The 57,671-nt window shown below is 29.2% G+C and carries 59 protein-coding genes and 1 tRNA gene (2 of these 60 only partly in view); 28 read left to right on the plus strand and 32 right to left on the minus strand.

Annotated features, from left to right (window positions below):
- On the plus strand, positions 1-230 hold the 3' portion of the coding sequence (locus tag CPIN18021_RS04655) for a cryptochrome/photolyase family protein (RefSeq protein ID WP_078423364.1). 1,108 nt of this gene lie to the left of the window's left edge; 230 of the gene's 1,338 nt are visible here — the last part of the coding sequence; its start codon lies beyond the left edge, outside the window; it ends in the stop codon at positions 228-230.
- Positions 231-840: 610 nt separating this feature from the next.
- On the opposite strand, the gene lpxD is transcribed toward CPIN18021_RS04655, so the two are convergent.
- Genes lpxD through CPIN18021_RS04670 form a run of 3 tightly spaced genes read right to left on the minus strand, consistent with a single transcriptional unit; the run spans position 841 to position 3,942 of the window.
- Complete coding sequence (lpxD, locus tag CPIN18021_RS04660) at positions 841-1,791, minus strand: UDP-3-O-(3-hydroxymyristoyl)glucosamine N-acyltransferase (RefSeq protein WP_078423365.1); 951 nt, start codon at positions 1,789-1,791, stop codon at positions 841-843.
- Position 1,792: 1 nt separating this feature from the next.
- On the minus strand, positions 1,793-2,254 hold the full coding sequence (gene ilvN, locus CPIN18021_RS04665; RefSeq protein WP_078423366.1) for an acetolactate synthase small subunit: 462 nt from the start codon (positions 2,252-2,254) through the stop codon (positions 1,793-1,795).
- 8 nt (positions 2,255-2,262) lie between these two features.
- On the minus strand, positions 2,263-3,942 hold the full coding sequence (locus CPIN18021_RS04670; protein WP_078424528.1) for an acetolactate synthase large subunit: 1,680 nt from the start codon (positions 3,940-3,942) through the stop codon (positions 2,263-2,265).
- A gap of 195 nt (positions 3,943-4,137) precedes the next feature.
- On the opposite strand from CPIN18021_RS04670, the gene CPIN18021_RS04675 reads away from it, so the two are divergent.
- Positions 4,138-5,976, plus strand: coding sequence for an autotransporter domain-containing protein (locus tag CPIN18021_RS04675; protein WP_078424529.1), 1,839 nt, complete (start codon positions 4,138-4,140; stop codon positions 5,974-5,976).
- A 124-nt stretch (positions 5,977-6,100) separates the two neighbouring features.
- Entirely contained in the window at positions 6,101-8,251 is a 2,151-nt protein-coding gene (locus CPIN18021_RS04680) for an FtsK/SpoIIIE family DNA translocase (RefSeq protein WP_089503410.1), read from the plus strand.
- Between the two features lie 38 nt (positions 8,252-8,289).
- Here CPIN18021_RS04680 and CPIN18021_RS04685 read toward each other — a convergent pair whose 3' ends face one another.
- Positions 8,290-8,790: a hypothetical protein gene (locus CPIN18021_RS04685; protein WP_078423370.1), complete on the minus strand. Its 501-nt coding sequence runs from the start codon at positions 8,788-8,790 to the stop codon at positions 8,290-8,292.
- A gap of 81 nt (positions 8,791-8,871) precedes the next feature.
- Between CPIN18021_RS04685 and CPIN18021_RS04690 the strand changes: the two genes are divergently transcribed.
- A complete protein-coding gene (locus tag CPIN18021_RS04690; protein WP_078424531.1) occupies positions 8,872-9,738 on the plus strand; it encodes a D-amino-acid transaminase in 867 nt (288 codons plus the stop codon).
- Positions 9,739-9,774: 36 nt separating this feature from the next.
- Here the strand turns inward: CPIN18021_RS04690 and CPIN18021_RS04695 are convergent, their stop codons facing one another.
- Positions 9,775-12,327 (minus strand): AsmA family protein, encoded by a 2,553-nt coding sequence (locus tag CPIN18021_RS04695; protein WP_078424532.1) that lies wholly within the window; start codon positions 12,325-12,327, stop codon positions 9,775-9,777.
- A 170-nt stretch (positions 12,328-12,497) separates the two neighbouring features.
- Between CPIN18021_RS04695 and groES the strand changes: the two genes are divergently transcribed.
- The 3 genes from groES (at position 12,498) to CPIN18021_RS04710 (ending at position 15,993) form a co-directional block, all read left to right on the plus strand.
- A complete protein-coding gene (gene groES, locus CPIN18021_RS04700) occupies positions 12,498-12,758 on the plus strand; it encodes a co-chaperone GroES (protein ID WP_069637417.1) in 261 nt (86 codons plus the stop codon).
- Positions 12,759-12,773: 15 nt separating this feature from the next.
- Positions 12,774-14,417: a chaperonin GroEL gene (gene groL / locus CPIN18021_RS04705; RefSeq protein ID WP_078424533.1), complete on the plus strand. Its 1,644-nt coding sequence runs from the start codon at positions 12,774-12,776 to the stop codon at positions 14,415-14,417.
- Between the two features lie 190 nt (positions 14,418-14,607).
- On the plus strand, positions 14,608-15,993 hold the full coding sequence (locus CPIN18021_RS04710; RefSeq protein WP_078424534.1) for a phosphomannomutase/phosphoglucomutase: 1,386 nt from the start codon (positions 14,608-14,610) through the stop codon (positions 15,991-15,993).
- Between the two features lie 19 nt (positions 15,994-16,012).
- Here CPIN18021_RS04710 and CPIN18021_RS04715 read toward each other — a convergent pair whose 3' ends face one another.
- Genes CPIN18021_RS04715 through mqnP form a run of 3 tightly spaced genes read right to left on the minus strand, consistent with a single transcriptional unit; the run spans position 16,013 to position 17,917 of the window.
- Entirely contained in the window at positions 16,013-16,522 is a 510-nt protein-coding gene (locus tag CPIN18021_RS04715) for a DUF6115 domain-containing protein (protein ID WP_078423375.1), read from the minus strand.
- 13 nt (positions 16,523-16,535) lie between these two features.
- Entirely contained in the window at positions 16,536-17,051 is a 516-nt protein-coding gene (locus CPIN18021_RS04720) for a hypothetical protein (RefSeq protein ID WP_078423376.1), read from the minus strand.
- Positions 17,048-17,917, minus strand: a complete 870-nt coding sequence (gene mqnP, locus CPIN18021_RS04725) for a menaquinone biosynthesis prenyltransferase MqnP (RefSeq protein WP_078424535.1) — start codon at positions 17,915-17,917, stop codon at positions 17,048-17,050. Before mqnP ends, CPIN18021_RS04720 begins: the two co-directional genes overlap by 4 nt.
- Before the next feature lie 102 nt (positions 17,918-18,019).
- Between mqnP and miaA the strand changes: the two genes are divergently transcribed.
- The 10 genes from miaA (at position 18,020) to CPIN18021_RS04775 (ending at position 24,761) form a co-directional block, all read left to right on the plus strand.
- Positions 18,020-18,898 (plus strand): tRNA (adenosine(37)-N6)-dimethylallyltransferase MiaA, encoded by an 879-nt coding sequence (gene miaA / locus CPIN18021_RS04730; RefSeq protein WP_078424536.1) that lies wholly within the window; start codon positions 18,020-18,022, stop codon positions 18,896-18,898.
- A 16-nt stretch (positions 18,899-18,914) separates the two neighbouring features.
- Positions 18,915-19,922, plus strand: coding sequence for an AI-2E family transporter (locus CPIN18021_RS04735; protein ID WP_078424537.1), 1,008 nt, complete (start codon positions 18,915-18,917; stop codon positions 19,920-19,922).
- 88 nt (positions 19,923-20,010) lie between these two features.
- Complete coding sequence (locus CPIN18021_RS04740; RefSeq protein ID WP_078424877.1) at positions 20,011-20,814, plus strand: M48 family metallopeptidase; 804 nt, start codon at positions 20,011-20,013, stop codon at positions 20,812-20,814.
- Between the two features lie 17 nt (positions 20,815-20,831).
- Positions 20,832-21,101, plus strand: coding sequence for a NifU family protein (locus tag CPIN18021_RS04745; RefSeq protein ID WP_078423380.1), 270 nt, complete (start codon positions 20,832-20,834; stop codon positions 21,099-21,101).
- The gene (locus CPIN18021_RS04750; protein WP_078424538.1) at positions 21,094-21,639 is read left to right on the plus strand and encodes a histidine kinase; all 546 of its coding nucleotides are present in this window, start codon (positions 21,094-21,096) and stop codon (positions 21,637-21,639) included. The genes CPIN18021_RS04745 and CPIN18021_RS04750 overlap by 8 nt, the downstream gene beginning before the upstream one ends.
- Positions 21,623-22,906 carry a UDP-N-acetylmuramoyl-L-alanyl-D-glutamate--2,6-diaminopimelate ligase gene (locus CPIN18021_RS04755; RefSeq protein WP_078424539.1) on the plus strand — a complete coding sequence of 428 codons (1,284 nt, stop codon included), beginning with the start codon at positions 21,623-21,625 and terminating at the stop codon, positions 22,904-22,906. Before CPIN18021_RS04750 ends, CPIN18021_RS04755 begins: the two co-directional genes overlap by 17 nt.
- 1 nt (position 22,907) lies before the next feature.
- The gene (gene panD, locus CPIN18021_RS04760; RefSeq protein ID WP_069632060.1) at positions 22,908-23,258 is read left to right on the plus strand and encodes an aspartate 1-decarboxylase; all 351 of its coding nucleotides are present in this window, start codon (positions 22,908-22,910) and stop codon (positions 23,256-23,258) included.
- Positions 23,258-23,866 (plus strand): riboflavin synthase, encoded by a 609-nt coding sequence (gene ribE, locus CPIN18021_RS04765; RefSeq protein WP_078423383.1) that lies wholly within the window; start codon positions 23,258-23,260, stop codon positions 23,864-23,866. The genes panD and ribE overlap by 1 nt, the downstream gene beginning before the upstream one ends.
- The gene (gene pgeF / locus CPIN18021_RS04770; RefSeq protein ID WP_078424540.1) at positions 23,830-24,540 is read left to right on the plus strand and encodes a peptidoglycan editing factor PgeF; all 711 of its coding nucleotides are present in this window, start codon (positions 23,830-23,832) and stop codon (positions 24,538-24,540) included. The genes ribE and pgeF overlap by 37 nt, the downstream gene beginning before the upstream one ends.
- Positions 24,541-24,545: 5 nt before the next feature.
- Positions 24,546-24,761, plus strand: coding sequence for a hypothetical protein (locus tag CPIN18021_RS04775; RefSeq protein WP_078423385.1), 216 nt, complete (start codon positions 24,546-24,548; stop codon positions 24,759-24,761).
- 1,046 nt (positions 24,762-25,807) lie between these two features.
- Here CPIN18021_RS04775 and prfA read toward each other — a convergent pair.
- Both prfA and rpsT read right to left on the minus strand, forming a co-directional pair.
- Positions 25,808-26,875 (minus strand): peptide chain release factor 1, encoded by a 1,068-nt coding sequence (gene prfA / locus CPIN18021_RS04780; protein WP_078423386.1) that lies wholly within the window; start codon positions 26,873-26,875, stop codon positions 25,808-25,810.
- 7 nt (positions 26,876-26,882) lie between these two features.
- Positions 26,883-27,152: a 30S ribosomal protein S20 gene (rpsT, locus tag CPIN18021_RS04785; RefSeq protein WP_069632054.1), complete on the minus strand. Its 270-nt coding sequence runs from the start codon at positions 27,150-27,152 to the stop codon at positions 26,883-26,885.
- A gap of 192 nt (positions 27,153-27,344) precedes the next feature.
- On the opposite strand from rpsT, the gene CPIN18021_RS04790 reads away from it, so the two are divergent.
- Together CPIN18021_RS04790 and CPIN18021_RS04795 are read left to right on the plus strand one after the other, a co-directional pair.
- A tRNA-Met gene (locus CPIN18021_RS04790) sits at positions 27,345-27,421 on the plus strand.
- A gap of 318 nt (positions 27,422-27,739) precedes the next feature.
- On the plus strand, positions 27,740-29,377 hold the full coding sequence (locus CPIN18021_RS04795) for an L-lactate permease (protein WP_078424541.1): 1,638 nt from the start codon (positions 27,740-27,742) through the stop codon (positions 29,375-29,377).
- 144 nt (positions 29,378-29,521) lie between these two features.
- Here CPIN18021_RS04795 and CPIN18021_RS04800 read toward each other — a convergent pair whose 3' ends face one another.
- The 5 genes from CPIN18021_RS04800 to CPIN18021_RS04820 all read right to left on the minus strand — a co-directional run bounded on the left by CPIN18021_RS04800 (position 29,522) and on the right by CPIN18021_RS04820 (position 33,540).
- Complete coding sequence (locus CPIN18021_RS04800) at positions 29,522-30,460, minus strand: TAXI family TRAP transporter solute-binding subunit (protein ID WP_078424542.1); 939 nt, start codon at positions 30,458-30,460, stop codon at positions 29,522-29,524.
- A gap of 104 nt (positions 30,461-30,564) precedes the next feature.
- A complete protein-coding gene (locus CPIN18021_RS04805; protein WP_078424543.1) occupies positions 30,565-31,437 on the minus strand; it encodes a carbon-nitrogen hydrolase in 873 nt (290 codons plus the stop codon).
- Positions 31,438-31,454: 17 nt separating this feature from the next.
- The gene (locus tag CPIN18021_RS04810) at positions 31,455-32,321 is read right to left on the minus strand and encodes a cation diffusion facilitator family transporter (protein ID WP_078424544.1); all 867 of its coding nucleotides are present in this window, start codon (positions 32,319-32,321) and stop codon (positions 31,455-31,457) included.
- Positions 32,321-33,289 carry an agmatine deiminase family protein gene (locus CPIN18021_RS04815; RefSeq protein WP_180375112.1) on the minus strand — a complete coding sequence of 323 codons (969 nt, stop codon included), beginning with the start codon at positions 33,287-33,289 and terminating at the stop codon, positions 32,321-32,323. Before CPIN18021_RS04815 ends, CPIN18021_RS04810 begins: the two co-directional genes overlap by 1 nt.
- Before the next feature lie 2 nt (positions 33,290-33,291).
- Positions 33,292-33,540, minus strand: a complete 249-nt coding sequence (locus tag CPIN18021_RS04820; protein ID WP_069636748.1) for a CBU_0592 family membrane protein — start codon at positions 33,538-33,540, stop codon at positions 33,292-33,294.
- Positions 33,541-33,649: 109 nt separating this feature from the next.
- Here CPIN18021_RS04820 and CPIN18021_RS04825 point away from each other — a divergent pair, with 109 nt between their 5' ends.
- The 4 genes from CPIN18021_RS04825 to CPIN18021_RS04840 all read left to right on the plus strand — a co-directional run bounded on the left by CPIN18021_RS04825 (position 33,650) and on the right by CPIN18021_RS04840 (position 36,593).
- Positions 33,650-34,297, plus strand: a complete 648-nt coding sequence (locus tag CPIN18021_RS04825; protein WP_078424545.1) for an amino acid ABC transporter permease — start codon at positions 33,650-33,652, stop codon at positions 34,295-34,297.
- Positions 34,287-34,952, plus strand: coding sequence for an ABC transporter permease subunit (locus CPIN18021_RS04830; protein ID WP_069637432.1), 666 nt, complete (start codon positions 34,287-34,289; stop codon positions 34,950-34,952). The genes CPIN18021_RS04825 and CPIN18021_RS04830 overlap by 11 nt, the downstream gene beginning before the upstream one ends.
- An 8-nt stretch (positions 34,953-34,960) precedes the next feature.
- Entirely contained in the window at positions 34,961-35,698 is a 738-nt protein-coding gene (locus tag CPIN18021_RS04835) for an amino acid ABC transporter ATP-binding protein (RefSeq protein ID WP_069637433.1), read from the plus strand.
- Positions 35,699-35,759: 61 nt separating this feature from the next.
- Positions 35,760-36,593, plus strand: coding sequence for a cysteine ABC transporter substrate-binding protein (locus CPIN18021_RS04840; protein WP_078424546.1), 834 nt, complete (start codon positions 35,760-35,762; stop codon positions 36,591-36,593).
- Positions 36,594-36,631: 38 nt separating this feature from the next.
- Here the strand turns inward: CPIN18021_RS04840 and ftsZ are convergent, their stop codons facing one another.
- From ftsZ to CPIN18021_RS04860, 4 genes are all read right to left on the minus strand, one after another.
- Positions 36,632-37,750, minus strand: a complete 1,119-nt coding sequence (gene ftsZ / locus CPIN18021_RS04845) for a cell division protein FtsZ (RefSeq protein WP_069632045.1) — start codon at positions 37,748-37,750, stop codon at positions 36,632-36,634.
- 46 nt (positions 37,751-37,796) lie between these two features.
- Positions 37,797-39,221, minus strand: a complete 1,425-nt coding sequence (gene ftsA, locus CPIN18021_RS04850) for a cell division protein FtsA (RefSeq protein WP_226996004.1) — start codon at positions 39,219-39,221, stop codon at positions 37,797-37,799.
- A gap of 11 nt (positions 39,222-39,232) precedes the next feature.
- The gene (locus tag CPIN18021_RS04855) at positions 39,233-40,693 is read right to left on the minus strand and encodes a peptidylprolyl isomerase (RefSeq protein ID WP_078423395.1); all 1,461 of its coding nucleotides are present in this window, start codon (positions 40,691-40,693) and stop codon (positions 39,233-39,235) included.
- Between the two features lie 88 nt (positions 40,694-40,781).
- A complete protein-coding gene (locus CPIN18021_RS04860; protein WP_078387746.1) occupies positions 40,782-41,360 on the minus strand; it encodes a class II aldolase and adducin N-terminal domain-containing protein in 579 nt (192 codons plus the stop codon).
- A 113-nt stretch (positions 41,361-41,473) separates the two neighbouring features.
- Here CPIN18021_RS04860 and rsmH point away from each other — a divergent pair, with 113 nt between their 5' ends.
- Both rsmH and CPIN18021_RS04870 read left to right on the plus strand, forming a co-directional pair.
- Positions 41,474-42,394: a 16S rRNA (cytosine(1402)-N(4))-methyltransferase RsmH gene (rsmH, locus tag CPIN18021_RS04865; protein ID WP_078424548.1), complete on the plus strand. Its 921-nt coding sequence runs from the start codon at positions 41,474-41,476 to the stop codon at positions 42,392-42,394.
- A gap of 4 nt (positions 42,395-42,398) precedes the next feature.
- On the plus strand, positions 42,399-42,683 hold the full coding sequence (locus CPIN18021_RS04870) for a hypothetical protein (RefSeq protein ID WP_226995901.1): 285 nt from the start codon (positions 42,399-42,401) through the stop codon (positions 42,681-42,683).
- A 1-nt stretch (position 42,684) separates the two neighbouring features.
- Here CPIN18021_RS04870 and CPIN18021_RS04875 read toward each other — a convergent pair whose 3' ends face one another.
- Genes CPIN18021_RS04875 through CPIN18021_RS04885 form a run of 3 tightly spaced genes read right to left on the minus strand, consistent with a single transcriptional unit; the run spans position 42,685 to position 45,816 of the window.
- A complete protein-coding gene (locus CPIN18021_RS04875) occupies positions 42,685-43,836 on the minus strand; it encodes a sulfate adenylyltransferase (protein WP_078423397.1) in 1,152 nt (383 codons plus the stop codon).
- Positions 43,814-44,704: a response regulator gene (locus CPIN18021_RS04880; RefSeq protein WP_078423398.1), complete on the minus strand. Its 891-nt coding sequence runs from the start codon at positions 44,702-44,704 to the stop codon at positions 43,814-43,816. The genes CPIN18021_RS04875 and CPIN18021_RS04880 overlap by 23 nt, the downstream gene beginning before the upstream one ends.
- Positions 44,701-45,816 carry a bifunctional 2-C-methyl-D-erythritol 4-phosphate cytidylyltransferase/2-C-methyl-D-erythritol 2,4-cyclodiphosphate synthase gene (locus tag CPIN18021_RS04885; RefSeq protein WP_078423399.1) on the minus strand — a complete coding sequence of 372 codons (1,116 nt, stop codon included), beginning with the start codon at positions 45,814-45,816 and terminating at the stop codon, positions 44,701-44,703. The genes CPIN18021_RS04880 and CPIN18021_RS04885 overlap by 4 nt, the downstream gene beginning before the upstream one ends.
- Before the next feature lie 191 nt (positions 45,817-46,007).
- On the opposite strand from CPIN18021_RS04885, the gene thiC reads away from it, so the two are divergent.
- Positions 46,008-47,360 (plus strand): phosphomethylpyrimidine synthase ThiC, encoded by a 1,353-nt coding sequence (gene thiC, locus CPIN18021_RS04890; protein WP_078424549.1) that lies wholly within the window; start codon positions 46,008-46,010, stop codon positions 47,358-47,360.
- Between the two features lie 106 nt (positions 47,361-47,466).
- Positions 47,467-48,567 (plus strand): Mrp/NBP35 family ATP-binding protein, encoded by a 1,101-nt coding sequence (locus CPIN18021_RS04895; RefSeq protein ID WP_078423401.1) that lies wholly within the window; start codon positions 47,467-47,469, stop codon positions 48,565-48,567.
- A gap of 34 nt (positions 48,568-48,601) precedes the next feature.
- On the opposite strand, the gene CPIN18021_RS04900 is transcribed toward CPIN18021_RS04895, so the two are convergent.
- From CPIN18021_RS04900 to dut, 5 genes are read right to left on the minus strand one after another with little or no spacing between them, the layout of a single operon-like run.
- A complete protein-coding gene (locus tag CPIN18021_RS04900) occupies positions 48,602-51,040 on the minus strand; it encodes an efflux RND transporter permease subunit (protein WP_078424550.1) in 2,439 nt (812 codons plus the stop codon).
- A gap of 4 nt (positions 51,041-51,044) precedes the next feature.
- Complete coding sequence (locus tag CPIN18021_RS04905) at positions 51,045-51,626, minus strand: MlaC/ttg2D family ABC transporter substrate-binding protein (RefSeq protein WP_078423403.1); 582 nt, start codon at positions 51,624-51,626, stop codon at positions 51,045-51,047.
- A gap of 1 nt (position 51,627) precedes the next feature.
- Positions 51,628-52,320, minus strand: a complete 693-nt coding sequence (locus CPIN18021_RS04910) for an MlaA family lipoprotein (protein WP_078423404.1) — start codon at positions 52,318-52,320, stop codon at positions 51,628-51,630.
- A 59-nt stretch (positions 52,321-52,379) separates the two neighbouring features.
- Positions 52,380-53,111: an EI24 domain-containing protein gene (locus tag CPIN18021_RS04915; protein WP_078424551.1), complete on the minus strand. Its 732-nt coding sequence runs from the start codon at positions 53,109-53,111 to the stop codon at positions 52,380-52,382.
- Positions 53,108-53,803, minus strand: a complete 696-nt coding sequence (dut, locus tag CPIN18021_RS04920; protein ID WP_078424552.1) for a dUTPase — start codon at positions 53,801-53,803, stop codon at positions 53,108-53,110. Before dut ends, CPIN18021_RS04915 begins: the two co-directional genes overlap by 4 nt.
- Before the next feature lie 121 nt (positions 53,804-53,924).
- On the opposite strand from dut, the gene CPIN18021_RS04925 reads away from it, so the two are divergent.
- A complete protein-coding gene (locus CPIN18021_RS04925) occupies positions 53,925-54,113 on the plus strand; it encodes a hypothetical protein (RefSeq protein WP_078423407.1) in 189 nt (62 codons plus the stop codon).
- Between the two features lie 7 nt (positions 54,114-54,120).
- On the opposite strand, the gene CPIN18021_RS04930 is transcribed toward CPIN18021_RS04925, so the two are convergent.
- From CPIN18021_RS04930 to CPIN18021_RS04950, 5 genes are all read right to left on the minus strand, one after another.
- Positions 54,121-54,636: an ATP/GTP-binding protein gene (locus CPIN18021_RS04930; RefSeq protein ID WP_069636762.1), complete on the minus strand. Its 516-nt coding sequence runs from the start codon at positions 54,634-54,636 to the stop codon at positions 54,121-54,123.
- Between the two features lie 126 nt (positions 54,637-54,762).
- Entirely contained in the window at positions 54,763-54,996 is a 234-nt protein-coding gene (locus CPIN18021_RS09055; protein ID WP_089503411.1) for an AAC(3) family N-acetyltransferase, read from the minus strand.
- Positions 54,997-55,199: 203 nt separating this feature from the next.
- A complete protein-coding gene (locus CPIN18021_RS04940; RefSeq protein ID WP_078423409.1) occupies positions 55,200-55,430 on the minus strand; it encodes a hypothetical protein in 231 nt (76 codons plus the stop codon).
- The gene (locus CPIN18021_RS04945) at positions 55,405-56,919 is read right to left on the minus strand and encodes an AMP-binding protein (protein WP_226995971.1); all 1,515 of its coding nucleotides are present in this window, start codon (positions 56,917-56,919) and stop codon (positions 55,405-55,407) included. Before CPIN18021_RS04945 ends, CPIN18021_RS04940 begins: the two co-directional genes overlap by 26 nt.
- On the minus strand, positions 56,916-57,671 hold the 3' portion of the coding sequence (locus CPIN18021_RS04950) for a DUF4910 domain-containing protein (RefSeq protein WP_078424554.1). 528 nt of this gene lie beyond the right edge of the window; the window shows 756 of its 1,284 coding nt (coding positions 529-1,284); its start codon lies off the right edge, out of view; its stop codon occupies positions 56,916-56,918. Before CPIN18021_RS04950 ends, CPIN18021_RS04945 begins: the two co-directional genes overlap by 4 nt.

Here is a 57,671-nt window from a genome sequence, read left to right on the forward strand (position 1 = left end):
CTAATCCATATTTTAGAGTTTTTAACCCATATTCTCAATCAAAAAAATTTGATCCCGACGCGATATTTATAAAAAAAGTTATACCTGAGCTAAGAGATGTTAATCCAAAGCTACTGCATATAGAAAATGGTCTTTTGGAAGATATATTTATAAAATATCCTAAAAGTATAGTTGATATAACAAACTCTAGAAGACAAGCAATACAAAATTTCAAAAAAGCTAAAAATTAATCAAATAATTTTTATTCAATTAATTTTTATTCAATTTAGCAAGCATTAGAATAATAAAAAATAAAAATTAATGTTCTATAAACATATATTTTCTTAAATTAAAAAATAAGTAAAAATATACGATAAAAAGTAAAATACAAGCTATTTTATATATTTTGTATTGAAAACTATAATTTTCAAACTAATATATAAATATTATTTCAATCCTACTTTTATGCTACCAAATATCATAAAATACGCCATTTTATGACTTTACATTTTGAATGAAATAAATTTATCCATTAAATATTTTGTATTTTTATACAAATAAAATACTTACATATTTTACATAAAATATTTTTATTATTTTTGCAATTTTATATACTCGCTATAATCTAAGAAAATATATTAAAAAAATAATATAATTATAAAACATTATAATTTTTTTATATTTTAATTGGTTTAAGTAGCACTACCCTATTTTGTGAAAAACTTTTGATATTTAAATGAAGAATAAAAAATCAAAAAACTAGGGGTTATAAAAAGAAAGGAATATGTAAATTTAAATAAATAAAAAGTTGAATTTGTTAGCAAAAGTTAAATATATAAATTTGCTAACAAAATGAATAAGTTATTGTTTTTTAAAAAATCTTATTATCTTTGCTTGTAGTTTAAAATATTCGTTTATTTCCATTATAGGATGTCCGGCATATTTTTTGTTTGACTCTAGACTTTTACTAACTCCTCCTCTTGCTGCAATCTGAGCAAAATCACCAACATTTAAATGTCCAGCTGTTCCACTTTGACCACCCATAACAACATTTCTACCAAGTTTTGTAGATCCAGCTAAACCAACTTGTGATACTATCAAACAACCTTGACCAAGCTCACAGTTGTGTCCTATTTGAACCAAATTATCTATTTTTGTAAATTTTTTAACTATTGTTGATTCGAAAACACCTCTATCTATGGTAGTGCAAGCACCTATTTCAACATTGTCCTCAAGAACTACATTTCCATTGTGATAAATTTTTATATGCTCTCCAGTTTTTGTATGAGCATATCCAAAACCATCAGAACCAATAACACAATTAGCATTTAAATGACAATTGTTTCCTATTTTGCAATCATTATAAACAACAACATTTGGATGTATTATACAGTTATCGCCAATAGATACATTGTCTCCCAAAAAAGCTCCATGCATAACAATACTATTTTTACCAACACTTACACCTTGTCCGATATAGACATTTGGCATTATCTTCGCACTAACATCAATATGACTCTCTTTTTTATCTATAAAAAGAGGTTTTGCATAATCCTCACTCAAAATAGCAAAAGCCAAATGCGGATTTTCGCAAATAATTATAGACATTCGCTCAGGAACTAAATCTATAAATTTTTCAGTAATAAGTATAGCGCCGGCATTTGACTTGCTTATAAATTGCGAATTTTTTTCACCATCACAGTAAGTAAGTTCATTTTTATTGGCATTTAATAATGAATTTAAAGCAACTACTTCAAAATCATCACCTCTAAATTTTAATCCCAGTTTATTAGCTATTTGACTTAACTTCATATCAAAAATCCATCAAAACTGATCCGCCACGGACTATATCAACTGGATTAAACTTTTTTATTGCCATTAAAAAATTATCCACCCTACTCGTATCATCTGTTACCATTACTATAATATGGTTTTCATTAGTATTAGCTACGCTTCCATTATATCCTTTTAATATAGCATCAAGCCCAGCATAATTTTCACTTAAAGGAATTTTTACCAATGCCATCTCCTTTTCTATAAATTTTGAATTTTCTATAACTTTGTATGTAGGAATAAGTTTATGGAGTTGTTTAACAATTTGCTCTAAAACTTTTTCATCACCACTTGTAATAATACTAAGTCTTGAAAAATTACTATCAGGAACAGGGGCGACAGTTAAGCTATCTATGTTATATCCCCTACCCGCAAAAAGTCCAGAAATTCTAGACAATACACCATGTTCATTTAAAACAATAACTGATATAGCTCTTCTCATATTTTTCCTTATTCAAGTATCATATTATAGATCGCGGCACCTGCTGGAACCATAGGTAAAACATTCTCAAAACGATCTATTGCTACATCTATAAAAGATATTTTATCACTATTTAAAGACTCTTTTAATGCTTCTTCAAATTCTTTCTTGTTTGTTACCCTAAAACCTATACCGCCAAAACTCTCAGATAGCTTTACAAAATCAGGTTGTATGCTCAAGTCTGTGTTTGAATATCTTTCACCGTAAAAAAAGCTTTGCCATTGTCTTACCATTCCTAAAAAGTTATTGTTTAGTATAATATTTACAACTGGCTTGTTTTCCGCAACTGATGTCATAATCTCTTGTATATTCATCAAAATAGAGCCATCGCCTGTAAAGTTTATAACCGGGGCTTTATTATTAACTGCACATTTTGCACCTAAAGCCGATGGAAGACCAAACCCCATAGTCCCCTGCCCTCCACTAGTTATAAATTGTCTTGGGTATTTAAAAGGGAAAAATTGAGCGACCCACATTTGATGTTGTCCAACATCTGTTGTAATAACAGCATTTGAAGCAATTTGTGCTGTTTTTTGTATAACCCATTGAGGCTTTAAAACTTCATCGCTATCTTTAAACTTCAAAGGTTGTAAAGTTTTATATCTAGTTAAAATCTCATGCCAAGACTTAAATTGATCATTTGGTATGTTGATTTTGTTAAGCAACTCTTCTACAACGTTTTTAAGATCGCCGACAATTGGAAAATCAGCATTTACTATCTTTGAGATAGAGCTAGGATCTATATCAACATGGATAATTTTTGCATTCTTTCCAAACTCATCAAGCTTTCCAGTAACCCTATCATCAAATCTAGCACCAAAAGCAATAATTAAATCACTTTCACTAAGCGCCATATTTGAAGCGTAGCTTCCATGCATACCAGGCATTCCTAAATTTAACTCATCATCCGAATCCAAAGTCCCAAGTGCCATAAGGGTTTGAACAGCAGGAATTCCTGTCTTTATAGAAAATTTTCTTATAGCTTCACTAGCTTCTGAGCTAATCGCGCCACCACCTATATACATCAAAGGTTTATGCGAGTTTTGTATAATCTCAACCGCTTTTTTTATCTGTTTTGGATGTCCTTTGTAAACAGGTTTATAGGTTGGCATACTTATCTCTTCCGGATATTCAAATTTTCCAATGGCTGCAGTTACATCCTTTGGTATATCTATATGCACAGGTCCTTTTCTACCTGTTTTTGCTATATAAAATGCCTCTTTTAGTATCCCAGGAAGTTCACTTATGTCTTTAACCAAATAATTATGCTTAACACAGGGGCGAGAAATCCCAACAGCATCTATTTCTTGAAATGCATCAGTTCCAATGAGAGAGGTTGCAACTTGACCGCTAATAAGCACCAGTGGAATACTGTCAGAATATGCAGTAGCAAGTCCTGTTATGGCGTTTGTAAAACCAGGTCCACTTGTAACAAAAGCGACACCAACTTTACCGGATGCTCTAGCATATCCATCTGCTGCATGAACTGCGGCTTGTTCGTGGCGAGTCAAAATATGCTTAAAATATTTCTGCTTATATGTTTCATCATATATATTTAATGCTGCACCACCAGGATAACCAAAAACAATCTCAACACCTTCAGCTTTTAAAGCTTCGCTTATCATTTGAGAACCATTTAACTCTCTCATTATAACCCTTTAAAAAATTTGCATTATTATATCTTTATATGTTTTATTTTAAAAGTTTTTCGATAATATTTTTTAATTTATTTAATAAAAGTATATAATTTAAATCTAAATTATATACTTTTATTTATTGTTAAAATTAAGTATGATAGTATAAAAACTACAACAAAACTATAATTTTACATGTAAAGGGGAAACATGAAAACCAAATTATTAACTTTAACGATAAGCTGTGTTCTAGCTGCTAATTTGTATGCTAATACAGGGGAAGGTATAAATGATATTTTGGACTCTACTCTTATTTTAAAACAAAAAGTAAAAGATGAGAGAGATGAAGTAAAAAAGGCTTTAACTTTGGTGTTCGAGGCTTCAACTAGTGCCAAAAACACAATAGAAGCACTTATAGCAAGCGATGCTGATATAGAAACACTAGCTTATAAAAATGCTATCAAAAATGCAAGCACAGCAAATAAAGCTGCTACAGCAACATTTGAAGCTAAGGATCCAGCGGACATTGCTTATTATGCAAATTATGCAATTCAATTTTCTAAGTTAGCGGCTGATTATGCTACCCAAGTAGTAGAAAAAGATAAAAACCTAAAAAATGAAAGTGCAAAAAATACTCTAAAAGAACAAGCTCAATCTACAACCCAAAAAAGCGAACAAGCCAATACTCAAAAAGAAATTTTAGAAGAAAAAATAAAAAATAGAAAAGAAATAGCAGAAGAAATAAAAGAAAAAATAAAAATTGCAAAAACTAATGCCAGCAAAGAGCAATTAGAAATTTTCAAAAATTTAGAAACTTTTATAGAACAATCAAGCACAGCCTCAGCTTTAACAGAAAAAGATAACAAAGGCAATGATGGAGTAAAATCACTAGAAAACACATTAAATGATATACAAATCAAACAAGATAGTATAAGCACAGACAAATATCTATCTGGATTAGCAAAAACACCGAATAAGGATAGCAAGATTGTTGATGTTTTCAAATTAGACAGTAAAGAAAGACAAGAAGTAGTTAATAATATAAAAAAATCTACAGAAGATATAGCAAACACAATATCTAAACAAATAAATTTCAATGAAAACATTTCTTTTTCAAATTCATTACTTACACAAAACCGTGTAGTTTTGTTGTCATATCTAAACAATGATGATTTAAAATTAGCAAGGGCAATAAAAAGCATTGAAGGCAATTACTATGCAGATAGTACAACAGCAAATTTGATTAAAGATTATCAAGAAAAAACATCTAACTTATGGGCAAATGCTATAAAATCATATTCTAATTTTTCAGACAGCTATCAAAAACAAAATATCATTACACTTGGAATTGATACAAAAATAGATGATTTTATATATGGATTTTATACATCTTATACAAGAGCAAATTTTAATACAAAAGAAACATATTTGAATTCTAAAAACTATAGTTTTGGAACATATCTTAACTATACAAATAGCCAGAATGAATTAAATTTAGATATGTCATTAACAAAATCCAAAAATGAATTGTCAACAATGCTGAATTTAAGTGGAACAAACGTGAACAAAAATGGAAATTTTGATTCAAGCTCTATAAGCGCAAACATTGACTATGGCTATGCTTTAAAAGCATATGATAGTTTATATATTAAACCATTTTTGGGATTTTCTTATATCAATACTCAAAATAAAGCTTTTGTTGAAAACGGTTTATTAGCATTTAAATATGGATCACAAACATATTCTACACTCAGAGCAAAATTAGGAACAGAAATTAGATATTATAACAGCAGAGGATTTTTATATTTAAAACCTAGTATTTCAAAAGAAATTTACAATAAATTTAAAGATATAAAATTAAACTATGCAGGTATAAATGATAATATTTTAATAAAATCTGATGCAAAAAAAAGAGTTAATTTTGAGCTATTAAGTGGAGCGGATATAGACCTTAATGAATCATTTTCATTAAATATTAATTTTGGAACAAAAATTAATAAAAATTTAAAAAATTATATCGGAGGCGCTGGCTTAAGATATAAATTCTAATTATATTTTTTATTTATAATTATTATTTGTATTATAATTTTTTTATTCCTTGCGTGATATAATATAAAGTATAAATTCAAAAAAAGGATATATTATTTTACGTCAAGGATTTTTTATTTTATCTATATGTTTTTTAGTTTATTTTGGTCTTTCCACGTTTTTCCCAACAGCTGATTTTGTGGGTATAGTTGGTAAAAATTTAGGAAAATGGAACTTAAAGCTTTTTGGTTTAGTATCTTATGTTTATCCGTTTATATTAATTTGTATAGTTAGTTTTAAATTTTATAAAATTAAAAAAATAGACATTGAGTTTTTGGAATTTACTTTTGGATTAATATTATTCTTTTTTGCTATATTGATGTTTCAAGCTATGGGATTTAGTGGTGCAAACTCAGGTCTTATTGGAAGTGCTATAAACGACACATTAAGAAGCTTTATAGGAAAAATTGGCTCTTTTATAATCACCATTGGTATATTTATAATGTCTTTGGCACTTATTTTTAGAGATAATATATTAGTTCTTATTAAAAAATCTTTTATAGATCCTACAAAAAATGTATTTAAGAGTCAAAAATATCACAAAGAGTTAGAATATAAAGACAACAATAAGTCAAAAACAAAAATAAAAGATGATATTATAGATACTCAAATAATACAAGATGATGACATAGTTGAAACAGAACATATAGAAGAAACAAAAGAAAATAAAAAAGAAGACAAAACAAATATAAATCAAGAAAAAACCCAAGAAGAGATACAAAAAACCCAAAAACAAGATACAAAAAACTCAAAAGTTGAGATACTTAGTGAGGTTGTTGAAAATAAAAAATTACTAGATGAACTTGAAAAAGGAAAGATAGAAAAACCAAAAGATTTTACTCTTCCATCTTTAAAATTTCTAGCCGATTCACCAAAAAGATCAAGTGGTGTAAACGAAGCTGAAATAGATCAAAAAATATCTGATTTACTAGATAAACTTCACAAATTTAAGATAGATGGGGATGTCGTTAGAACTTACACAGGACCTATAGTGACTACATTTGAGTTTAAACCAGCCCCTCATATCAAAGTAAGTAAAATTTTAACATTACAAGATGATTTAGCTATGGCTTTAAAGGCTCAAACTATCAGAATACAAGCACCTGTGCCAGGAAAAGATGTAGTTGGCATAGAGGTTCCAAACAAAAATACAGAAACAATATATCTAAAAGAGATTTTAGATAGCGAAATTTATAAAAATGCAAGCTCACCCCTAACTATGGCTTTAGGAAAAGATATAGTAGGTGCTCCTTTTATAACCGATCTTAAGAAACTTCCACACCTACTTATAGCGGGAACCACAGGAAGCGGAAAAAGTGTTGGTATAAATGCTATGCTTTTAAGTCTACTTTATAGAAATAGCCCACAAACTTTAAGACTTATGATGATAGATCCAAAAATGCTTGAGTTTAGTATATACAATGATATTCCGCATTTATTAACGCCTGTTATAACTCAAGCAAAACAGGCTATAACAGCACTTTCAAATATGGTAGCAGAAATGGAAAGAAGATATACAGTAATGAGTCATACACGCACCAAAAATATTGAAAGTTATAACGAAAAGATGAAAAAAGAAGGCGGTGAACAATTTCCATATATCGTTGTTATTATAGATGAATTGGCGGACTTAATGATGACAAGTGGTAAAGATGTGGAGCTTTATATAGGTCGTTTGGCTCAGATGGCGAGAGCTAGCGGAATACATCTAATAGTGGCAACACAAAGACCTAGTGTTGATGTTGTAACAGGTCTTATAAAGGCAAACTTACCAAGTCGTATAAGCTATAGAGTTGGTCAAAAAATAGATAGTAAGGTTATTATTGATCAAATGGGAGCAGAAAGCTTACTTGGTCGCGGAGATATGCTTTTTACACCACCAGGAAGTCCTGGTATCATTCGTCTTCATGCACCTTTTACAAGTGAAAAAGAGATAGAGACTATCGTAGAGTTTTTAAAATCTCAACAAAGCGTTATGTATGATGAAAGATTCTTACAAGAAAGTGGTTCTAATTCTAGTGATACTCAAGCTAATGATGGTGTTGTAGCAGGCGAACTTGACCCACTTTTCGAGTCAGCAAAAGAGATAATTTTAACAGAACAAAAAACATCTATAAGCTACCTTCAAAGAAGACTTGGCGTTGGATATAATAGATCAGCAAATATAATAGAACAAATGGAAAAAATGGGTATTTTAAGCAGTGTAAATTCTAAAGGACAAAGGGAAATTTTATAATATAACAACTAATAGCCCTAAAAGTGGCTATTAGTTTTTTATTTTTCAGCTGTATTGACTAATCTTTCTAGGATATACTCCTCAAGCTCTTTTTTTGAAATATTATTTTTTATAGCTTCTTGATAAATAAAATCAACTTTGTCTGAGTATTTTTCATAAGAAAAATATGGAAAATGAACATTCCAAGCCTTTTTTATAAGCTCTATATTTATCTCTTTCCTAGCCCAAATTTTAAACACATCAAACCCTATAAATATCATAGCTGTAACTATAGCTGTTCCTATTATGGAGATATGAGAATCAAGCTTAGCCAAAGAATGATGAGTAACGAGCAATATAGGAAGAAAAATAACAGCACATAAGCCCCCATAAACTTGATATGTTTTTAAGTAGTTAAATCTAAAATTTAACTTAGAATCATCTATGAGCATATTATCTTTATATAGGCTATTTGCTTCAAGTAAATCACGAAGCAAAACAGGTTTTTTTGAGACTATAAAAATTTTGTCTAATATCTTTTCTTTTAAATTTTGTTTCATTTTTATCAACTTACTTTTTTTATTTATTTTTTAGATTATATCAAAAAAATTTGATAAAATTACTAAAAAAAGGAATTAATAATGGATAACTTACCGGAAGAAATAGTGTTTATAAATGGCGAATACAAAAACTCAAATGAAGCAAAAGTTAGTGTTTTTGACAGGGGTTTTATATTTGGAGATGGGGTATATGAAGTTGTACCAGTAATAAATTTTCACTTAGTTGACAAAGATGATTTTTGGGAAAGATTTAACAAGAGCCTAGGCGAGATAGATATAAAATTGCCATACACAAAAGAAGAATTTGAAAAAATACTAACAAATATAATAGAAAAAAATAACCTTAATGAAGGTGGCATTTATATGCAAATAACAAGAGGTGTAGCCCCTAGAAGTTTTGAGTTTATCAAAGATTTACAACCAACTGTATTTGTATTTTGTTATAAAACTAATATCATAAATCACAAATATGCAAAAACAGGCATAACACTCGCAAGTGTTGATGATATAAGATGGAAAAGAAGAGATATAAAATCCATTTCACTACTTGCGCAATGTTATGCAAAAAACAAAGCAGTTCAAGATGGAGCATTTGAAGGCATAATGATAGAAAATGGGTTTGTTAGCGAGGGCTGTAGTTCAAGTGTATTTATAATAAAAAATAGCACATTAATAACAAAAGCCTTATCAAATGAAATACTTCCAGGCATAAGAAGAAAAGTTTTGCTTGAACTTGCTGAAAAAATTGGACTTAAAATAGAGCTTAGAAATTTTACACTAAATGAAGTATATAGTGCCGATGAAGTTTTCATATCCGCTGCTACCCTAATACTACTTCCAGCCATAAAAGTTGATAATATAAAGATAAATAATTCAAAAATAGGAGAATATTCTAAAAAATTAAGAGAGCTATACGCTGAAAAATTAATAAAAGAATCAAACAAATAAAATAAGATGAGAAAAAATCTCATCTTATTATTTTAATTAAAAAAATCCTTTTATAAGATCTTTTACAACATCTTTTGTTCCACCATCTTTACCATCATTACCTAGGTTTTTATCAATTAGTTTATCTAGACCTTTTAAAGCTTTTTCTTTTAGATAATCAGAGCTAATTGAGTATTTAGGTTGTTTACTGGTACCTTTTATATCTATCTTGGCATCTGTTTTTTCATATCTAAACTCAACAGGTATATTGATGGCATCTGTTATTGTGTTTAATGTGGCATCTTTTGATTTTATACTGCTTCTTTGAGCTTCTAAATCCATATCAAAATTTACTAGGCCTTTGTTTATAGTTCCTTTTACATAACCATCTTTATAAACTTCTGTTGTTATATCTCTAGCTGTAAATGTTTTTAATGTGTTTGTAAAGTTATTGGCAACCAATTTACCTTCGTTTATATCAAGATGAAAATTACCCTTTTGAGATAATACATTATAATCAAACTTGGCATCACCTACTCCATTATAAAAATTATCCATGCCAAGCATATCCGTAAGACCTTTAAAGGCAAACTTATTTAAATCAGCATTTAATAAATTGTCTTTAAACTTAGCATCTAATTTTCCATCAAATATATCAGATGTTGCTGTTATATCCATTTGGCTGTTTTTCATTTTAGCACTAACAATAACATCTATAGCGCCAAATAGCTCTTTTTCTGTTAAAAATTTAAGATTTCTCAAATCAGATATATTGATTTTTAAGCTTGAGTCTAAAGTATTATTATTTATATCAAAATTTCCATTTATATCTTTTGCATTTACAAAGTCACTAAGCACATTTGCATTAAATTTAGCTATGCTTTTTGAAATATCTATATTTGCCTTTGAGCTAAATTTAGCATTTGATGGGAATTTTTTATCTAAAAACTCACTCATATTTTTTTGCATAAAGCTACCATTTTCAGCTGTAAAAACAACATTACCGTTTAAATTTTTAACATCTATAGAATCAAATTTTGCTTCTAAATTTAAAGCTGCATCAGCTAAAGGTTTCATACCGGCAAATGGAAATAAATCCCTAAGTGCTAGTTTTGCAAGTTTAGCATTAAACTTACCATCTTTAAGCACAGCATTGACATCTCCACCAATAGCTTTTCCGTTTACATTAAGCTCGTTTAAAGCCATATTTTTTAATTTTACATTTCCGTTAAGATTTACATTGCCGCTAAGGTTAACACCAGCTATCTTTTCAAATTTAGCCAAATCAGAAACTTCAATATTAAAAATACTATCCATATCGCCTTTATCTATTACAAAAACACCTTTTACATTTTTTAAACTCAAAAGATCACTAAATAAATTTGCATCAAAATTAACAACAGAATCTTTTATATCTGCCTTTGAATCAAGTCTAAAATCAACACCATTTTTGATATCAAAACCACTCATTTGTTTTAACTCAACAGGATGTAATTTTCCATCTTTTGTGTTTAGTATTAAATTACCACTTATATTTTTTACATCATTTATGTTATTTACAACAGCATTTCCATTTATAGTAGCACTAGCAAAAGCTGGCTTAGAAGCAAGTTTTAATAATTCATTGAGTTTTATTTGATTTATTGTAGCATTTACTTTATTATCTTTTAGATTTGCAATGATATTTCCACCAAAGCCATTTATTTTTGCATTTAGTGTTTCTAACTTATCGTTGTCTAAAATCAAGTTACCATCAGCACTTAAGCTACCATTTAGTTTTTGCTTTATTATAGGCTCAAGATTAGCAAGTTCATCTACTTTAAAACCAAAATCACTACTTAATTTTAGATTTTTCAAATTATAATGTGTATTTTTGGTATCAGCTGTCGCAACAGGGGTTATAAATATACTTTTAAGATTTACATCATCGTTTTTAATCTTAGCATTAACAGCACCTTTGAAATAAAAATTCTTAGGCAATGTGATGTTAAAATCTTTTAAAACGGTGCCATTATTTACAATACCATCATAAATTTCTATCTTGGCATTACCATCTCTATTTCCATTTTCATCTTTGATATCAGCTATTAAATCAACATATCCTTTTGCATATTCTGGCTGTTTTGCTAACACTAAAGCCTCAGCTATATTAAGTTTTCTAGCATCTACTTTTGCAGTAAAAGGTTTAAGATCCTTTATATTTGTTAAAAAACTTAAATTTGAACCAAGCAAATCACCAGCACCATTTACATCAAAGTCCTTAACAGTACCTTTGGCTTTTCCTTTTAATGATATAGGCTTTTGTAGATTTATATTAGCGCTTTTTAAATTACTCGCTAAAATAGCATAGTCTATATCAAATTTTTGAGAAAATATAGATAAGCTACCGTGAGCATTAAAATTAATCTCATCATTTACATTAGCTTTAATATCCAAGTTGCTCATATCAAGACTAAATTTAGCAAATTTAACCTCAAAACCACTTTTTTCTTTTATAACTTTTTCAAGATAATTAGAAACTATTCCATTACCAAATCCAGTAAAAGCTATAGTATAAACACCTAAAAACAGCAGAAGCAATACTCCTGCAACATAAGCTAGAATTTTCATTCTACTCCTTTCATTTAATATATTAATATCATTAAAGTTTAGTCTAATAGACTAAATATATTTAATAAATTATCGTTAAATATTGACTTTAACGAAAAAAAATGATAATATTTCATCACTCAAAAATAAAGAGTGCTAAAAACAAAAAAATAAACCAAAAAGGATGAATTATGAATTTTCAACCATTAGGAAAACGCGTTCTAGTTGAGCGTGTGGAAGAAACAAAAACCACAGCTTCTGGTATTATTATACCTGATAATGCAAAAGAAAAACCTTTAAATGGAAAAGTTTTGGCAATCGGTAATGAAATTGAAAATATAAAGGTTGAGGATAATATTGTATTTGCTAAATATAGTGGTACTGAAATAACTCTTGATAGTAAAACATATTTAGTATTAAACCTTGATGATGTTTTAGGAATAATTAAATAATAAAAGGAAAAACAAATGGCAAAAGAAATTTTTTACTCAGATGATGCAAGAAACAGACTTTATGAAGGTGTTAAAAAGTTAAATGATGCTGTAAAAGTTACAATGGGACCACGCGGAAGAAATGTTTTGATACAAAAAAGCTTTGGTGCTCCAACAATAACAAAAGATGGCGTTAGTGTTGCAAAAGAAGTTGAATTAAAAGATAGCATTGAAAACATGGGTGCAAACTTGGTTCGTGAAGTTGCCAGCAAGACAAATGATCAAGCTGGAGATGGAACTACAACTGCAACTGTCTTAGCACATGCTATTTTTAAAGAAGGCTTAAGAAACGTTACAGCCGGAGCAAACCCGATTGAAGTAAAACGCGGTATGGATAAAGAAGTAGCAGCTTTGGTTGAAGAGCTTAAGAAGATATCAAAAACTGTAACTGGAAGCAAAGAGATAGCTCAAATAGCAACTATTTCTGCAAATTCAGATGAAAGCATAGGAAAACTTATAGCTGATGCTATGGAAAAAGTTGGAAAAGATGGTGTTATAACAGTTGAAGAAGCAAAATCAATTCAAGATGAATTAAATGTAGTTGAGGGTATGCAATTTGACCGTGGTTATTTAAGCCCTTACTTTATAAACAATACAGAAAAAATGCAAGTTGAATTAAATAGTCCTTATATCTTGCTTTTTGATAAAAAAATAACAAATTTAAAAGATTTATTACCAATACTTGAACAAATTCAAAAAACAGGTAAGCCACTTTTAATAATAGCAGAAGATATAGAAGGAGAAGCGCTAGCAACTTTAGTTGTAAATAAACTTCGTGGTGTTTTAAATATATCAGCTGTTAAAGCTCCTGGTTTTGGCGATAGAAGAAAGGCTATGCTTGAAGATATAGCTATACTTACAGGTGGTGAAGTTGTTAGTGAAGAACTTGGAAGAACATTGGAGAGCGCTACATTAAACGACCTTGGTCAAGCTTCTAGTGTTATAATAGATAAAGATAACACAACCATAGTAAACGGTGATGGAGATAAAGCAAATATAGATGCTCGTATCAACCAAATAAAAGCTCAAATAGCAGAAACTACAAGCGATTACGATAGAGAAAAATTACAAGAGCGTTTAGCAAAATTAAGCGGTGGCGTTGCTGTTATTAAGGTTGGTGCAGCAACTGAAACAGAAATGAAAGAGAAAAAAGACCGTGTAGACGATGCTTTAAGCGCAACTCGTGCAGCTGTTGAAGAAGGTATAGTTATAGGTGGTGGTTCTGCACTAATACTTGCATCTAAAAAAGTAAAACTAGACCTTAACGGCGATGAAGCAATAGGCGCTGAAATAGTAAGAAGAGCTCTTCGTGCACCACTTAAACAAATAGCAGAAAATGCTGGTTTTGATGCTGGTGTTGTTGTAAATGGTGTAGAGACTAGCGAAAAAGATAATCACGGATTTAATGCTGTAACAGGTGAATATGTTGATATGTTTGAGGCCGGTATTATAGACCCTGTTAAGGTTGAGAGAGTTGCTCTTCAAAATGCGGTTTCAGTAGCTAGCTTACTTCTTACGACAGAAGCAACAATAAGTGAAATCAAAGAAGATAAACCAATGCCAGCAATGCCTGATATGGGCGGAATGGGTGGCATGGGTGGCATGGGCGGAATGATGTAATAAAACATCAAAACCAAAAAACACTCTTTAAAACCAAGATAGGCTTTGCTTATCTTGGTTACTTAGATACTAAACATTGAACACAAAAAACCTACTTGCAAATACTTGTATATACAAAACATAACATTAATTCTAATTTTAAACACATTATAGTAATATTGCATCCGAAATAATTTTAAATAGGATTTTTATGAATTTAGAAAATATTTTTAGAGAATATGACATAAGAGGCATTTACGAAAAAGATTTAAACGAGACAAGCGTAAAAGCAATAGGCTATGCACTTGGTATAAAAATGAAAAAATTAGGTGTAAAAAACCTTAGCATAGGATACGATGCAAGACTTAGTGCTGATAATTTATTTAAGTTTTTGTTAAGTGGTATAAACAAAGCTGGTGAAATTGAAGTTTTTGATATAGGCTTGGCACCTACTCCGGTTGGATATTTTAGTGTTTATGCTGGTTTTTTTGATGCAAATATAATGATAACAGGCTCACACAATCCAAAAGATTACAATGGCTTTAAAATAACAATAAAAAAAGATAGTTATTTTGGAAAAGATTTACAAATTTTAAAGCAAGATGTGCTAGAAATAATAAAAAACAAAGAGATTATAGAAGATAATTTTAACCCTAAGAAATTTGATATCTTAACTCGCTATATAGATTTTTTTATAAAAGAGTTTTTTCACTTAAAAGATTTCAATCTTCCATTTTTGGTAGATTGCGGAAATGGAGCTATTGGTGTTACACTTGAGCCGATACTAAAAGCACTAAATTTAAATGCAAAAATTTTATATCCAAATCCAGATGGAAATTTTCCAAATCATCACCCAGATCCAAGTGAAAAAGAAAACATAAAAGAACTTTTAAGCATGATAGAAAATAAACAATACAATCTTGGATTTGCCTTTGATGGGGATGGGGATAGAATAGCTGTTATAACAGATAAACACAATATCAAAGGTGATGAATTAGCCTATCTATACACATTAAATATGAAAAATCCAAGAGTCTTAGGAGAGGTAAAATGCTCCCAAAGTATGTATGATGAGATCTCAAAAATAGGCGAAGTATTTATGGGAAAAACTGGCCATAGCAATATCAAAAAAATGATGAAAGAACTAAATATAGACCTTGCAGCAGAAGTTAGTGGACATATATTTTTTAAAGAGAGATATTTTGGTTTTGATGATGCACTGTATGCCATGATGAGAGTTATAGAGCTTTTACAAAAAGGGTTTGATTTGGATAAAGAATTAAACAAACTACCTACTCTTTTTAGCACTGATGAGCTTAAAATAAAAGTAAACGAAGAGGATAAATTTAAAATAGTTGAAAGCTTTAAAAATAGCATAAAAAGCAATCAAACAAATCTACCAAAAATAGAAAGCATAATAGAAATAGACGGAATAAGAATAAAATTTAAAGATGGATGGGCATTAGTAAGAGCTTCCAATACAACACCTATAATAGTAACTAGATTTGAAGCAACAAATGAAAATTTTTTAAAAGAGATACAAACAAAAACAACTGAATTGTTAGAAGCTATAATAAAAAACAAACAACTACCATAGAGTAGTTGTTTATCTAACATCAAACTAAGCTATGCATTTTTAAAACAAATTCTACCCTACCTACGCCTATCTTCAGATCTTTTGCGATATTTTCAACACTTTTACCTTCATTAAACAATCTAACAATAACATCCTCATCACTTTGTATATCAGGAGATGTTATCTTAGTAAAGTCTCTTGTTCTTTCTTCTAAGCTATAAATTCTACTTTGTTGTTCGTTTTGAAACTCATCTATTGTGCTTTCTATATTTTTTAATGAATTAAAAATTGGCATTATTTTATCATTTAAACTAAGCTCTATCTTACTGTCAAGGCTATCCTGTAAAGCTCCAAGATCAACTATCTCACCATCTTTTACACTAGAAAGTGTAGAAATTTGTTTTTTTAGATTAAAATTTTCTTGTATAACACCTTCCAAAGCCTTTTCGTATCTTGCAAATTTTCTATTTGCTTCTAAATCTTTTAGTATAATAAGCCCTAACATAACTATCAAAATAACACCAAAAATAATAAACAATATATACTCCACAAAATCCCCTTTTTTATTCTCTTAATTGTCTTATCATAACACGCTCTCTTGCAGTGACATAAGAATTCCAACTCTCTTCATCATCTAAATGCATATTTACAATATGAGCTGTTTTTTCATCTATTGATTTAAAATAAATTGCTATAGTTCTTTTTGGAAAAACAGGCATTGCAATCCTTGCATAATAAAACTCATCTTTTATAAATTTATCATTTTCTATACAAAAATATTCAAAGCCTATGCCAGATATTTTATCATTATCGTTTAGCTTTAAAAACTCTCTACTCTCTTGCCTTATAGTAGCACTTAACTCATCAAATTTACGGTGAAGTTCAACAAGTAAAGTAAGTAAAACCTGATCACTTTCTTTTGTTTCACCTCTCGCTTTTGCTCTTTTTAACCAAGCTCCGAGCTGATCTTCTTCATTGTTTGTAATGGATGTAAATTCCTTAAAAAATCTCTCGTTTTTATGTTTATCGAGCTCAAAATCTATCGTTAAATCAGCAGGAATAAGCCTTATCTCACTCATATCAAACTCACAAAAATAAACACAAAAAACATGATCCCAAGATAACCATTTAAAGTAAAAAATGCCCTATCTATCTTTGAAAAATCACGCCTTACTATTTGATGTTCTTTAAAAAGGATAAAAGCACTAGCTATAACACCTAAAAATGCAATACATCCAAGCCCTGCACTCCAACAAAAAAGCAACCAAAATATAATTGTTACAGAGTGAAAAAGTGCCGAGATAAACATAGTAGCTTTTTCGCCATATATAGACGGTATACTAAAAAGTCCGTTTTGCTTATCAAACTCCATATCTTGAAGCGAATATAAAAGATCAAACCCAGCAACCCAAAAGCTAACACCCAAACATAAAAGAACACTCCAAAGAGTTATCTCGTTCATAACAGCAACAACACCAGCAATCGGAGCAAGTCCTAAACTAACGCCCAATACCAAATGTGCTAATTCGCTAAATCTTTTAAACAAAGAGTAGCCACCAAGTATAGCTAAAATAGGAATGCTTAGCTTAAATGCAAGATCGTTTATAAGACAGGCACATACTATAAATAAAACAGCATTTGCAACTATGAAAATCATCAGGTTATTTTTACCTATCCTACCGTCAACACTTGGTCTATTTGCTGTTCGTGGGTTTTGTTTATCTATATCTTTATCTACATAACGATTAAACGCCATTGCAAAATTTCTAGCACTAACAGCACATAAAATGCCTAAAATAAACAATTTAAACCCAAAATTTATAGTTCCATTTATCTGTTTTGAAGCAACTATCATTGATATAAAAATAAAAGGCAATGAAAAAACTGAATGTTTAAAAACTATTAAATCACTTATATCTTGCAATATTTTTATAAATTTACCCATTAAACTCTCTTTAAACACAAATTTATTATTTTGATTTTACAATCTTTTGCTTTAAATTTAAATTTATATTGCTATAATTTTTTAAATTTATTAAGGAAGTATATGTTTAAACAAATATGTATCATAGGTACTACTGCTAGTGGAAAGACAGACCTTGCTATTCAAGTTGCTACAAAATTTGATTGTGTCATCCTAAGCCTTGACTCACTTTGTGTTTACAAACTTATAGATATAGCAAGCGCAAAACCAACAAAACAAGAGCTTGAGCTAGTAAAACATTTTGGTATAAACGAGATATTTCCAAACGAGCATTTTAGTGCTGGAAAGTTTTTTGAAATTTATAAAAAAGCTAAGGATTTTTGTATAAAAGAGCAAAAACCGCTACTTATAACGGGCGGAAGTGGATTTTATCTAAAATCAATGTTAGATGGTCTAAGTCCTGATGTTCCAAAGTGCGATATTGAAATTTCAAAAGATGAAATATATAAACTTGCTCAAAGTATAGATGCTGATTTTGTTCAAAAATTTAGCAAAAACGACTCATATAGACTTGAAAAATGGTATCAAATTTATAAATTTAGCAATGACATACCAACAAAATGGTTAAAAGAAAACACAACTAAACCAATAATAAAAGATATAGATATTTTTGAAATATTTTGGGAAAGAGAAGATATAAGACAGAGAATAAAAATAAGAACAAAAAAGATGATAGAAAATGGTCTGATAGATGAAGCAAAATTTCTATTTGACAAATTTGATAGCGATTTAAAACCTCTAAAATCAATAGGTCTTAAAGAGTGCAACTTGTATTTAAATAACGAAATTAACATTGATGAATTAGAAAATTTAATTTTCATTCATACATCTCAACTCGCAAAAAGACAAAAGACTTTTAATCGCTCAGCGTTTTTAAACAGAATAAGTGGCAATTTTGACTTTATAAAAGATAAAGTTTGCAAAAAATTAAGCAATAATTAATTAAAAAAGGTAAAAGTTGAAAAATAATTTAATTGTAGTTTATATAGCTAGTTTTGTTATAGTAGCGGCTGGCCTAAAGGCTGCTAGTACGATAGTTCTGCCGTTTTTGATAGCTGCATTTATAGCCATCATAGTATCTCCACTCATAGACAAGCTAGAAAGTCTTAAAATCCCAAAAATAATAGCATTTTTGATTGTGGTTTTTCTTATATTTTCATCACTTGGATTCATGGGAAATACTGTCATAAAGACCGTAAACGGGCTTTTAGGAAACATATCGGAACTTCAAACAAAGTTCAAAATATTTACAGATAGCATGGTTAAATTTGCATATGAATATGGATTTGACATAAAAAGCTTTCTAAGTGGTGATTTTGATCCAAATAAAATATTTGCAACATTTTCTGGACTTTTAAGAGAGAGTACTCAAATTGTGTCAAAGGCATTTTTTATATTTTTACTTATCACTTTTATGCTTTTTGAAAAGAGTGTATTTGAACAAAAAGTTACATATTTTGCAAAGAAAAATATGCAAGCTCAAGCAACAGTAGATACATTTATATCAAACTTAAAAAGATATCTTGAGATTAAATTCCTAGCATCATTTGCAACAGGTGTTGTTGTCTTTGCAGGACTTGAACTGCTTGGAGTAATGTATGCTCCACTTTGGTCTATTTTAGCATTTATCTTAAATTTTATACCAACAATAGGTTCTATAGTAGCTGCTTTGCCGGCTATTTTAGTAGCGATGCTTATAAATGACTCAACAACTGCTTTTTGGGTGTTTTTATTGTTTCTATTTACGAATATAGCGATTGGAAATTTTATAGAACCGAAATTTTTAGGAAAAGGGCTTGGCATAAGCACCCTTGTTGTTTTACTAAGCCTTTTGTTCTGGGGATTTTTATTTGGAATTGGAGGAATGTTTTTAGCAATTCCGCTTACAATGAGCCTCAAAATAGCCTTAGATTCAAATCCAAATACAAAATTTATAGCAATTTTATTAAGTGATAAAGTAGAATGATAAAAAATTAATATAATTAAAACAAATAATTACGCAAGTTTTTGATATAATTTTGACTATATTTTATATTATTTAGGTGTTTATTATGATAAAAAAATATTTATTGTCGTTAGCTTTTATTGGAATTATGGTAGTTGGTTGCTATACAAGCACAACGCAAGGTGGTTTAGTTGGAGAAAACTCAAGACAGCTACTTCTTGTATCTTCAGAACAAATGGATCAAAGCGCAAATCAAGCATATATGCAAACACTAACTGATGCAAAAACAAAAAATTCATTAAATACCGATATCGTATTAACAAAACGTGTAAAAGTGATAGCAGATAGAATTATTAAACAAGTTGGAACATTTAGAAAAGATGCTTTAAATTGGAATTGGCAGGTTAACGTAATAGATCAGGATATACTAAATGCTTGGTGTATGCCGGGTGGCAAGATAGCTGTTTATAGTGGTCTTATAAAAAGACTTAATTTAAACGATGCTCAATTAGCAGCTGTTTTGGGACATGAGATAGCTCACGCTTTAAGAGAGCATAGTAGAGAACAAGCAAGTAATGATAAGATGAAAAACTTAGGAATTTTTGCTATCGCAAAAGTTACTGGTCTTGATTCATCTACAACAAATTTAATAGAATTAGCAACGAGATATACAATAATGCTTCCTTTTTCAAGAGCACACGAAACACAAGCTGATCATATAGGAACAGAACTTATGGCAAGAGCTGGATACGATCCCAAAGAAGCTGTTAGAGTATGGGTAAAAATGAGTAAGCTTTCAAAACAAAGCACACCTGAAATTTTAAGCACACACCCATCAAATGCTAGCAGAATAGCTGATTTGAAAAATATAGCAAATAAAGTAATGCCTCTTTATTTAACAACAAAAAATTAATTTAAAAAAGGAAAAAAATGATACCATTTACAGATGAAGAGCTTTTAAAACCGGTTCAGGCAAGTTTAAAAAAAGTTTTACCTATGCTAGAGAATGATGGCGGCGGACTTGATTTTCTTGGTATTAAAAATGGTAAAATTTATGTAAGACTCACAGGACATTGTCAAGGATGTGCAGCAAGCGGAAACACACTAAAATACGGTATAGAAAAACAATTAAAAATAGATATACATCCTGAATTAGAAGTCATAAATGTACCGCAAGGCGAAGAGGTTAGCTTTGCTTAATTATAAAAAACTTGGTATAAAAAATTTTAAAAATCATAAATTTGATGATGCATTAAAATACTTTTCCTTAGCATACGAACAAACAAACGATAAAAATTTGCTTTTTTATATAAATCTATGTGTTTTTGCAAAAGATTCTTTTGATGAAGCAAATATGCTTTTTGAGCTTTTTTATACAAAAGAGAAAAAAAAAGAAGATATAGAAAATTTATATGAATTATTATATGCACTAGAAAACAAACACACACAAAGCGAAGAGCTTGAAGAAGAAGATGCTATAAGTTATGAGGAATTTATGAGTTTTGTTAGAAATTCTGATTTTAAAAGTGTATTTCAAAATATAATGTTTTCAACAAAAGTCATGATATCAAATAAAGATGATTTTTTGGATTTTATACAAAATTTAATAAAAAATGATTTTTTAGATATGAGTATTAACTATCTTGAAAGCGCAGCCACTATGTTTAGAGGCGATGAGAGGATAAACAAACTTCTTGAAAAAGTAAAAGAAAGAAAAAATAATGAAGATACACATTGATAAAACTTTTATAACAGATAGCTCTTTAGAATGTGAAGCAGGATGCTATTTTTTACAAACTCAAAGCAATCATAAATACACAGATAGCGCATTAGATAAGAAAGCAACCATAATAGATGTAAATGAATGCAAAAACTTACTAAAAATAGATAAAAACATAAAAATAGTAGGTATAACAGGAACAAATGGTAAAACCACAACTGCTACTGCAATATACTCATCTCTTATAAAACTAGGTTTTAAATGTGGTCTTAGTGGTACAAGAGGTGCTTTTATAAATGGTAAAAATATAGATGAAAAATCACTAACAACAAGCCCTATCATTAAAACGCTATATTATCTGCAAAAAGCAAGTGAAGAAAAGTGTGATTTTTTTGTAATGGAAGTAAGCTCTCATGCAATATCACAAAACAGAATAGAAGGTTTGGATTTTGCTCTTAAAATTTTTACAAATTTAACTCAAGATCATCTTGATTATCACAAAAGTATTGAAGAGTATGCAAAGGTAAAAAGTAGTTTTTTTCAGGATGATGGCTTAAAACTTATAAATAAAGATGATAAATCTATTAAATTTAATGAAAAAAACGCATACTTTTACTCATTAAAGCAAAATAGTGATTTTTATTCAATAAACTACGAATTAAAGGAGCGTATTAAGGCATTAGTTAAAACAAATAATGAAGAAATTTGGCTTGATTTAGGCCTACAAGGTGAGTTTAATCTTTATAATATGTTAGCCGCTTTTGGGGCTATATCTCTTTTAACAAACAAAAATATCAAACAAATTTCAAAAGCTTTAAGTGAATTTAATGGTGTGGATGGGCGTATGCAAATAGTTAGCAAAAAACCACTCGTGATAGTTGATTTTGCTCATACTCCAGATGGAATAGAAAAAGTTTTGCACGCGTTAAGACATTTGAGTTTGGTTGTGATTTTTGGAGCTGGTGGTGACAGAGATAAGACAAAAAGACCAAAAATGGGTGAGATAGTTCAAAGATATGCAAGGATTTCAATAATAACAAGCGATAATCCAAGAAGTGAAAAACCAAAAGATATCATAGATGATATATATGCCGGAATGAATAAAGAAAACACAATACAAGAAGAAGATAGAAAAAAGGCTATAAAAATCGGGTTATTATCATTAAAAGATAGTGAGGCACTTGTTATACTTGGTAAAGGTGATGAAGAATATCAAGAAATAAATGGTGTAAAATTTCCATTTAGCGATAAAAAAATAGTAGAAGAAATTTTAAAGGAAATATAAAATGACAATAGAAGTTTTATCTAGCAAAATACATAGAGCTGTTGTAACAGATGCAAATTTAAATTATGTTGGTTCAATCAGTATAGACACAGAATTAATAAAAGCCGCTGGTCTTTGCCAATGGCAAAAAGTCGAGATACTAAATGTAAACAATGGTGAAAGATTTAGTACATATGTAATAAACGGCAAAAAAGGTGAAATTTGTTTAAATGGTGCTGCAGCTAGAAAAGTATGTGCTGGAGATGTTGTGATAATAGTTGCATACGCTAGCATGAAACCTAAAAAAGCAAAAGAGTTTAAACCTACCGTTGTTTTTGTAAATGAAAAAAACGAAATAGTTAAAAACAAATAATGTTTAATGGCCTAATAAGAGAGATAGCTGTAGTTAAAAGTTATACAAACAACATACTTAGACTAAAAGCTGATTTTAAGCCAAATCTTGGCGATAGTATAGCTGTAAACGGGGCTTGTCTTAGTGTTATAGAGATATTTGATGATGGTTTTAGTGTGGAACTTAGCCTTGAAAGCAGAAAGCATATAGCTACTGAAAATTTAAAAGGCAAGGTTCACATAGAACCAGCCATGAAGCTTGGAGATAGAATAGATGGGCATTTGGTTCAAGGTCATATAGATGCAATAGGCGAAGTTTGTAAAATTTCTCAAAATGAAAACGGGGTTGATATTTTTATAAAATTACCACAAGAGATAATGAAATTTATGGCAAACAAAGGAAGTGTATGTGTTGATGGTGTAAGCCTTACAGTAAATGAAGTCTTGCAAAATACAATAAAACTAACAATCATCCCTATAACTTTCAAAGAGAGTCTTTTTTGTGATTTTAAAATAGGCAGAAGAGTAAACATAGAAAGTGACATGATGGCAAGATATATCGCCAGGCAAATTGAGTTTAAAAAAGAGCTTACTTGGGAAAAAGTAGACAACTTTTTGAGTTTGTATTAAACAATAAAAATATCATAGCTGGATTTAGCACTAGATTTGGTGGGGTTAGTAACGGATCTTATAGCTGTTTAAATCTAGGTTTGCATACTGACGATAATATATACAATGTCTTAAAAAATAGAGAAGTTTTAAGAAATTTTCTTTGCTTACAAAAGCTGATTTTTATAAATCAAATTCATTCAGATGAAGTTAAAATTCTAAAAAATAAAGATCAATTTCTTGGTAATTGTGATGGAATTATCACAAATTTAAAAAATATCGGAATATGTGTTATGGTTGCTGATTGTTCACCTATTTTAATTTATGACAATAAAAATAGTGTTATTGCTTGTATCCATGCTGGAAGACAAGGTATTGTCCAGAAGATACTAACAAAATGTGTGATAAAAATGCAAGAGAATTTTAACTCAAATGCTTCCGACTTATTAGTATTTGTAGGACCAAATATAAAAGGTAGCTGTTACGAGATTGGGAATTTGGATTTTGGAGAGCTTAATAAGTTCAAGACAGAAAATAAATTTGATATGAACTTGGCAATTAAAAATGAGCTTATTTCACTTGGCATAAATAATTTTTCTTTTGATCATAATTGCACGCATTGTGATAACAGATACTTTTCTTATAGAAGAGATAAAACAACTGGTAGATTTGCTGGAATAATAGCTTTAAGGTAGATAAAATGGGATATGAAAACTTTAATACTCAAAATATAACAAATATAAAAATAGCGCAAAATGCAAAAAAATTTGATATAGAAATTTTGCAAAACGAAGCTTTTTTAAACAATATAACACAGATTTCAGATATAAATATAGGTAGTCAAGACTTAGAAAACATAAAAAATATTTTTAATAGTTTAATCCAAATAGAAGAAAACTTGCAATTAAGCAAATAATATGTTATTTTAAACTTGAATAACAATATTTTTTGTTTTACTTTAAAAAGTAATGAATTTTATCTTATTAATTTTTTAGATACAATCTTTTTTTATAACGAAATACTTATTTAATAAACTTTATAAATGATGTTTAATTCTAAAAATAAGAAAATTTGACAAAAATAATAACAATATTATTTCTTATTGGAATTTTTGTATTTTTATAAGATTAGCTATATTTATATATTATATTCTTAAACATCCCGGAATTAAAAAAAGAAGAAAATAAAAAAGGAAAAGCAAGAATTTTATCTTGAAAATCAAGAACAATATAATGGTTAATTGATTTTAAATGGGCATTATATGGGCATTGTTTTTATTTTTATAGGTATTATAATAAGTATATTTTTATGAAAAATATAACAGACAACAAGTTATCAATCATAAAAAAGGTTTTATAGTTACTTTATATGATAATTTTTATCCTCTACGATGAGTGCTACAGGTTTTGTTGGTTATATATGCGCCCAATTAGATGGTGTCATACTAAATATTTCTTGGTTGTAACTATTTGGCAGTTTTTTGTGTATTTGGCATAAAAGAATAATATACTATGATAATTCAGAAGATTGTTATATAAAAAATATAATTTAAAAGAAAGGAATTTAATTATCTAGAAAATATAGATTTAGAATTTTTATAAACACATATTTATTTTCAAAGATGATTTTACTAAATTCATTAAACTTTTAGAAAGTAAAGATATAGAAAAACACAATTTTTTTAATTAAAAAAAATATAGATAGCATAAAAAAATACTTGTTGATTTTTTATTAAGTTTTGCTTATTACGAAATATATTCATATCTCCTTTATGGTTATCTTGTTGTGATAATATATGTGAAATATAAAAAAGATTAAAATAATCCCATCTTTTATTTTAAAAAATTTATTTTAATTGCAATTGATTTTTAGATAAATATAAAATTATTATATAAAAGTTTTTGTTGCTATTGTAAAAATTTAAAATCTTAAAAAGTAATTCAAAAAGCAATAAGTATAATTTTATAGCCCAGCTTCTGTCAAAGCTTCTGCTTGATTATGAGCTATCAGTGGATCTATTATCTCATCAAAAAGACCAGCTGCCATTATAGCATCAAGCCTATAAAGAGTTAGGTTTATTCGGTGATCACTTATTCTGTTTTGCGGAAAATTATAAGTTCTTATTCTACCACTTCTATCACCAGTTCCTACTTGATTTTTTCTTTCGCTTACTTCTTTTTCAAGTCTTTCTTGTTCTTGCTTTTCATAAAGCCTTGCTTTTAAGACTTTCATCGCCGCTTCTTTATTTTTATGTTGAGATTTTCCATCTTGGTTTGTTACAACTATTCCTGTTGGAATATGAGTTATTCTTACAGCACTATCGGTAGTATTTACACTTTGACCACCATGACCTGAACTTCTCATAACATCTATACGAAGATCATTCATATTAATTTCTATTTCACTATCTTCAACTTCAGGCATAATAGCTACAGTAACAGCAGATGTATGCACCCTACCCTGACTCTCTGTTTCAGGCACCCTTTGGACTCTATGAGTACCACCTTCAAACTTCAGTCTAGAATAAGCACCTTTACCTTTAATCAAAACAATAATCTCTTTAAAGCCACCTGCACTTCCTTCACTCTGTCCAACAACTTCAAATTTCCAACCTCTGGCATCAGCATAACGAATATAAGCACTAAAAAGATCACCTACAAACAATGCGGCCTCATCTCCACCAGTGCCAGCTCTTATTTCTAAGAATATATTCTTTTCATCATTTGGATCTTTAGGTATCAATAAAATTTTAATCTTATTTTCAAGTTCAATAATAAGATTTTGAAGTTCTTTTATCTCATCTTTTGCGAGATCACCAAGCTCAGGATCACCAAGAAGATTTTTATTTTCTTCTATAGAATTTAAGGTGTTAAGATATAATGTAGAAACCTGATATATATCCTCTAAAGATGACTGTTCTTTAGATAGAGCGGTCATCTTTTCTATATCTGTAGAAATATTTGGTTCGCTAAGAAGCTTAGAAATTTCATTATAACGTTCTAAAAAAGGACGAAGCTTATCAGCTAACATTATATAATTATGCTACTTTAAGTGTATTTACAAGTTTAGCTAAACGACTAACACGACGAGCAGCTGTTTGCTTTTTCAAAAATCCTTTGCTTACAAAACTATGGAAACTTTTGTTTGCAACTTTTAAAGCTTCAGTAGCTTTATCTAAGTTTTTCTCTTCTACAGCAACTAAAACACTTTTTGTTATGTTTTTAAGTCTTGTTCTATAAAATCTATTTCTTTCTGTTCTTTTTATAGTCTGTCTTGCTCTTTTTTCAGCAGATTTATGATTTGCCATAACTAACCTTTTCTTATATTTTTAGTACTTTTTTAAAAGATATTTAAGTCCGAGATTATATTAAATATAGTATTAAATATAGCTTAATAAATATACTAAAGCAAGATAAAATAAATATTTTAAAAAATATATAATTTTATGATTTATTTTATAAAAATCTAAGTTTTTTATGATATAATCACAGCCTAAAATGTCAAGGTAGCTCAGCTGGTTAGAGCGCTGGTCTCATAAGCCGGAGGTCGAGAGTTCAAGTCTCTCTCTTGACACCATCCATACTTTGTAAATACCTTTAAAACGTTTTAAAAAGCACCATAAAATTTGACTTTTAAAGCCTTTATAACTTTCAATGCTTTTATATATTTTTAAATACTTTTAAAACTGTTTTGTTGACTTGTAAGAAATAATTAGATAAATTTGGTTTTAAGTCAGTAAAAATTAACAAATTTACTTACATAAAAAACATATCATTGCAAATAACTAATAACTCTTAATATAAAATAATAAAATATATTTAATATGCGATAAATATTTATTTTTATCATATTTGTGATAAAATTTAACTTTTATTTTACACAAAGGTTGAAATCATGGAATTATACAGACAAATTTATGATCCATTTTCAAATATATGGCTAAGTGCTTTTGTAGCAGCACTACCTATATTTTTGTTTTTTGCTTCATTAGTCGTTTTAAAACTAAAAGGTTATGTTGCTGCTTTTTTAACAGTATCATTAAGCTTAATAATAGCAATTATTGTTTATAAAATGCCAATAGCAATAGCAGTAATGAGCTTTTTTCAAGGATTTTTTACAGGTCTTTGGCCTATAGCTTGGATTATATTAACCGCTATTTTTCTATATAAGCTAAGCGTAAAGTCAGGGTATTTTGAAACCTTAAAAGCATCAATTACAACTATAACACCTGATCATAGAGTGCAAGTTGTTATCATAGCTCTTTGTTTTGGAACATTTTTAGAGGGTGCTATAGGTTTTGGTGCACCTGTTGCCATAACAGCTGCTTTACTTGTTGGACTCGGACTAAATCCTCTACATGCGGCTGGTTTTTGTATGATAGCAAACACAGCTCCAGCAGCATTTGGAGCAGTTGGAATTCCTATTGTTGCTATGGCTCAAACAACTGGAATTGATGAAAATATTTTATCAATGATGGTTGGAAGAATGCTACCTATAATAACTTTAAGTGTTCCGTTTTTTATAGTATTTTTAATGGATGGCTTTAAAGGTATTAAACAAACATTTTTACCATTATGTGTCGTTGCTTCTAGTTATACCGTAGTTCAATACCTAACAGCTAGTATTTTAGGACCACAGCTTGCAGATATAACTTCATCTGTATTTTCAATAGCAATAACTGTTGTATTTTTGAAATTTTATAAAATAAAAAATATATACAGATTAGATGGAAAAACAAATTTTGATAATGATAAAAAAATTAATATAAAAGATATATTAAAAGCTTGGTCTCCATTTATATATCTTATAATTTTTATAGTTATATGGACAACACCTATTATAAAAACATTTGCTTCTTTTGCTGACATTACATTTTATTTGCCATATCTAAAAGATAGTATTATCCAAACAGTTCCGCTTAGCTTAGATGAAGAGCCGGTAAATACAGCATATACTTTTCAAGCCATAAAAGCAATAGGTCTTGCGATATTACTTGCTGGAATATGCACTATATTTACTTTAAAAATAAAGGCAAACATAGCTGTTGATGCAGCAAAAGAGACATTTAAAGAGATGTTTATGCCAATTGTTACAATAGGTCTTGTTGTAGCGTATGCTTTTATAGCTAAAAATAGCGCTCAAGCTGCCACTATGGGTCTAGCTCTAGCAAATACAGGTGGTGAAGCGTTTGCATTTTTCTCTCCAGTAATAGGTTGGGTTGGTGTTTTTCTAACTGGTTCTGTTACAAGCTCAAATTTGCTTTTTGGGACATTACAACAGGTAACAGCATCGCAATTAAATATACCTGAAATAATATTTTTAGCAGCGAACACAGTAGGTGGAATGGCTGGAAAAATGATAAGCCCTCAAAGTATAGCCGTAGCTTGCGCAGCTGTTGGTCTTGTAGGAAGAGAGAGCGAGCTACTTAAATTTACACTAAAATACTCAATTATATATATAGTTGTTGGCGGTATCATAACTTGGGTAATATTAAATCTATTCCCTATGCTTATACCTGTTATTGTAAGTTAACAATATAATCTTTTATTTATTTGCAACTTGCTTTTTAAGCTTGTTGCAAATAAACACACCTACAACAAAACGCTTAGTTTTAAATAATCCTAAAAAAGTTAATATATTAGATAGATATTTTCCTCTCAAAAGAGAGGAAAATAATTATTTTAATATTCCAGCTTTCTTAAACTCAGCTTCAGCAGCTGGATGCAACGGAGCAGAAAGACCTTCAAGCAAACTCTCTTTTGTTACAGATTTAAGTGCTGGATGAAGACTTTTATACTCATCAAAATTTTCTATAATAGACTTAACAACAGAAGCAACAGCATTATTGCTAGTTGACTCGGTAGCCACCAATACAGCCTTTACACCAACACTATTTACATCTCTATCAACACCATCATAAGTTCCTTTTGGTATAACACCTTTGGCAAAATACGGATACTGTTTTATCATGTCATCTATATCATCGCCACTTATATCAAGTATATCAATAGGTAATGAATTTGCAGCGTCAGTTATATTTGCAGTTGGGTGTCCAACCATAAAACTATAACCATCTATTTTTTTATCTTTTAATGCGTGAGGACACTCTTGAGCAGTTAAAACACCTCTATACGCAAGTTTTGAAACATCGAATTTATTAGCATCAAAAACAGCAAGCGTAGTAACTTCATTTCCACTACCAGGATTGCCTACATTATACTTCTTATCAGCTAAATCAACTATATTTTTTATACCACTTTCTTTAGAGACAACAAATGCTAACAGCTCTGGGTAAATTGCCATAACGGAGCGCAGCTTATTATCACCCATATCTTTAAATTTACCAGTTCCATTGTATTTATCATAAACAACATCACTTTGAACAAATCCAAAAGTAAGCTCTTTTTTTAAAACATTATTAAGATTGTAAACAGAACCTCCGGTTGATTGGACTGAACACTTAATCTTTGGATCTTTGTTAATAAGTCTGCATATAGCACCACCTATAGGATAGTAGGTGCCAGTCATACCTCCTGTACCTATACTTATAAATTCTTTAGCATTAACCATAGAACTTAAAGCAATTGCTGATAACAAAATAGAAACTTTTTTCATAATATCCAACTCCTGTTAATTTAGTTTTTATGTGATTATCACATTTTAGTCATTACTTTTTTATTAAAGTATTAATAAATTTAATTAATTAGTATAATTTTAAACTAATCAATAAATCTCTTTAAAAGTCCACTATAGCTATCTATGCGCCTATCTCTTAAAAATGGCCAAATTCTGCGAACATCTTCACTTTTTTTCATATCTACATCCACAATAAAGCACTCTTCCTTTTCACTATCAGCTCTAAATAATTGCTCTCCTTGTGGACCAAAAACAAAGCTATTTCCCCAAAAACGTATACCATCAGATACACCAGACTCATCTTTCTCAAAGCCAACTCTATTTACGGTTACAACAGGAAGTCCATTTGCCACACTATGTCCTCTTTGCACTGCAACCCAAGCTTCAAGCTGTCTTGATTTTTCATCATCACCATCAAGATCAAACCAACCAATCGCGGTAGGATATATTAAAATATCAGCTCCTTTTAAAGCCATTAACCTAGCAGCTTCTGGATACCACTGATCCCAGCAAACCAACACACCAAGTCGCCCTACACTAGTATCAATCGGCTCAAAACCAATATCACCCGGTGTAAAATAAAACTTTTCATAAAAAAGTGGATCATCGGGGATATGCATCTTTCTGTATTTTCCAGCCAGAGAGCCATCTTTTTCAAAAACATAAGCCGTATTGTGATAAAGCCCAGTAGTTCTTTTTTCAAATAAAGATGTAACTAAAACAACTTTATTTTCTTTTGCTACATTAGCCCAAAACTCTATATCGCTCTTATATTCATTTGCTAAATCAAAAAATTCAACATCTTCGCTTTGACAAAAATATTGAGTTTGATGCAACTCCTGTAAAACAACAAGTTCTGCACCGTTTTTACTTGCTTGTTCTATAAGCTCTAATGTTTTTTCAACTGTCTGTTTTTTTGTTTTATGAAATTTTTGTTGTATTAGCGCTACTTTCATTTATGCTCCTTAAAAAATTAATTACTGTCATCAAAATAATCAAAATGAACATCTATATCCCAATTAAATTTAAACTTTTCTTTTATGAGATTTTCAATTTCATCTGAAATATCATGAGCTTCGTTTAAACTTAAAGTTTTATTAAACACCATATGATAACTCAAAAAATACCTATTTCCGCTCTGTCTTGATTTCACATCGTGCAAACTAAGTACCTCTTCTCTTTGCAAAATAAGTTGCACGACCTCACACAATATCTTTTCATCTATACTACCATCTAAAAGCATATAAGAACTTTGTTTTATCAACAAAAAAGCAGAATATATAATATAACAACTAGCTAAAATTCCAAATAAACTATCAAAAATATAAAGATTGGTAAAGCTTATAAATACAAAAGCTAACAAAACAGCAAGATTGGAAACAAGATCACCTTTATAGTGTTGCATATCTGTTTTTACAACCAAATTATCAGTCTTTTTAAAAGCATAATACAACAAAAAAACGATAATGGCTGTAAAAAACAATGAAAATAGCATAGCAAATATTGAAATTTCAATATCTAAATTATGATTGTTCTGAACGAGCTTCATTATACTTTTATAAAATAAAAATATTCCAATACAAGATATGATCAATCCTTGAGTAAAAGCTGCTAAACTCTCAAGCTTTGAGTATCCAAAATTAAAAGTAGAATCTGGACTTTGAGATGATTTTTTAAGAACAAATAAATTTAAAAAAGATACAAAACTATCAAAAAACGAATCAACAGCCGAATTAATAAGAAGTATAGAACTACTTAAAAAACCGGCTACTATTTTGACAATAGCCGAAATCAAAGCTATAATAGAAGCTAAAAAAATCGCCTTTGTTTCAAGTTTCATTATATTTTTAAAAATTTATTTTGGCTAGAACAATGAAGCGATCCATTTTGACGAACAAAAACCAAAGAATTTACACCAATTATCTCCAAATTTGGTAGAGCATTTTTAAGTTTTTGTATAACAATATCATCGTTGTCATCATTATAAGTAGGAACTATAAGAGCATTGTTTATAAAAATAAAATTTGTATATGTGCAACCTAACCTTTTACCTTCAAAAAATTTTGCCTTTGGAATTGGTAGTGAGATTAGGTTAAATCCGGTTTTTTTAAGCTCATCTTCCATTTTTTTTAGCTCTTTGAAATGTTCATCATTTTCATCATCACAACTAGCATAAGCTATAGTGTCGCTTGATATAAAACGAGCTAATGTATCTATATGATGATCCGTATCGTCACCTTTTATAAATCCATGTTTAAGCCATATAATCTTTTCAAGTCCGAAAAGATTTTTTAACTCTTTTTCAAGCATCTCTTTTGTTAAATTTGGATTTCTATTTTTATTAAGTAAGCAATATTCTGTCGTTAAAAGCACATCTTTTGAATTAAAATCAACACTTCCGCCTTCCAAAACCATATCAATGCTTTTTAGATTTTTATTTAAGAATTTATTTAATTTTACATTTAGAGCATTATCATTTGATGAACTAAATTTATCACCCCAAGCATTAAACTTAAAATCATAACTTACAAGTTCATTGTCCGATAAAACATCTATACTCCCATAATCCCTTATCCAAGTATCATCTGTGTCTATATTGTAAAATTCACAATTTTTAAACTTAGAAAACCTTTTTAACACTTCATCATCAGGACATATCAAAATACATTTTTCAAAAGCACTAACAGCACTAACTAACTCTTCATAGCTTGTTAGGATTTCCTCTAAATATGGACTCCAATCTGTATTTTTATGCGGTAATGACAAAAGTAAACTTTCTTGTTTTTCCCACTCTCCAAAAGCTCTAATACTCATTTTGTTTTACTCTCTTTATAAATTTTATAAATACCATATAATGTGATAAAAATCCAAAAAACTTCTATCAAAAAAGAACCCAAATTAAAATGCACTAAAAGTGAAATTATAAGCAATATTGCACCAACTAAATTTATAAGCTGATAAGCCAAACTCTTTTGATTTATCTTTTCAATTTGTAAAAGAAAATATGCACCAACCACACACAACATACCCAAAAAACCTATAATTTGAAATATATCCATTATACACCTTAAATTTTAAAGACATTATTTTATCACAAAGATTATAAAAGCTAAATTTACTATTTTTAGATACAATGCAAAATTTGATTTTTATTTTTTGGATTGCTAAATGGATATTGAGTTTATTTTAAAATTTTACCCTATGTATATTGAGGCTGGAATACTCACCATTAAGCTTGCATTTTTAGGTATATTTTTTTCTATAATTATAGGAATATTTTGTGTTGCTATAAGATTTTATAATATCAAATTTGCACTACCAATAATAACCTCATATGTAGAAATTTCAAGAAATACGCCACTTTTAATACAGCTATTTTTTCTTTATTATGGCTTACCAAAGCTTGGCATAAATATAGATAACTTTACTTGTGCTGTTATAGGGCTTACTTTTTTAGGTGGCAGCTACATGGCAGAAAGTTTTAGACTTGGATATGAAGCAGTTAGAAAATCACAAATAGAAGCTGGTCTTAGTCTTGGTTTAAACAATATACAAATTTTATATCACATAATAACACCACAAGCATTTACAATTTCACTTCCTAGCATAAGTGCAAATATTATATTCTTGCTTAAAGAAACATCAATAGTTAGCATAATAGCACTTGGGGATCTTGTGTATGTAGCAAAAGATCTTATAGGACTTTATTATAAAACAGATGAAGCTTTATTTATGTTAGTAATTAGTTACCTAATAATTATTTTACCGATATCCTTATTTTTAGGATTTATAGAGAGGATTGCTCGTGCAAGATAGTTTATTATTTAGCACACAAAACATAATACGACTTGCTGAAGGATTATTGGTTAGTATAGAAATTTCTATAATATCAATAATTATTTCAATAATTGGTGGAGTATTTTTTGGCATTATTATGAGTTTAAAAAATAAATTTATCTATATTTTTTTAAAAATTTGTTTAGAGGCAATAAGAATAATGCCAACCATAGTGTGGCTTTTTATATTTTATTTTGGGCTAGCAAGAGCTATGAATTTACACCTAAGTGCATTTAGTGCAAGTTTGATAGTATTTAGCGTTTGGGGTGTGTTTGAAATGATGGATATAGTAAGAGGAGCTATTGTATCAATCCCAAAACATCAATTTGAAAGCTCAACCGCACTAGGGCTTAATAAAATACAAATTTATATATATATTATAATACCTCTAGCCATGAGGAGATTAGCTCCTAGCGCTGTAAATTTACTAAGTCGTATGATAAAAACAACTTCTATAGTTGTATTAATAGGTGTTGTTGAAGTTGTAAAAGTAGGACAACAAATAGTAGAAAGAAATGTTTTTAATAATAATATGGCACCGTTTTTAATATATGGTGTAATTTTTATATTATATTTTTTAATATGCTACCCAATATCAAAATTATCTCAAAAACTTGAAAAACGCTGGATGTGAGGAAGAAAATGAATATACTAGAGCTTAAAAATGTTAATAAATTTTATGGACAAACTCAAGCGTTAAAGGATATAAACTTAAGTTTAAAAAAAGGGGAAGTTATAGTTTTACTTGGTCCTTCTGGGTGTGGAAAATCAACCACTCTCAGATGCATAAATGGGCTTGAAAATATTCAAAGTGGTGAAATAATACTAAACGGTGATATTGTTACAAAAGACTATAAAAATTGGACTAAAATGAGACAAAGAGTTGGAATGGTGTTTCAACACTATGAACTTTTTGATCACTTAAACGTCATAGAAAATATACTCCTTGCACCTATAAAAGCACAAAAACGAGATAAAAAAGAAGTAGAAGTTGAAGCTGATAAATGGCTAGAAAAAGTTGGTCTTATAGACAAAAAATATGCAAAACCAAAAGAGCTAAGTGGGGGACAAAAGCAAAGAATAGCTATAGTAAGAAGTTTATGTATGAATCCAGAAGTTATGCTATTTGATGAAGTAACAGCTGCTCTTGATCCAGAAATTACAAGAGAAGTTTTAGATGTGATAATAAATTTAGCAAAAGACGGAATGAGTATGCTTATAGTAACTCATGAGATGGGTTTTGCAAAATCTGTTGCTGATAAAATAGTCTTTATGGATGATGGAAAAATAGTAGAAGAAACTACTCCTAATGATTTTTTTACAAATCCAAAAACACAAAGAGCAAAAAAATTTTTAAATTTATTCACTTTTAATAAGTAATCTCAATTATTTACTTTGTTTGGTTAGAATTTCTTACTAATTTTAAACACAGGAGATACAGATGAAAAAAATAATTTCATTTTTAGCATTAGCTGTTGCTATATTTTTAGCAGGTTGTGGAGATAGTACAACAACACAAAAAGACAGCATTACTAAGATAAAAGAGAGAGGATTTATTCGCATAGGGGTTTTTAGCGACAAGCCACCGTTTGGATTTGTTGATTCAAATGGTAAAAATCAAGGATATGATATATATCTTGCAAAACGTATAGCTAAAGATTTATTAGGTGATGAAAATAAGATTAAATTTGAATTAGTTGAAGCTGCTAGCAGAGTAGAGTTTTTAGTGGCTGATAAAGTAGATGTAATACTAGCAAACTTTACAGTTACTCCTGAACGCAAAGAAATTGTTGATTTTGCATTACCTTACATGAAAGTTGCACTAGGCGTTGTAAGTCCATCAGGAGATGTTGTAAGTGACATATCTCAACTAAAAGATAAAAAACTTATAGTAAATAAAGGAACTACAGCTGATGCGTATTTTACAAAAAACCATCCCGAAATAAAACTAATAAAATTTGATCAAAACACAGAAACATTTGCTGCTTTGCTTGATGGTCGTGGTGCAGCTTTAGCACATGACAATACGTTATTATTCGCTTGGGTTAAAGAAAATCAAGGTTTTAACATAGGAATACAAACATTAGGAGATCAAGACTACATAGCACCGGCTGTAAATAAAGGAAACAAAGTATTGCTTGATTGGATAAATAATGAAATAATTAAACTTGAAGAAGAAAATTTCTTCCACAAAGCTTATGATGAAACATTAAAAAATATATATAGCGATGATATAAAACCTGAGGCAGTTGTTGTAGAGGGCAGTAAGATATAAAGAAGTATAGGGGGTTTAAACTCCTATACTTATACTATTTAGTCTAATTTATGGCGCATATAAGATGGAACATCTATCTGTTCTGAATACATATCATCGCCACTTACTTTTTGAAGCATTAAAATTCTATCTCTTTTATTATTTATGTTAGTATTTACACTCTCTTCAACTTTTTTATCTTGCTCTATTTCAAATCCAGTTGCAACTATAGTTACCTCTATTTTATTATTTTCAAAAGTATCATCTTCAGTTGTACCAAAAATAATATCAGCATCTTCATCAGCAGCGCTTTCTACTATATGCATAGCATCTGTTATATCAGAAAGTGGTGTGCTTGGATGGTGTCTAAAATGTATTAAAACACCCATAGCCCCATTTATATCTATATCTCCTAATAAAGGCGATTGTATAGCCTCTTTGATAGCTTCTTGAGCTGCATTTTCGCCAGTTGCTTCACCTACACCCATTATAGCCATACCTCTATGGCTCATTATAGTTCTAACATCAGCAAAGTCAATATTTACATAACCATTTCCAAGTATAACTGTACTCATACCGCCAACAGCACGAGCAAGAACATTATCAACAACTCTAAAGCTCTCATCTATACTTGCTTTTTTATCCATAACATTTCTTAATTTTTCATTAGATATAACAATTATAGAATCACACTCTTTTCTTAGCTCTTCAAGTCCAAGATTTGCTAATTTTAGTCTTTTTCTTCCCTCAAACTCAAAAGGCAAGGTAACAACAGAAACAGCCAAAGCTCCACTTTCTTTTGTAGCCTGTGCTATTATAGGGGCAGCGCCTGTTCCGGTTCCACCACCAAGACCAGCAGCTATAAACACTATATCTGTGCCTTCTAATACACTTTTTATCTCATCGTAGCTTTCTAAAGCTGCTTCTCTACCGACATCTGGTTTCATGCCGGCACCAAGACCTCTTGTCTTTTTTTCGCCAAGCTGAATTTTATTGTGTGCGTTTGAATTCTTAAGAGCCTGAGCATCGGTGTTTGCAACAATCAGATCAATATCAAGACTAGAATACTCTCTTATGATTCTATTGATCATATTACTACCGCCGCCACCTACTCCAATAGCTTTTATCTTTGTTCCATACAAATTATCATTTTCTTCCACTCTAAAACCACCACTCATATTTATCTCCTTAAAATTCATACAATAAAATTATATCTCAAACGGCTCAAAACCATTGAGTCATCCAGTGCCATATTTTACTAAATACACTTGGATTTTTTTCGTGTTTTATATCTGATATATCCAACAACTCATCTTTTATATCTTTTTTGCCATTATCTTGAAATTGTTCTGTGCCTTTTGTATATTTAAATCCAAATTCCTCTTGTTCTTTATTTTCTTCATTATTTAACAAGTTATCTTCTTCAAAAAGATTTTTCAAACGAGCTTTTGAAGATACTATTGATTCATTTTTATATCTCATCTTTTTCTCAGAATCAATCTCGTATGGAGTAAAGTGACCGGCTCCATACATACAAAGCCCTATAACACAAGAATTTGATGGATCTCTTATAACCTCATACAACCCTTCCATATTTTTAGGTTTTGCTATTCTTATTTGATATTTATCAAATACCATACTAGCCAATTCTTTAAATCCATCTAATTTTGTCATTCCGCCAGTAAACACAACACCAGCGCCTAGGATATCCTTATGTTTTAATTCGTTTTTGCTATTTTGAATAATATTTGACAAAAATACTAATGTTTCCTCAGCTCTTGCATATATAACCTTAGAGATAATATCCAAAGAAACCTCATTACTTTTATTCTCATCACCAAGTTCAGGAAGTTCTATCAAATCTGTGGATTTAGCAATCAAAGAACCATAGCCTATCTTTATCTCTTCTGCTTTTGGCAAAGGAGTATGAAGTGCTATAGATAGATCGTTTGTTATATGAGAAGAACCAACAGGCAAAAAGTCATTAAATATAATAGAATTTCCAGAATGGACAACAACATCAGAAACAGAGCCACCTATATCTATCAAAGCAGCACCTAATTCTTTTTCATCATCATTTAAAGTAGCTATAGAAGAAGCATAGCCTGATAAAACTATATTATCTATCTCTATACCGGCTAAATTTATTGCTTTTTTTAGGTTGTTTAAAATAGACTTTTGAACGATTATAATATGAGCATGAACCTCAAGCCTAGTGCCGTTCATACCCAAAGGATCTTCAATATGTTCTTGCTCATCAACTTTAAAGTTATAAGGTAAAACATGAAGCTTTTCATAGTCAGTAGAAACACTTGCATAATGATTTGCTATTTGCATAGCTCTTTCTATCTCACTTATGCCTATCTCGTGATTTGGTATATTTACAACGCCATTACTGTCTAAACTTTTTGTGTTAGCACCAGATATCGACACAATAACCTTATCATATCTGGTTCCAGCAACTCTTTGTGCATTTGTTAATGCATTCTTTACAGATTTAGAAGCTAATTCTATATTTGTAATAGCTCCTTTTTTTACACCGTTTGCTTTTTCTGTTCCTATACCTATTATTTTCATTCCATCATCGCTGTATTCAGCCATAACAGCTCTAACTTGGAAAGAACCTATGTCTATACCTAAAATTTTAATACTCAAAACAATTACCTTTTGATATATTCTTCTACTTTATAGCGTTTTTGCAACGCATTGGTTAAATCTTTTATAAGCTCATTGTTTTTCAATGTAGCAATATTTTCACTAACTAACTTTTTATCACTAACTAAACTATCAGGAAGCAATTTTTGTTCCAAAATTTCATATATAACAGCCTTGTTATCTAAAATAACATAACCTTTTTTGTTAGTAGAAGAAAACACATGATCTATAAAGTTTCCACTCTCTAACATATCTAGCCCATCTATGTCTTTTCGATCTGTTCTACTAATGCTTGCTACGCTAGCATTTTTCACATCAAAATTAGCAACTTCTTTTTTTACCTTAGCATCTAAAATTTCTTTTTCCTTTTCAAGCTTAAAAGCCTCCAAAACTTCATCTTTTGCTTCATCGTATGTTTTTGTTTTGGATTTTTCTATCTCGTTCAATTTCAGTATTATATATCCATTATTGTAAATTATAGGCTTAACAACATCTCCAACACTTAATTTATTTAAATTCTCTATATCAAAAGGTGCTTTGCTTGCAAAAAAGCTAATATCTTCTATTGTTTGAACTTCACCTTTTTTAAGTTCTGTGTATCTCTTTAAAGCAGCAGTTTTATTCTCCTGTAAAGCATAATCTCTTTTTACAAGATCCTTAGCTTCTTCAAAAGATTTAATTTTATCTTCTGAATTTCTATAGCTATCTTTGTTATCTTCATAGTAGCTCTTTAAAACATCATCGCTCGCTTTTAGATCACTATTTGGTATAAAAATGCTGCCAAATTTATATTTATCTTCTGTCATATAGTTATTCTGATTTTTTTCCCAAAATTTCTTCATTTCATCTTTAGTTATAACAATCTCATTATCATTTATAGTTACTATTTTAAAAGCAACTTCATCTTTCATATTAAATATAGCAGACATCATAGAAATATCATCATCATTAGCTGACACCCTTATAGCTTGTGATAATTTTTCTATTAAAATAGAACGTTTTAGATTTTTCTCAAAATCTTGTGGGTTTATTCTTGAGCGCCTTAATACATCTTTGTATATTTTTTCATCAAAAACACCATCTTTTTGAAAATTACTATCTGATACTATATATTTTATAATATCATCATCATTAACACTCAAACCTATATCATCAGCAAAATTTAAAAGCAAAGAGTCTCTTATGCTTGCATCAAGAGCTAAATTTTGAAGCCCCATATCACTTGCTTTTTCTTCACTTAGCTGACCATTAAAAATATTATTATAATAACTAAAAAGTTGAGAGTATTTTTCGTTTAACTCTTGAACACTTATATTTCTATGACCTACTTTTGCAACAGATGTTGATCTATTTGAGTTAAAATCATAAGCTCCCCAACCCACAAAACCAGCTCCAACAAAAGCTATAGTGCTTATCCAAATTGTAACTACAAGATATTTTTTATGCTTTTGCATCCATGTTATCATTTTTATTCCTTAATTACTGTTATAAAATTATGCGATTTTACCTTTTTTAGGCTTTAAATAACGTTAAATTATACTAACTAACAGCTTGTTAGTACTTAGCTTTTGAGTAAAGTTCAATAAGTTTACAACTATTTTCCAAAATAGCAACATCTTTTGCGAGTTGCTCTGCTGTTCTACCAAAAGCATAAACCCCATATCCTTTTATAAGTACTAAATTTGTCTGCTTTTCAATCATATATCTATAAATTTCAGTTTGCGCCCTTTCATACCAATCTTCAAATTGCTTAGGATCATAAACTAAAATTTCATTAAATTTCATATATCCAAAGTAGTCTTTTGGGTGAAGGCTACTATATTTAAGGCTATAAGCAGTAGCATAATGAGGCATAGCATAGCATATATATTTGGCTTCATTTATATTTTTATAAATATTTGAATGTATATACGCATCTATACTTGCTTCATTCCATCTATAATCTTGCTTAGATGACAATAAAATCAAATCATCATCCCCCAAATCATCAAAAATAGCATTTTGCCTATTAATCAAAAACTGGCTTCCTTCTATTCTTGTCGATATAGAACCATGAAAAACACCAAAAAAATTCTTTCTAAACATAGAAAGCGAAACTTTTTTTAACTTATCCTTAGAATACTGTAAATCCATAATAATATCTCCAGAAAATTTATATAAAACAATAAAATACATAAAATTATACACAATTTATTTTTTTAAGTAAAATTTTGATACATTTATATAAAAAATAAAGGTTTTATATTTTGCAAAGTCCTCATAAAAGTGTATTATTAAATGAAGTTAAAGATATATTTTCAAACCTAGATGGAACTTTTATAGATTGCACATTGGGTTATGCTGGACACTCTTATGCGATACTAAAAAATAATCCTAATTTAAACTTAATAGCTTGTGATAGAGATAATGAAGCTATCGAATTTAGCAAAAAAAAATTAGAAGAGTTTAAGGATAGAGTAAAAATTTATAAAAGTAATTTTTCTGAGCTTTTAAACAAAATAAGCGATGATGATAAAAAAAACATAAGAGCGATACTTGCTGATATAGGTGTTAGTTCGCTTCAGATAGATAAAGATAACAGGGGTTTTTCTATAAATTCAGATACACTTGATATGAGAATGGATCAAAACAATCCAATAAGTGCTTTTGAAATTGTAAATAATTATTCTTACGATGAGCTATCAAGGATATTTTTTGAGTATGGAGAATTAAAAAATGCAAGAAATATAGCACAAAAAATAATAACAGCAAGAAATGAAACTCCTATAAAATCAGCAAAACAACTAGTAAAAATAATAGGAACAAATAGCATAAGAGGAAGAAACGTTTCGCAAGCCATACTTGCATTTCAAGCAATAAGGATAGAGGTAAATAAAGAGTTAGATGAACTAAAAAATTTATTAAATCTAATTAAAAAAAGTGGTATAAAAAATTGCTTAGTTTGCATAATAAGCTTTCATTCACTAGAAGATAGGATAGTAAAATCTACATTTAAAGACTGGCAAACAAACTGCATTTGCCCACCAAATTCATTAAGATGTGAGTGCGGAAACAATAATAGCATAGGAAAAATACTAACAAAAAAGGCAATTCAACCAACAAAAGAAGAGATTTTTGAAAATTCAAGAAGTAGTTGTGCTAAAATGCGTGCTTTTATGATAAGGTAAAAAAGTGAACATACAAGAAGACAGAGATGAGTTATTAGAACTTTATAAAAAATCAACATCGCAAGAGGAAAATTTAAGTTTAAAAACGCTTTGGGTGGCATATTTACTACTATTAGTTTGTCTTTGCATCCTTATTCCAAAAATATACATTGCAAATGAAATATATTATACAAGCAGAGAGATATCTGACATAAACAATAAAAGAGATGTTTTGCTTGAAGAAAACAGAGCCTTAAAAATCAAACTTGAAAACATGAAGTATAAAAATCAAGTAATAGACCCTCTTTAAATCAAGTCAAAGATGATGTCTGATATAAACGCATAAGCTCCTTATAAAAGTCGCATTCTGTTCTTTTTTCAAGCAATCCTGAGTTTGGAAACAGCTCATCGCAAAGAGTTTGAATATCTTTAAATCTGTTCTTAAAAATATTGCTTAAAATTATAGCCGATATATCAGAACGTATAAGTATGGCTGGTGGCATTATTCCATTAAATAAAAGCGATTTTATTGTGTCAGGATGGTATTTTATATGGTGATGTTGCCCATGAGGACAAGTCTTTGTACTAACTATAGTCTTGCATTTATCACAATAAACCAACTCCGGTAAAACTATAACATCCATATTTAGATCTTTTATGTATTTATCCAAAACTGTTTTTGGTTGATTTTGATCATAAAACATACCTATTCCGTGATGATTTTGTCCTATAACAAGCTTATTAACACCTAAATTACAAGCTGATATACACTCCAAAACTGGATTTTGATGAAGGGCAAAAATACTTGTTTTAAAAGGCATAATAACAACACGATTTTTAGGAAGATAATTTTGTATAAAATACTCAATAGTTTCTTGTCTTAGTTCAAAATTAATGCTATTTTTGCCATGCGATTGGAGTAAAAAAATTATAACCAAATCAGCCTTGTCTATAGCCATTCTTATAAGTCTTTCGTGGGCTCTGTTTATTGGGTCAGCTGTTAACATTACAGCAGTTATTTTTTGTGTATTTAACTCATGCTTAATGTTTTCTATATGTTTTTTTGCATTCTTCACTTCATTGCTATAAATTTCAAAACTACCAGACACACACCATTTATCTGTATCTTTATTTTTATTTAATCTTGTGTTAAAAATATTTAATTCATACTCTTTTTTATTTTTAAAAAATGTTTCTATATTTATATAGCCAACATTTTTATTTTCACAGATTAATTCTAATTTATCAATGTTTTTCAAATCACTATCATCCATATCAACAGAAAAAATAAAAGGATATGGCATAGGTTCTTGCATAAAATAGCCATCTAAACTTACAGACTCTATTTCTTCCTCGTTCATTAATTTATTGAATTTAGAAAAAATTTTATTTTGTATAAGCTCAAGTGTATAAAATATATCTAAATCAATATTTATACTTTTACTTTTTCTTTGTGATTTCATACTTCTTTCTCTTTTCCCAAAGTGATTTTCTTGATATGCCTAATTTTTTTGATAATTCTGTATCTGGAAATTGACTTTGATATGTATTTATAATATATTTTATATATTCATCTATCGTTATTATCTCATCTATTTTAAAACTCTTGCTGTCTACACCTAACTCACAAACATCAAAATAAGACTTAGTATTTAAATTTGTAGTAGAAAATATAGCTTTTTTTTTCTGGCATATCAAAAATAATTTTTCACATTCAATATCATTAAGAACTTGAATGCCAGATATATACATATATTCATTTTCTAAGGAAATTATCTCTTTTTGCACTTGATTATAATCAGTAGCAAAAATAACTTTCAAAGGTTTATCTATAAGTCTTATGTAACTAAAAACAAAATTATCAGCATAGCTTATCTTTGGAGTTTTTAAAAGCAGTGGAAGTTTTATCTTTCTTATGTCAATATTTGGGATATGATACTCTTTTAAGATATTAGTTATGTAATTTTGATAAGAATCAAAATTGCTTCTCATTTTTTTATATTCAACAAAATGGTTTATCTTTCTTACCAACTCTTCTATCATAAACGGTTTTTGAATATAATCACTAGCTCCAGCAGAAATTGGCTTAGACACAGTGTCATTGCTAATATAAGCAATTAAAAGTATTATAATGGAATTTTTAAATTTTTTTATCACAGGGTAAAAATCTTCTCCTGTAAGCGTAGTAGAAAGCAACACAACATCAAAATTTTCATTTTTTAAAGCATCGTTTACACTTCTTGCTATTTCACATTCATACCCTATATCTGCTAATTTTGTAGCTATAGAACCAGCCAAGTAAATTTCATTTTCTACTATCAAAACCTTCATTTTTTGGTCCAATCATAATATTTTAAACTCACGCTAGACATACAAGCTATGCCCTCACCTCTTCCTATAAAACCTAGTTTTTCTGTAGTTGTAGCTTTTACATTTATCTTATTTGGCTTGATACCCAAAACATTAGATAAGTTAAATTCCATTTTTCTTTTAAACTTAGATATTTTTGGTTTTTCTGCCAATATGGTTACATCAGCATTAACAAGCTCAAATCCAACACTTTGTATCTTTGTATATACCTCTTTGAGTAATTTCATAGAGCTGATACCTTTGTATATTTCATTACTATCTGGAAAAAGTTCTCCTATATCACCAAGACTGCTTGCTCCTAGCATAGCATCTATCAAAGCATGTGTAGCCACATCGGCATCGCTATGACCTTTTAATCCAAGCTCATACTCTATCTTTTCTCCACAAAGCCAAAGTTCATATCCCTCACAAAGCTCATGAACATCAAAACCATTGCCAACAAAATAATCTTTCGATGGAGAATCAAGTTCTAACTTAAATAAATCATCTTTTGTGGTTATCTTTCTAGCTCTTTCATCACCTAAAATTTGCCAAACACTCCCCCCATTTGATTTTATAGCAGAGCTATCATCAGTATAAACTTTATCAGTATTAAGTGCTTTTAATAAAATACTAGCTCTAGAAAGTTGTGGCGTTTGAATAAGTTTTATCTTTTCTCTTTGTATGCTTTCATTATCATAATAAGCTGTATCAACAACGTTTAAAACTGGAACAACACAATCAGCCAAATTAGATGATTCTATAATTTTTGTAAGCATATCTTTTGTTACACAAGGTCTTGCTATATCACTAACTAAAACAAATTCTGTTTTTACATGCCTTAATGCATTTTTAAGACTCTCTTGCCTAGTTTGACCGCCTAAAACAAATTTATATTCAGGTGCAAATCTTTGCATATAATCACACTCTTTTGAAACTACTATAATTTCTTTAAATGTGTAAAAAGAGCTTAAATTTTTTGTAGCAAAAAGCCATAATGGATCATCACCAACTCTTAGCCATTGCTTTTTAACTGGCATCTGAAAGCGTGTAGAGTCACCTGCTCCAAGCATAATCAACGTCATATCAAACAAATTAAATCCTTTTAGAAAGTGTTACAAAATTATACATATTTTAGCTTGTTAAAACTTTATATATTATTTTTAAATAATAAAATTGTAGCTAAAATTTGAAACATCAAACCAAGCTATAAAATTATTAAGTTTCAAAAAGGTAAAATTGTATGAGCAATAATTAGTTATAACCAATAAAGTAAGGACAGATGATGAGAGAACAATGGGTAAAAAAACGACAAAACGACAAGACGCCTACTCAAATGTATTACGCAAAAAATGGCATTATAACAGAAGAGATGAAATATGTAGCTGAGATTGAACAGTTAGAACCTGAGTTTGCAAGAGATTGTGTAGCAAAAGGTAGAATGATAATACCAGCAAACATTAACCATAAAAACCTAATACCTATGGCAATAGGAATAGACACAAAAACAAAGGTAAATGCAAATATAGGAAATTCTAGTCTAGCGAGTGGATATAACGAAGAGCTTGAAAAGCTTGAGCTATGTCTAAAATACGGCGCTGATACGGTTATGGATCTATCAACTGGTGGCGATCTTGATCTTATAAGAGAAAATATAATTCAACACTCAACCATACCTATAGGCACTGTTCCTATGTATCAGATAATCCATGATATAACAGACCTTGATAACCTAAATCCAAAAGCTATGCTTGAGGTATTAGAAAAACAAGCAAAACAAGGTGTTAGTTACTTTACTATACATGCTGGATTTTTATTAAAATTTATGCCATTTGTTGCAAAAAGAAAGATGGGTATAGTTAGTCGTGGCGGTAGCTTAATGGCTACTTACATGATGAAACACCACAAAGAAAATCCATTTTATGAAATCTTTGATGAAATTTTAGATATTTGCGCAAGATATGATGTATCATTATCGCTAGGAGACAGTTTACGTCCTGGCTGTTTATACGATGCTACCGATGAAGCTCAACTAAGTGAGTTAAAAGTTCTTGGTGAACTAACATTAAAAGCTTGGGAGAAAAATGTCCAAGTTATGATAGAAGGACCAGGACATGTGCCTTTAAATCAAATAGAATACAATGTAAAAATTCAACAAGAGTGGTGTCATAATGCTCCATTTTATGTTCTTGGGCCACTTGTAACAGACATAGGTGCAGGATATGATCATATAACAAGCGCGATAGGTGGTGCATTAGCAGCTAGTCACGGTGTCGCTATGCTTTGTTATGTTACTCCAAAAGAGCATTTAGGACTCCCAAATGCATCCGATGTAAGAGATGGAATCATATCTCACAAGATAGCAGCACACGCAGCAGATGTTGCCAGAGGTAGAAAAGGTGCAATAGAACGCGATCATGCTATGAGTGATGCTAGATATGCATTTGATTGGAACAAACAGTTTGAATTAGCGCTTGATCCAGACAAAGCAAGAGAACTTCACGACGAGAGCTTACCTGAAGAGGTATTTAAAGAAGCTGAGTTTTGTTCTATGTGTGGTCCAAAATTTTGTGCTTACAGAATATCAAAAGATATAGCCAAGCTTGAATGTGAAAGCTATCCGGAAGAAAATAAATAAAATATAAAAAACAAAATTTTATTTTTAAATAATTATTATTTTTTGTTTTTAATATATTTTTAAACTTTTGATATAATTTAAACTTCAAATTATATAAGGAGAAAAAATGCTAAATAAAGATGAAATTTTAAATCGTCTAAAAGCTGTATCATACCCAGGTTTTGATAAAAGCATAGTTGATTTTGGATTTGTAAAAAATATAGAAATAGCAGATAAAATAAAAATAGACATAGAAATAGTAAGCTCAAATCCTGAGGTTGCAAATACTTTAAAAGCTGATGTTGATAGAGTTTTAGTTGGTAACGAATATGAGCTAAATATAATTCAACCAAAAATACCAGAAGAAAAAAGTAACTCTCAAAGTGGTAAAAATTTAATACCACAAGTAAAAAATGTAATAATGATAAGCTCTGGAAAGGGTGGTGTTGGAAAAAGTACAACAACACTAAACCTAGCCATATCAATGGCAAAACTTGGAAAAAAAGTAGGCTTACTTGATGCCGATATATATGGTCCAAATATACCTAGAATGCTTGGAGAGGTAAATACCCAACCATCTGTTGTTGGACAAAAATTAAAACCTATACAAAGCCACGGTATTGAAATGATGAGTATGGGCGTTCTTATGGAAGAAGGAATGAGCCTTATTTGGCGCGGTTCTATGATAATGAAAGCTATAGAGCAACTTTTAAGAGATGTTTTATGGAGTGAGTTAGATGTATTATTTTTAGATATGCCTCCAGGAACTGGTGATGCACAACTTACACTAGCTCAAAGTGTTCCTGTAACAGCTGGGGTTTGCGTAACAACACCTCAAGTAGTAGCCCTTGATGATAGTAAACGTGGGCTTGACATGTTTGAAAAACTCCATATTCCAATCGCTGGTATAGTTGAAAATATGAGTGGTTTTATATGCCCTGATAATGGTAAAGAGTATGATATATTTGGAAAAGGCACAACCGATGAGTTGGCTAAAATTTACAAAACAGATATACTAGCTCAAATACCAATAGAACCAGCAGTAAGACTCGGTGGAGATAGTGGAAAACCGATAAGTTTTTACAATCCTGACTCAGTAACTGCAAAAAGATATCAAGAAGCAGCTATCAAAATTTGGGAAAAAATAGAAAAAATAAACCAAGATGGTGGAGCAGATAACTCAGAAATACAACCAGTGATGAACGGCAAATCAGCTTGTAGTCAATAAAACAATTAAAGCCCTATTTATATGGGCTTTAATATTATCTTTTATAAAAACTCATAATCATCTTAGGATACAAAACAAGGGCAGATATAAGCATAAGCCCCATAACTAAAACTGTCAATAATCCAAAATAAATAGTAGGTATAAAGTTACTAGTTATCATAACACTAAAACCCAAAATGATAGTAAAAGATGTATAATACATAGCATAACCTATACTAGAATGCGCTTGTTTGATACTATCTACTGTGTTTTTTGTCTTTTTTTCATGCAAAAATCTATGAGTATAGTGAATAATATCATCAACACCTATCCCTATACTTATAGCTGCTATTGTTATACTCATTACATCCAATGGTATACCAAATACTCCAATTATTCCAAACAAAACACAAAGTGGCAAGACATTTGCGATTATAGCAAGTGAAGCTATCTTTAAATTTCTAAAAATAAAACAAAACAGAACAAAAAGGACAAATAAACTTATACTTAAAGTATCTATCTGTGATGTTACTAAGTTAAGCAACACATTATTATAAAGAACCATAAGTCCTGCAATACTAACTTCAACATTATCATCTTTTGTTAGCTCATCCAGCGATGATTTGAGATTTTTTAAAAACTCATCTCTTCTTAAATCTTTATCGCTATCAATAATTCTTAAAGAAAAACGAAGCTCATTATCTTTAACATTAACATAAGGGGTTAAGAGTATGTTTTTATATTCTAAAGGAAGTTTTTCATACATTGCTGCAAGTAAAAAATCATCAACTTCACCATTATTTAATTCTTTAATGACTTTTATTAAAGTCCCCAAAGAACTAACAGAACCAACAAATCTTTGTTTTGTTAGATGATCGTGTATCTTTTCTGCTATACGAGTATGATAACTATTAAACCAATACTTTGCATCATTTGCATCTTTATTAAACTCGCTCTCAAACTCATCAAATTCATCTTGTGTATCTTTTTTTTCTTCTTTAAATTTAACAATAATATCAAGAGGTATAGTTCCACCAAGATTTTCATCAATAACTTGCATGCTTTGTCTAATCTCAGTATTTTCTTTAAAATAACCAATAAAACTATTTTCAACTTTTACTTTACTTATTCCAAAAACACCAAAGCAAAGTAAGATAGAGCAAACTATATATATTATTTTTTTATCTTTTATAGCAAAATTAGCACAATACTCTGTTATATGAAATTTGTTTTCAAATGTCTCTTTTGGAGGTATTTTATTTATATTTGAAATAATACTACTAAAAACCAAGAAAGCTAATAACAACGATATACTAATACCAGCACTCATCATAAGCCCAAGCATAACAACTGGTTTTATATCGGCACTCATAAGAGATGTAAAACCTATGATAGTTGTTAAGATCGCCCAAAAAGATGGACTAGCCTTATCTCTCATGGTGATATAGACTAATTGTTTTTGTGTAAATTTTGGATGTTTGATATAAAATTCCCTATAGCTAACTATCAAATGTATTATAATTGATATGCTTATTATCAAAACCAAAGAGACAAAATTTGATGAAACAACTGTGATCTCCCAGCCAAAAAAACCAAACACGCCCATAGAAAAAAGAACACTTAAAATACATATAGAAATAGGCAAAACCACCCAAATAATCTGCCTAAAAAATAACCATAAACTAATGCATAATAAAATAGTAACACTAATACCGTAGATAAAAATATCATCTTTTACAAAGCTTACCATATCATCAGCTATCATATTTGCACCACCCAAAAATAAAACATTATCCTGGTTATTAAACTTAGATATAGTGCTTTTGATTTGTTCTAAGTTTTGATGTTCTTTTATGCGTAGTTCATCTCTATACTCTTTAAATTCATTCTTGATTTTTAGAAGTTTTTGCTTTTGCTCGTTTGTTATAGTTGAGTTTGATTCAAATGCTAATAATAAATTTCTTTCACTAAGCAATTTATTAAACTTAACATCTGATTTTAGATTTAATACTATTGCTGTTGTTTTAAGATCTTTACTAATTAAATTTTGACTATAAATAGGGCTATTTTTAAACTCATCTTCAACCAACTTCTTATCAATATCTTTGTCTATAAGCGTTGGAGTATGATCTAAAATACCACCTATTCCACCTTTTACACTCTTTAACAGTGGGACATTTATTATAGAGACTACACTTGTCACAAGCTCATTTTTTTCAAGTTCACTACTTAGGCTAGATATTAGATTTATGCTTTTTTCTGATAAGATACTATCTTTAGGTGTATATGTAACAACTAAAAAATTTGGAGATACATATCTTTTTGATATATCACGCCATATAGACAAATCTTTATCATTCTCTAGTAAAAGTGTTTCCGAAGATGCATCTATTTGTAGCTTTGTAGAATAATATCCAAAAAAAATAGTAGCAAAAAAAACAAAAGCTAATATGATTTTTGAATATACTATTGTGTATTTTAATACTTTTTTCAACTAATTAATTCTCGTTTGATTTATTTAGCTTTTTCATTAAAACAGAAAAATCTGTATTTTCAAGTAAATCTCCAAATTGACTTCTATATGTTTGAATTATACTTATACCAACAATGTCTATATCATAAACAAGCCAGCCACGCTCTTTTGCATTATAAAATTTATATGTAAAATTATACACATTTCCGTTATCAACAACCTCACCTTTAAGAAAGTATCTATTTTGTTGAGGCTCTATGGCATCTTTTAAGACAATATCTTGACCTGCATAATTTTTAATTTTATCAATATAATTATCTTTCAAATTTATCTCAAAAGCTTTTGCAAATTCTTTTTGTTGTTCTTTACTTAAAGCTTTATAGTTTCTACCCAAACTTATTTTTGCCATTTGTTCATAATCAAATATAGGATCAAATTCAGCAAAAACCAACTTCAATTTTTCATCTTCATCTAAGCTTTTATTGCTTAAAACAGCTAAAGCATTATCCATTTTTTTAGATACAATATCTCTTATCTCGTTTTTTTCAATGCAAAAACCAAAAGTTATTGTAAACATTAAAACCAGTATAAATTTTAAAATTTTCATATTATTCCTTTATCAAAAAATCTCGCCTTTGCTCATAGGCATCACGTAAAAATGGATATAACTCTATCGCATCTTTTCTAATTTCTTTATACGGTATCTGTAAAGAATTTGAGTTTAGTTTTCCAAATACTTTTACACCACTGGCTACATCATCTTCTCCAAAATATGTAGTAGGATCTGAAAAATAATCTCCAGCTATACCAAACATATCTCTTAAATTTGAAGGTCCTAGTATAGGCAATACCACATGAAATCCTTTTCCTATTCCCCAATATCCAAGAGTTTGACCAAAATCTTCATCATGTCTAGGTATTTTATAATAAGTTGTAGCTATATCGCTAATGCCACCAAATCCCATAATTGTATTTGCTACAAATCTAAGTGTTTCGTCCCTAGCATTACCAAATTTAAATTGTAAGATATTATTTACAAAACGGATTGGAAAAAGTAAATTATCAAAAAAATTGCCTATAGCAGTTCTTCCTTGTTCTGGAACGACAACCTTATATCCATAAACCACAGGATCAAAAATATTTAGGTAAATAAAATCATTTACATTTGTCATAACCCTATTATAACCACTTAGTGGATCAAATACTACTTGCTTATCATCAGAAAATTCGTTATCAAAATCATCAAAATCATCAGAAAACGACAAGCTAAATGTAATAAGAATGGCAAAAAATATTTTCATAAAATCTCCAAAAAAATTATAATCTATTATTATAGCTTATTTTATATTTTTTAATTCTTTTAAATCTTTAAAACATATCTTCTGACAAGTAAATGTGTTAAAAATATTACAAAGAATAATTGAAAAAATAATCCTAAAATAGGGATTAAACAGACAGCGTAAAACGCAAGACAAGATAGCATAAATAAAAATCCACCATTTTCCAAATAAGCTATTTTAAATTTAATCTCATTTAGTATGTTTGAACCAACATCAATAAGTAAAAATTTATAATAAAGATAAAAAAACGGCACACTTATAATAATAAAATTTACAAATGGCAAAAACAAAAATGGCAAACAAACAATAAAAATAAAAATAAATTTAATCAAAATAGCACACATACTTTTTGTTACAAATATGAAATTTACAGGATTTTCTATATCTATATTATAATGCCTTAAATTTATCTCTTTAACAACCATAGGTGTTAAAAAACCAACAATTATTAAAGATGAAAACACACTAGCCACCAACACAAAATAAGCAACCAAAACATATATGATTGAATAAAAGGTCCACTTAAATAAAACACCTTCTGTTATGGCTTGAAAAAAACTATACTTATTTAAATCAAAATATTCATATCCCCATCCTGACAATGTGTCTATAATAAACTCGGTTAAATTCACACTGGCAAAATAAGCAGAAAAGCCAAAAACAAGGACACTAAGCAAAAATGGCAAAACAGAAAGGAGCATTATCTTCTTACTCCAAAAATCAGCAAAGCTAAGTCTAAAAATATCTATCATTTTATTTTTGCATATTCTTTTTGCAATGCATCATAAATCTCATCAGTGTTTATTACACCAAGCTTTATAATTTCACTCATTACAACATTATCTTCACGGTTATCCCATATTTTTTTATAAGTTCCCTCTTTATATCCATTATCTTGTCTAAATTTATTTAAGACATTTTTTGCAACATAACATTCATATAAAGATTCTAAATTTACTCCGCATTTTAAGGCGACTACAAAATACTTCTTTAAAATATCAAACATATCATACTCAAAACTACTACATTCATTTATAAGTCTTTCTATATCGTTTATTATCTCATATATGCTTTCATTTTTTACATTATAAGCCTCTTTACAAAAATCATCAAAACCACTAGAAAAAACTATATCATTGCAAAGTTTTTCTATATCACCCAAGCCTTTTATATGGTATTGTTCAAGCATTAAACTCATTATAAAATGCCAAATATCAACAACTTCTACTCTTAAATTTTCTTCATCTGTTTGAGATGATATATCTTTCCAATGTTTCCAAGCAAAGCTATCTATAAGCTCAGCACACTCCATATATATACATCTTCGCCAACTTATAATCTTATTTTTATTTGTATAGCCATTTTCCCATCCAAGACCATTGGTATCATCATTTAGCTTTTGTTGCATTTTTATCATATTAAAAATCAATTCTTTTGTTTGCATATTTATCTATCCTTTCAATTTTAAGCCCAATTTTATCAAAATAAAGTAAAAAATTGATATAAATCATTTATTTTTTAAAGCATATAAGTATAATAAGGCAAATTTTATTCAAGGAGAAAAAATGAGAGAAAATGATTTAGTAGTGTGTAATGTTTGTGGAATCAAAAGTACAGAAGATGAAAACGCTGTATTTGTAAGAGCGCATAAAAACAAAGAAGAGGTTGATATATGCACTAACTGCATTCCTAGTGTTATTCATGGTTCTGGGAATGTAGTTAGGTCAAACGAACAAACAAAAGCTGATTTATAAGATAAGGCTAGACATAAAACGAGAATTTATTTGTCTTATCAAGTAAATTCTCAAATAATTTTTGTGTTTTTATAAGCAAATCTCTACTAGCTTTATTTTTTGCCAATAAATCATCAAAAGCTTTAAGGGTGCTATCTGCGATAAGATTTGAATGATTTAAATCTCTAGCTTCCGGGAGTTTTTGTTTCATTGAATTTGCTAGATTTGCTATTTCTTGATTTGAAAAATTCATACCCTCGTTTACATTTTTCATAAATTCATCTATTTTTGGCGAAATTTCTTCCAATGCCTTTTTTATCTCAGCCATATCATTTGCATCCAATCCATCGCCTACATAAGAAAACTCATATCCATATTCGTGCTTTAAACTAAGAGATGTAAAACTAGTATTTCCGTCTGTTGCATTTTTATACTCTACATTTTTATTATCATACATTGCAAGATTTATTTTATCTCCAGAGCTTGTTTTGAAAGAAAAGTCAAAAGAGTTAAAATTTGATTGTGAATATAATTTAGTTTGCATATTATTCCTTGAAAATATTTTATATACATATCGGCAAAAAATTTATATTTTTAAGGCTTCAAAAATTAAAATTATAAAAATGTATTGTTTTAGTAAACAATATAAAGTCAAACATTAAATATTAATTTATAGATTAAAATAGTTTTCATCTTTTTTTAAAATATCAACAAAAAGATTTAAATTTTTTCTAGCATCTACAACACTTATAGCAGAAACAGCAAAAGAAAATATAGGATCATCTGTCCTATATACCCCTTTTAATTTTCTAAAGAATTCGCCTAAAATACCAACTTTACTTTTTGATTTTTCTTTATCATAAATATCTCTATCACAAAAGCTATATGTAAAAGTGGGCATCATAACAATTCCTTCTTTTCAACAATATCAAAAAAAAACTTTACATATATTTGACAATAATTTATCGTAATCTATTAATGCTCTTCCAAACTCAAAAATACTACTGTGAATACAAATATAATCCCCTCTTTTTATCCCTAGATTATACAAACATTCTAATAAATCTTTATCGGAGAATTTTTTACCATTATGTATAAAAAGTTCGTTCATTGTTCGTTCATTGCTTCTTTGATCATATTTTCTATCTTATCAAAACTTTCAAAATTTTCTATTTTAATAAATTTTGAGTCAAGAGGTTTTCCTATAATTGTATCTATCTCTACTATTATCTTCATAATATCTATAGAGTCTAAAATACCAGATGTAATCATATTTTTAGCCGTTACATCTATGTTTGGTTTTCCTATTTTTTCAAAAATCCTTTTTAAATGATTCATATATTTTCACCAATCCTTTTCTGTCTATCTTACCATTGGCATTTAATGGCATTGTTTTTAATTTTATAAATTTATCAGGCATCATATAATTTATAAGCTTATTTGATAGTAATTGTTTGATTTTCATCTCATTTATACTTGATATATAAAAACAAATTAGCTTTTCTTTAAAAATACAAGCAGCAAAATCAACACCTTCTATAGATAAACATGTATTTTCTATTTCTTCTAATTCTACTCTATGACCTGCGATTTTAATCTGATTGTCAAGTCTTCCAATGCATACAAGCTCCATATTTTTATTATAAAATCCAATATCTCCTGTTTTATAAATTTTTTCTTCATATAATTTATTATATGGATTTTGTATAAAACGCTTATTTGTTTCGCATTGATTGGCATAGTATCCATATGAAATCGAGCTTCCTCTAACACATATTTCTCCTTTTTTGCCAATATCTCGATTGTTTATTATTTTACCATCAGCATTTAGCAATAAAATATCAAAATTTCTTCTTGCTTTACCTATAGGAATAATATCATCATCGTTAAATTTCCTATTTATTACAAAGTAGGCACAATTACTTGTGATTTCTGTTGGTCCATACAAATTTACAAACTTAGCATTTGGAAATTTGTTGATCCATGCATTAAATTGTTTTGTTTGAATTATCTCACCTCCAGAAAATATCTTCTTTAGATCTGGCAAATCATATTTATACAATGCTCCTGAATTAGATATTATAGAAAATACCGAAGGAACTAGGTTTATTGTTGTGATACCATGCTGTTTCCAATATGATAACAACGTATCTGGAAAAATAGACATAAAAGAATCCAATAAATGTATAGTAGCTCCGACCTTAATACCTGAAAATATATCAAATATAGATTTGTCTGCATATAAGTTAGCACTATTAGAAATAACATCTTTTTCATTAAACTCAAAAGTGCTACACACCCAGTCTATATACTCTATTGCATTTTTGTGAGGTATACAGACTCCTTTTGGCTCCCCTGTCGTACCCGATGTAAATAAAACATATAATAAATCCGTATCTATAACTTCATTTTCTGCAATTTTAAGCATTTTGTCATTTATTAAAAAACTATCAAAATCTTCACAATAAATTGTTTCTATATCCAAAAAATTAAAATCAAACTTTTTACTTGTTATTAATAGTTTTGGTTTTAATGTTTTAACTATTTTTTTTATACGATCTTCTGGATTTTTAATATCTAATACACAATAAAAATTGCCACTTCTTGCTGTTGCAAACATACTTCCTATACAATCTATTCCTTTTGGCAATAAGATCAATATAGGCATCTTTTTAAGGCTAAAACTTAAAATTTTGCTTGCTATTTTTGAGGTTAATAGATCAAATTCAGCATAAGTTATATACTTATCTTTGTCAAAAAAAAGTATTTTATCTTTGAAATTCGGTAATGAATTTTCTAAGAAATTATATATATTAACTTCTTTCAACATACTTCCCTTATAAGATTATTTTGTTTTAGTTGTTCTATAATTTCCCTTATTTTATATGCTTTAACTCCTATCCTATCAGCAATATCAATGCAATCATTTTTGCCATTACAAAATGATAAAAATTTTTTATATATGTATTCATTCTTATTTTCTGTATTAGAATTTAAGGTAGGGTATAACCCATATTTGCCAAGATGTGGTTCACAAAAAGTAGTGGTTATATATTTTTTATTTATTTCAATGGTTTCAACAATTTCTTTCATAGCTTCTAGGCTATTTTTTAAAGCATTTTCGCTTACAAAATCCAAATTATCAAGTGAAGTATGATATTGTTTAAAATTTCCGTATTTTGTTCTGCATATCCCGCAAACCGGTAAATCAACAAGAGGACTGCAATATTGTCTTTCATCGCTTCCAGCTTCATTGAAATCAAATTCTTTAAAATTATTTTTGTCTTTTAATACATGAAAAGCTACCTTATCAGCCATAGTGTCTTTATCTGGAGAGTGTATTAATGAATAATTCATATTATCCCCCATACAAGTTAAAACAAAACCAGCCTTTGTATTATTTTTTAAATTAGATAAATTTTGATTTATATATACTATAGAGCCTATAGTTTCTGGAACAAAGACAAATCTATAATTATAAGATAATCCTTTAATATTATTTAGTTTTTTTATCCACTTTAACAACTCAACAGCAACTACAACACCACTTATAGAATCATTAGCCAATGATGGATGACA

Origin of the sequence: Campylobacter pinnipediorum subsp. caledonicus (genome assembly GCF_002022005.1) — a bacterium.
Taxonomy (GTDB): domain Bacteria; phylum Campylobacterota; class Campylobacteria; order Campylobacterales; family Campylobacteraceae; genus Campylobacter_A; species Campylobacter_A caledonicus.

Coding starts and splice junctions, on each gene's coding strand:
- thiC (WP_078424549.1), top strand. CDS start 46,008: ATGAGAGAACAATGGGTAAAAAAACGACAAAACGACAAGACGCCTACT.
- ribE (WP_078423383.1), top strand. CDS start 23,258: ATGTTTAATGGCCTAATAAGAGAGATAGCTGTAGTTAAAAGTTATACA.
- CPIN18021_RS04745 (WP_078423380.1), top strand. CDS start 20,832: ATGATACCATTTACAGATGAAGAGCTTTTAAAACCGGTTCAGGCAAGT.
- prfA (WP_078423386.1), bottom strand. CDS start 26,875: ATGTTAGCTGATAAGCTTCGTCCTTTTTTAGAACGTTATAATGAAATT.
- CPIN18021_RS04930 (WP_069636762.1), bottom strand. CDS start 54,636: ATGCAAACTAAATTATATTCACAATCAAATTTTAACTCTTTTGACTTT.
- CPIN18021_RS04925 (WP_078423407.1), top strand. CDS start 53,925: ATGAGAGAAAATGATTTAGTAGTGTGTAATGTTTGTGGAATCAAAAGT.
- ilvN (WP_078423366.1), bottom strand. CDS start 2,254: ATGAGAAGAGCTATATCAGTTATTGTTTTAAATGAACATGGTGTATTG.
- miaA (WP_078424536.1), top strand. CDS start 18,020: ATGTTTAAACAAATATGTATCATAGGTACTACTGCTAGTGGAAAGACA.
- lpxD (WP_078423365.1), bottom strand. CDS start 1,791: ATGAAGTTAAGTCAAATAGCTAATAAACTGGGATTAAAATTTAGAGGT.
- mqnP (WP_078424535.1), bottom strand. CDS start 17,917: ATGGGTAAATTTATAAAAATATTGCAAGATATAAGTGATTTAATAGTT.
- CPIN18021_RS04795 (WP_078424541.1), top strand. CDS start 27,740: ATGGAATTATACAGACAAATTTATGATCCATTTTCAAATATATGGCTA.
- CPIN18021_RS04855 (WP_078423395.1), bottom strand. CDS start 40,693: ATGATAACATGGATGCAAAAGCATAAAAAATATCTTGTAGTTACAATT.
- CPIN18021_RS04820 (WP_069636748.1), bottom strand. CDS start 33,540: ATGGATATATTTCAAATTATAGGTTTTTTGGGTATGTTGTGTGTGGTT.
- CPIN18021_RS04880 (WP_078423398.1), bottom strand. CDS start 44,704: ATGAAGGTTTTGATAGTAGAAAATGAAATTTACTTGGCTGGTTCTATA.
- CPIN18021_RS04835 (WP_069637433.1), top strand. CDS start 34,961: ATGAATATACTAGAGCTTAAAAATGTTAATAAATTTTATGGACAAACT.
- CPIN18021_RS04860 (WP_078387746.1), bottom strand. CDS start 41,360: ATGGATTTACAGTATTCTAAGGATAAGTTAAAAAAAGTTTCGCTTTCT.
- rpsT (WP_069632054.1), bottom strand. CDS start 27,152: ATGGCAAATCATAAATCTGCTGAAAAAAGAGCAAGACAGACTATAAAA.
- CPIN18021_RS04685 (WP_078423370.1), bottom strand. CDS start 8,790: ATGAAACAAAATTTAAAAGAAAAGATATTAGACAAAATTTTTATAGTC.
- groL (WP_078424533.1), top strand. CDS start 12,774: ATGGCAAAAGAAATTTTTTACTCAGATGATGCAAGAAACAGACTTTAT.
- CPIN18021_RS04690 (WP_078424531.1), top strand. CDS start 8,872: ATGGATAACTTACCGGAAGAAATAGTGTTTATAAATGGCGAATACAAA.
- CPIN18021_RS04825 (WP_078424545.1), top strand. CDS start 33,650: ATGGATATTGAGTTTATTTTAAAATTTTACCCTATGTATATTGAGGCT.
- CPIN18021_RS04905 (WP_078423403.1), bottom strand. CDS start 51,626: ATGAAAATTTTAAAATTTATACTGGTTTTAATGTTTACAATAACTTTT.
- CPIN18021_RS04670 (WP_078424528.1), bottom strand. CDS start 3,942: ATGAGAGAGTTAAATGGTTCTCAAATGATAAGCGAAGCTTTAAAAGCT.
- CPIN18021_RS04755 (WP_078424539.1), top strand. CDS start 21,623: ATGAAGATACACATTGATAAAACTTTTATAACAGATAGCTCTTTAGAA.
- panD (WP_069632060.1), top strand. CDS start 22,908: ATGACAATAGAAGTTTTATCTAGCAAAATACATAGAGCTGTTGTAACA.
- CPIN18021_RS04710 (WP_078424534.1), top strand. CDS start 14,608: ATGAATTTAGAAAATATTTTTAGAGAATATGACATAAGAGGCATTTAC.
- CPIN18021_RS04810 (WP_078424544.1), bottom strand. CDS start 32,321: ATGAAACTTGAAACAAAGGCGATTTTTTTAGCTTCTATTATAGCTTTG.
- CPIN18021_RS04805 (WP_078424543.1), bottom strand. CDS start 31,437: ATGAAAGTAGCGCTAATACAACAAAAATTTCATAAAACAAAAAAACAG.
- CPIN18021_RS04695 (WP_078424532.1), bottom strand. CDS start 12,327: ATGAAAATTCTAGCTTATGTTGCAGGAGTATTGCTTCTGCTGTTTTTA.
- groES (WP_069637417.1), top strand. CDS start 12,498: ATGAATTTTCAACCATTAGGAAAACGCGTTCTAGTTGAGCGTGTGGAA.
- CPIN18021_RS04910 (WP_078423404.1), bottom strand. CDS start 52,320: ATGAAAATATTTTTTGCCATTCTTATTACATTTAGCTTGTCGTTTTCT.
- CPIN18021_RS04840 (WP_078424546.1), top strand. CDS start 35,760: ATGAAAAAAATAATTTCATTTTTAGCATTAGCTGTTGCTATATTTTTA.
- dut (WP_078424552.1), bottom strand. CDS start 53,803: ATGCAAACAAAAGAATTGATTTTTAATATGATAAAAATGCAACAAAAG.
- CPIN18021_RS04915 (WP_078424551.1), bottom strand. CDS start 53,111: ATGATAGATATTTTTAGACTTAGCTTTGCTGATTTTTGGAGTAAGAAG.
- CPIN18021_RS04940 (WP_078423409.1), bottom strand. CDS start 55,430: ATGAATCATTTAAAAAGGATTTTTGAAAAAATAGGAAAACCAAACATA.
- ftsZ (WP_069632045.1), bottom strand. CDS start 37,750: ATGAGTGGTGGTTTTAGAGTGGAAGAAAATGATAATTTGTATGGAACA.
- CPIN18021_RS04675 (WP_078424529.1), top strand. CDS start 4,138: ATGAAAACCAAATTATTAACTTTAACGATAAGCTGTGTTCTAGCTGCT.
- CPIN18021_RS04800 (WP_078424542.1), bottom strand. CDS start 30,460: ATGAAAAAAGTTTCTATTTTGTTATCAGCAATTGCTTTAAGTTCTATG.
- CPIN18021_RS09055 (WP_089503411.1), bottom strand. CDS start 54,996: ATGATGCCCACTTTTACATATAGCTTTTGTGATAGAGATATTTATGAT.
- CPIN18021_RS04875 (WP_078423397.1), bottom strand. CDS start 43,836: ATGAAATCACAAAGAAAAAGTAAAAGTATAAATATTGATTTAGATATA.
- CPIN18021_RS04720 (WP_078423376.1), bottom strand. CDS start 17,051: ATGAGTGAGATAAGGCTTATTCCTGCTGATTTAACGATAGATTTTGAG.
- CPIN18021_RS04895 (WP_078423401.1), top strand. CDS start 47,467: ATGCTAAATAAAGATGAAATTTTAAATCGTCTAAAAGCTGTATCATAC.
- CPIN18021_RS04775 (WP_078423385.1), top strand. CDS start 24,546: ATGGGATATGAAAACTTTAATACTCAAAATATAACAAATATAAAAATA.